52 protein-coding genes and 3 tRNA genes (2 of these 55 running past the window's edge) are annotated in these 56,717 nt (G+C 63.3%); 36 read left to right on the plus strand and 19 right to left on the minus strand.

From position 1 onward, the window contains the following. The 11 genes from ACUJ47_RS02250 to ACUJ47_RS02300 all read left to right on the plus strand — a co-directional run. Positions 1-224: the end of an NAD-dependent epimerase/dehydratase family protein gene (locus ACUJ47_RS02250; protein WP_445536842.1), read on the plus strand. Its footprint begins 796 nt before the window's first position; only the last 224 of its 1,020 coding nucleotides appear in the window; its start codon lies off the left edge, out of view; its stop codon occupies positions 222-224. Next, complete coding sequence (locus ACUJ47_RS02255; protein ID WP_445536843.1) at positions 224-946, plus strand: SDR family oxidoreductase; 723 nt, start codon at positions 224-226, stop codon at positions 944-946. Before ACUJ47_RS02250 ends, ACUJ47_RS02255 begins: the two co-directional genes overlap by 1 nt. Before the next feature lie 63 nt (positions 947-1,009). After that, positions 1,010-2,542, plus strand: a complete 1,533-nt coding sequence (locus ACUJ47_RS02260) for an acyl-CoA carboxylase subunit beta (RefSeq protein ID WP_445536844.1) — start codon at positions 1,010-1,012, stop codon at positions 2,540-2,542. Continuing rightward, positions 2,539-2,832: a hypothetical protein gene (locus tag ACUJ47_RS02265; RefSeq protein ID WP_445536845.1), complete on the plus strand. Its 294-nt coding sequence runs from the start codon at positions 2,539-2,541 to the stop codon at positions 2,830-2,832. The genes ACUJ47_RS02260 and ACUJ47_RS02265 overlap by 4 nt, the downstream gene beginning before the upstream one ends. A 149-nt stretch (positions 2,833-2,981) precedes the next feature. After that, positions 2,982-3,419, plus strand: a complete 438-nt coding sequence (gene mce / locus ACUJ47_RS02270) for a methylmalonyl-CoA epimerase (protein WP_445536846.1) — start codon at positions 2,982-2,984, stop codon at positions 3,417-3,419. 90 nt (positions 3,420-3,509) lie between these two features. After that, on the plus strand, positions 3,510-4,295 hold the full coding sequence (locus ACUJ47_RS02275) for an enoyl-CoA hydratase-related protein (RefSeq protein ID WP_445536847.1): 786 nt from the start codon (positions 3,510-3,512) through the stop codon (positions 4,293-4,295). 1 nt (position 4,296) lies between these two features. After that, complete coding sequence (gene scpA, locus ACUJ47_RS02280; protein ID WP_445536848.1) at positions 4,297-6,534, plus strand: methylmalonyl-CoA mutase; 2,238 nt, start codon at positions 4,297-4,299, stop codon at positions 6,532-6,534. 101 nt (positions 6,535-6,635) lie between these two features. Then, positions 6,636-7,091 (plus strand): hypothetical protein, encoded by a 456-nt coding sequence (locus tag ACUJ47_RS02285; protein ID WP_445536849.1) that lies wholly within the window; start codon positions 6,636-6,638, stop codon positions 7,089-7,091. Positions 7,092-7,175: 84 nt separating this feature from the next. Continuing rightward, on the plus strand, positions 7,176-9,200 hold the full coding sequence (locus ACUJ47_RS02290) for an ATP-binding protein (RefSeq protein ID WP_445536850.1): 2,025 nt from the start codon (positions 7,176-7,178) through the stop codon (positions 9,198-9,200). Beyond that, entirely contained in the window at positions 9,200-9,571 is a 372-nt protein-coding gene (locus ACUJ47_RS02295; RefSeq protein ID WP_445536851.1) for a tRNA-binding protein, read from the plus strand. Before ACUJ47_RS02290 ends, ACUJ47_RS02295 begins: the two co-directional genes overlap by 1 nt. Before the next feature lie 222 nt (positions 9,572-9,793). Continuing rightward, positions 9,794-10,039 (plus strand): hypothetical protein, encoded by a 246-nt coding sequence (locus tag ACUJ47_RS02300; protein ID WP_445536852.1) that lies wholly within the window; start codon positions 9,794-9,796, stop codon positions 10,037-10,039. Here the strand turns inward: ACUJ47_RS02300 and ACUJ47_RS02305 are convergent. From ACUJ47_RS02305 to ACUJ47_RS02325, 5 genes are read right to left on the minus strand one after another with little or no spacing between them, the layout of a single operon-like run. Further along, positions 10,036-10,497, minus strand: a complete 462-nt coding sequence (locus ACUJ47_RS02305; protein WP_445536853.1) for a GNAT family N-acetyltransferase — start codon at positions 10,495-10,497, stop codon at positions 10,036-10,038. The two genes, ACUJ47_RS02300 and ACUJ47_RS02305, sit on opposite strands and share 4 nt — an antisense overlap. Before the next feature lie 2 nt (positions 10,498-10,499). After that, entirely contained in the window at positions 10,500-11,270 is a 771-nt protein-coding gene (locus ACUJ47_RS02310; protein ID WP_445536854.1) for a cyclase family protein, read from the minus strand. Next, positions 11,267-12,679 (minus strand): peptide MFS transporter, encoded by a 1,413-nt coding sequence (locus tag ACUJ47_RS02315; RefSeq protein WP_445536855.1) that lies wholly within the window; start codon positions 12,677-12,679, stop codon positions 11,267-11,269. The genes ACUJ47_RS02310 and ACUJ47_RS02315 overlap by 4 nt, the downstream gene beginning before the upstream one ends. A 34-nt stretch (positions 12,680-12,713) precedes the next feature. Further along, complete coding sequence (gene aroB / locus ACUJ47_RS02320) at positions 12,714-13,823, minus strand: 3-dehydroquinate synthase (RefSeq protein WP_445536856.1); 1,110 nt, start codon at positions 13,821-13,823, stop codon at positions 12,714-12,716. Beyond that, positions 13,814-14,383, minus strand: coding sequence for a shikimate kinase (locus ACUJ47_RS02325; RefSeq protein ID WP_445536857.1), 570 nt, complete (start codon positions 14,381-14,383; stop codon positions 13,814-13,816). Before ACUJ47_RS02325 ends, aroB begins: the two co-directional genes overlap by 10 nt. Positions 14,384-14,463: 80 nt before the next feature. Between ACUJ47_RS02325 and ACUJ47_RS02330 the strand changes: the two genes are divergently transcribed. The 5 genes from ACUJ47_RS02330 (at position 14,464) to ACUJ47_RS02350 (ending at position 19,880) form a co-directional block, all read left to right on the plus strand. After that, positions 14,464-14,619: a hypothetical protein gene (locus ACUJ47_RS02330; protein ID WP_354145330.1), complete on the plus strand. Its 156-nt coding sequence runs from the start codon at positions 14,464-14,466 to the stop codon at positions 14,617-14,619. Then, entirely contained in the window at positions 14,619-16,448 is a 1,830-nt protein-coding gene (locus tag ACUJ47_RS02335) for a hypothetical protein (RefSeq protein WP_445536858.1), read from the plus strand. Before ACUJ47_RS02330 ends, ACUJ47_RS02335 begins: the two co-directional genes overlap by 1 nt. Beyond that, positions 16,448-17,338 (plus strand): tyrosine recombinase, encoded by an 891-nt coding sequence (locus tag ACUJ47_RS02340; RefSeq protein WP_445536859.1) that lies wholly within the window; start codon positions 16,448-16,450, stop codon positions 17,336-17,338. Before ACUJ47_RS02335 ends, ACUJ47_RS02340 begins: the two co-directional genes overlap by 1 nt. A gap of 9 nt (positions 17,339-17,347) precedes the next feature. Beyond that, on the plus strand, positions 17,348-18,295 hold the full coding sequence (locus ACUJ47_RS02345; protein ID WP_445536860.1) for an acetyl-CoA carboxylase carboxyltransferase subunit alpha: 948 nt from the start codon (positions 17,348-17,350) through the stop codon (positions 18,293-18,295). Positions 18,296-18,401: 106 nt separating this feature from the next. Further along, a complete protein-coding gene (locus ACUJ47_RS02350) occupies positions 18,402-19,880 on the plus strand; it encodes a M48 family metalloprotease (protein WP_445538838.1) in 1,479 nt (492 codons plus the stop codon). 90 nt (positions 19,881-19,970) lie between these two features. Here the strand turns inward: ACUJ47_RS02350 and ACUJ47_RS02355 are convergent, their stop codons facing one another. After that, entirely contained in the window at positions 19,971-20,144 is a 174-nt protein-coding gene (locus ACUJ47_RS02355; protein ID WP_354145335.1) for a Flp family type IVb pilin, read from the minus strand. Between the two features lie 118 nt (positions 20,145-20,262). Further along, on the minus strand, positions 20,263-20,451 hold the full coding sequence (locus tag ACUJ47_RS02360; protein WP_445536861.1) for a Flp family type IVb pilin: 189 nt from the start codon (positions 20,449-20,451) through the stop codon (positions 20,263-20,265). Positions 20,452-20,531: 80 nt separating this feature from the next. On the opposite strand from ACUJ47_RS02360, the gene ACUJ47_RS02365 reads away from it, so the two are divergent. Together ACUJ47_RS02365 and ACUJ47_RS02370 are read left to right on the plus strand one after the other, a co-directional pair. Then, on the plus strand, positions 20,532-20,954 hold the full coding sequence (locus tag ACUJ47_RS02365; RefSeq protein ID WP_445536862.1) for an NUDIX domain-containing protein: 423 nt from the start codon (positions 20,532-20,534) through the stop codon (positions 20,952-20,954). Between the two features lie 47 nt (positions 20,955-21,001). Continuing rightward, positions 21,002-21,078, plus strand: a tRNA-Arg gene (locus ACUJ47_RS02370). Between the two features lie 228 nt (positions 21,079-21,306). Here the strand turns inward: ACUJ47_RS02370 and ACUJ47_RS02375 are convergent. After that, entirely contained in the window at positions 21,307-21,705 is a 399-nt protein-coding gene (locus ACUJ47_RS02375) for a metallopeptidase family protein (RefSeq protein WP_445536863.1), read from the minus strand. 149 nt (positions 21,706-21,854) lie between these two features. On the opposite strand from ACUJ47_RS02375, the gene folE reads away from it, so the two are divergent. Then, positions 21,855-22,466 (plus strand): GTP cyclohydrolase I FolE, encoded by a 612-nt coding sequence (gene folE / locus ACUJ47_RS02380; RefSeq protein WP_445536864.1) that lies wholly within the window; start codon positions 21,855-21,857, stop codon positions 22,464-22,466. Between the two features lie 11 nt (positions 22,467-22,477). Here folE and ACUJ47_RS02385 read toward each other — a convergent pair whose 3' ends face one another. Next, positions 22,478-24,316 (minus strand): GMC family oxidoreductase, encoded by a 1,839-nt coding sequence (locus ACUJ47_RS02385; RefSeq protein WP_445536865.1) that lies wholly within the window; start codon positions 24,314-24,316, stop codon positions 22,478-22,480. 173 nt (positions 24,317-24,489) lie between these two features. On the opposite strand from ACUJ47_RS02385, the gene ACUJ47_RS02390 reads away from it, so the two are divergent. Beyond that, positions 24,490-25,329, plus strand: a complete 840-nt coding sequence (locus tag ACUJ47_RS02390) for a hypothetical protein (protein ID WP_445536866.1) — start codon at positions 24,490-24,492, stop codon at positions 25,327-25,329. 137 nt (positions 25,330-25,466) lie between these two features. Here the strand turns inward: ACUJ47_RS02390 and ACUJ47_RS02395 are convergent, their stop codons facing one another. Beyond that, on the minus strand, positions 25,467-25,946 hold the full coding sequence (locus ACUJ47_RS02395; protein ID WP_445536867.1) for a peroxiredoxin: 480 nt from the start codon (positions 25,944-25,946) through the stop codon (positions 25,467-25,469). Between the two features lie 186 nt (positions 25,947-26,132). On the opposite strand from ACUJ47_RS02395, the gene ahcY reads away from it, so the two are divergent. The 8 genes from ahcY to trxA all read left to right on the plus strand — a co-directional run bounded on the left by ahcY (position 26,133) and on the right by trxA (position 39,018). Further along, positions 26,133-27,545, plus strand: coding sequence for an adenosylhomocysteinase (gene ahcY, locus ACUJ47_RS02400; protein WP_445536868.1), 1,413 nt, complete (start codon positions 26,133-26,135; stop codon positions 27,543-27,545). A gap of 104 nt (positions 27,546-27,649) precedes the next feature. Then, positions 27,650-29,992 (plus strand): PAS-domain containing protein, encoded by a 2,343-nt coding sequence (locus tag ACUJ47_RS02405; protein WP_445536869.1) that lies wholly within the window; start codon positions 27,650-27,652, stop codon positions 29,990-29,992. Continuing rightward, on the plus strand, positions 29,989-30,432 hold the full coding sequence (gene tsaE, locus ACUJ47_RS02410; protein ID WP_445536870.1) for a tRNA (adenosine(37)-N6)-threonylcarbamoyltransferase complex ATPase subunit type 1 TsaE: 444 nt from the start codon (positions 29,989-29,991) through the stop codon (positions 30,430-30,432). The genes ACUJ47_RS02405 and tsaE overlap by 4 nt, the downstream gene beginning before the upstream one ends. Beyond that, a complete protein-coding gene (locus ACUJ47_RS02415) occupies positions 30,429-31,415 on the plus strand; it encodes an aminoglycoside phosphotransferase family protein (RefSeq protein ID WP_445536871.1) in 987 nt (328 codons plus the stop codon). Before tsaE ends, ACUJ47_RS02415 begins: the two co-directional genes overlap by 4 nt. Continuing rightward, a complete protein-coding gene (locus tag ACUJ47_RS02420) occupies positions 31,412-32,128 on the plus strand; it encodes a nucleotidyltransferase family protein (RefSeq protein WP_445536872.1) in 717 nt (238 codons plus the stop codon). The genes ACUJ47_RS02415 and ACUJ47_RS02420 overlap by 4 nt, the downstream gene beginning before the upstream one ends. After that, positions 32,121-35,141, plus strand: a complete 3,021-nt coding sequence (addB, locus tag ACUJ47_RS02425; RefSeq protein WP_445536873.1) for a double-strand break repair protein AddB — start codon at positions 32,121-32,123, stop codon at positions 35,139-35,141. Before ACUJ47_RS02420 ends, addB begins: the two co-directional genes overlap by 8 nt. Further along, complete coding sequence (addA, locus tag ACUJ47_RS02430; RefSeq protein WP_445536874.1) at positions 35,138-38,647, plus strand: double-strand break repair helicase AddA; 3,510 nt, start codon at positions 35,138-35,140, stop codon at positions 38,645-38,647. The genes addB and addA overlap by 4 nt, the downstream gene beginning before the upstream one ends. 50 nt (positions 38,648-38,697) lie before the next feature. Next, positions 38,698-39,018 (plus strand): thioredoxin, encoded by a 321-nt coding sequence (gene trxA, locus ACUJ47_RS02435; protein WP_445536875.1) that lies wholly within the window; start codon positions 38,698-38,700, stop codon positions 39,016-39,018. Positions 39,019-39,021: 3 nt separating this feature from the next. On the opposite strand, the gene ACUJ47_RS02440 is transcribed toward trxA, so the two are convergent. After that, positions 39,022-39,822, minus strand: a complete 801-nt coding sequence (locus ACUJ47_RS02440) for an inositol monophosphatase family protein (protein ID WP_445536876.1) — start codon at positions 39,820-39,822, stop codon at positions 39,022-39,024. 132 nt (positions 39,823-39,954) lie between these two features. On the opposite strand from ACUJ47_RS02440, the gene ACUJ47_RS02445 reads away from it, so the two are divergent. Further along, positions 39,955-40,326: a hypothetical protein gene (locus tag ACUJ47_RS02445; protein ID WP_445536877.1), complete on the plus strand. Its 372-nt coding sequence runs from the start codon at positions 39,955-39,957 to the stop codon at positions 40,324-40,326. On the opposite strand, the gene argJ is transcribed toward ACUJ47_RS02445, so the two are convergent. Next, positions 40,327-41,553: a bifunctional glutamate N-acetyltransferase/amino-acid acetyltransferase ArgJ gene (gene argJ, locus ACUJ47_RS02450; protein WP_445536878.1), complete on the minus strand. Its 1,227-nt coding sequence runs from the start codon at positions 41,551-41,553 to the stop codon at positions 40,327-40,329. Between the two features lie 85 nt (positions 41,554-41,638). Here argJ and ACUJ47_RS02455 point away from each other — a divergent pair, with 85 nt between their 5' ends. From ACUJ47_RS02455 to ACUJ47_RS02465, 3 genes are all read left to right on the plus strand, one after another. Further along, entirely contained in the window at positions 41,639-41,911 is a 273-nt protein-coding gene (locus ACUJ47_RS02455) for a hypothetical protein (RefSeq protein WP_445536879.1), read from the plus strand. A gap of 96 nt (positions 41,912-42,007) precedes the next feature. Beyond that, positions 42,008-44,755 carry a preprotein translocase subunit SecA gene (gene secA / locus ACUJ47_RS02460; protein WP_445536880.1) on the plus strand — a complete coding sequence of 916 codons (2,748 nt, stop codon included), beginning with the start codon at positions 42,008-42,010 and terminating at the stop codon, positions 44,753-44,755. A 37-nt stretch (positions 44,756-44,792) separates the two neighbouring features. Continuing rightward, positions 44,793-45,548: a sulfite exporter TauE/SafE family protein gene (locus tag ACUJ47_RS02465; protein WP_445536881.1), complete on the plus strand. Its 756-nt coding sequence runs from the start codon at positions 44,793-44,795 to the stop codon at positions 45,546-45,548. A gap of 19 nt (positions 45,549-45,567) precedes the next feature. Here the strand turns inward: ACUJ47_RS02465 and ACUJ47_RS02470 are convergent. After that, a tRNA-Asn gene (locus ACUJ47_RS02470) sits at positions 45,568-45,642 on the minus strand. Positions 45,643-45,702: 60 nt separating this feature from the next. Next, complete coding sequence (locus ACUJ47_RS02475; protein ID WP_445536882.1) at positions 45,703-46,491, minus strand: NAD kinase; 789 nt, start codon at positions 46,489-46,491, stop codon at positions 45,703-45,705. A gap of 114 nt (positions 46,492-46,605) precedes the next feature. Between ACUJ47_RS02475 and ACUJ47_RS02480 the strand changes: the two genes are divergently transcribed. Further along, positions 46,606-47,409: an EAL domain-containing protein gene (locus ACUJ47_RS02480; RefSeq protein WP_445536883.1), complete on the plus strand. Its 804-nt coding sequence runs from the start codon at positions 46,606-46,608 to the stop codon at positions 47,407-47,409. Here the strand turns inward: ACUJ47_RS02480 and mfd are convergent. The 3 genes from mfd to ACUJ47_RS02495 form a co-directional block, all read right to left on the minus strand. After that, positions 47,406-50,891, minus strand: a complete 3,486-nt coding sequence (mfd, locus tag ACUJ47_RS02485) for a transcription-repair coupling factor (protein ID WP_445536884.1) — start codon at positions 50,889-50,891, stop codon at positions 47,406-47,408. The genes ACUJ47_RS02480 and mfd overlap by 4 nt on opposite strands. A gap of 55 nt (positions 50,892-50,946) precedes the next feature. Beyond that, positions 50,947-51,225 carry an FAD assembly factor SdhE gene (locus ACUJ47_RS02490; protein ID WP_445536885.1) on the minus strand — a complete coding sequence of 93 codons (279 nt, stop codon included), beginning with the start codon at positions 51,223-51,225 and terminating at the stop codon, positions 50,947-50,949. Positions 51,226-51,302: 77 nt separating this feature from the next. Then, positions 51,303-51,728, minus strand: coding sequence for a hypothetical protein (locus ACUJ47_RS02495; protein ID WP_445536886.1), 426 nt, complete (start codon positions 51,726-51,728; stop codon positions 51,303-51,305). Positions 51,729-51,907: 179 nt separating this feature from the next. Between ACUJ47_RS02495 and recG the strand changes: the two genes are divergently transcribed. Further along, positions 51,908-53,968 carry an ATP-dependent DNA helicase RecG gene (gene recG / locus ACUJ47_RS02500; RefSeq protein ID WP_445536887.1) on the plus strand — a complete coding sequence of 687 codons (2,061 nt, stop codon included), beginning with the start codon at positions 51,908-51,910 and terminating at the stop codon, positions 53,966-53,968. Between the two features lie 32 nt (positions 53,969-54,000). Here recG and ACUJ47_RS02505 read toward each other — a convergent pair whose 3' ends face one another. Next, positions 54,001-54,759, minus strand: coding sequence for an SDR family NAD(P)-dependent oxidoreductase (locus ACUJ47_RS02505; RefSeq protein WP_445536888.1), 759 nt, complete (start codon positions 54,757-54,759; stop codon positions 54,001-54,003). Between the two features lie 77 nt (positions 54,760-54,836). Further along, positions 54,837-54,913 (minus strand) — tRNA-Pro (locus ACUJ47_RS02510). A gap of 112 nt (positions 54,914-55,025) precedes the next feature. Here ACUJ47_RS02510 and thyA point away from each other — a divergent pair. Continuing rightward, positions 55,026-55,982, plus strand: a complete 957-nt coding sequence (gene thyA / locus ACUJ47_RS02515) for a thymidylate synthase (RefSeq protein ID WP_445536889.1) — start codon at positions 55,026-55,028, stop codon at positions 55,980-55,982. Between the two features lie 103 nt (positions 55,983-56,085). Further along, a protein-coding gene (locus ACUJ47_RS02520; protein WP_445536890.1) for a 3-methyl-2-oxobutanoate dehydrogenase (2-methylpropanoyl-transferring) subunit alpha crosses the window boundary here: on the plus strand, positions 56,086-56,717 show its start. It continues 670 nt past the right edge of the window; 632 of the gene's 1,302 nt are visible here — the first part of the coding sequence; its start codon is at positions 56,086-56,088; the stop codon falls past the right edge of the window.

Raw genomic sequence — 56,717 nt, forward strand, 5'->3', positions numbered from 1 at the left:
AATATGCCGCCAAGGTGCCCACGCGCCCGATGCCCGACTGGATGGTCAAATTCCTTGCGTTGTTCATGCCCGAGATGCGCCAGATCAAGGGCGAGCTCGGCAATGTGCGCGACGTTTCTGGCAGGCATACCGAAGAAGTGCTGGGCTTCACCTTCATCCCCGCAGAGCAGACGCTCGAGGACACGGTGCGAAGCCTTGTGAAACACGGGATTGTGAAGGCCTGATGCGGCTGGCGGGCAAAAAGGTCCTCCTGACGGGAGGCAGCGCGGGCATCGGGCGCGAAATCGCGCGGCAGTTGCGGACCAAGGGCGCGCAGGTGGCCATCACGGGGCGCGACAAGGCGCGGCTCGACGCGATGCGCGACGAGGGCTTTGAAGCGATCGAGGCCGATTTGTCGAATGCGCATGGGGTCGATGCGCTGATCGCCGACCTGGGCACACGCGAGATCGATATATTGATCAACAATGCCGGGCAGGGCGTCGATCACGATTTCCGCGTGTCATTGCCCGATCCCGATGCGGTGGACGCCTGCATCTACGCCAATCTCGATGCGCCGATCCGGCTGATCACCGCCCTTGTGCCGATGCTGGGGCGGCGGCCCGAAGCGGCGATCGTCAACGTCACCAGCGGCCTCGCCATCGCGCCGCGCGCGGGCAGCCCGGTCTATTGCGCCACAAAGGCTGGGTTGCGCAGCTATACCATGGCACTGCGCGCGCAGTTGGCTGACACCAATATCCTCGTGGTCGAGGCGCTGCCGCCGGTGGTCGACACGCAGATGACCGCGCGGCTCAACGGGAACAAGATGCCGCCGCAGGAATGCGCGGCGCAGATCGTCGATGCGATCGAAAGCGACAGCCCGGAAGCGAATGTGGGGCAGGTCAAGCTGCTGCGATGGGCCTATTCGCTATCGCCAGCGCTCGCGCGGCGGATGATGCTGCGTTTTTGATACGTTGACGCTGGGGCTTTTCCGTCGCTAGGCGGAATGCGCATTGGCCATCAGGGAGAGCGCATGTCCGCCAATATCGCCGAAATGGAACGTCGCCGCGCCGCCGCAAAGCTTGGCGGGGGGCAGAAGCGGGTCGACGCGCAGCATGCCAAGGGCAAGCTGACCGCGCGTGAGCGGCTGGAAGTGCTGCTCGACGAAGGTAGTTTCGAAGAGCTCGACGCCTATGTCGAGCATGACTGCAACGATTTCGGGATGCAGGACCAGAAGATTCCGGGTGACGGCGTCGTCACCGGATCGGGCACGATCAACGGCCGGCTGGTCTATGTCTTCAGCCAGGATTTCACCGTTTTCGGCGGCTCGCTGTCGAAGCGCCACGCGGAAAAGATCTGCAAGGTGATGGAAAGCGCGATGAAATATGGCGCGCCTGTCATCGGCCTCAACGATTCGGGTGGCGCTCGCATCCAGGAAGGCGTCGCCTCGCTCGGCGGTTACGCCGACGTGTTCCAGCGCAATGTGCTGGCATCGGGCGTGGTTCCGCAGATCAGCCTGATCATGGGGCCGTGTGCGGGCGGGGCGGTCTATTCTCCGGCGATGACCGACTTCATCTTCATGGTGAAGGACAGCTCCTATATGTTCGTCACCGGCCCCGATGTGGTCAAGACCGTCACCAATGAAGTCGTAACGCAGGAAGAGCTGGGCGGGGCGATCACGCATACCACCAAGACCTCTGTCGCCGACGTCGCTTTCGAGAACGACATCGAGGCGCTGCTCGCGACCCGCCAGTTCTTCGATTACCTGCCGCTGTCGAACCGCGAGGCCGTGCCCGAGCGGCCGACCAGCGACGCGTGGGACCGCGAGGAAATGAGCCTCGACACGCTCATCCCCGACAATGCCAACCAGCCTTACGACATGCATGAAGTGATCCGTAAGACGCTGGACGAAGGCGATTTCTTCGAAGTCCAGCCCGCCCATGCGGCCAATATCATCTGCGGCTTCGGCCGCGTCGAAGGCCGCACCGTGGGCGTGGTGGCGAACCAGCCGACAGTGCTGGCGGGCGTGCTCGACATCAACTCGTCCAAGAAGGCCGCGCGCTTCGTGCGCTTCTGCGATGCCTTCGAAATCCCGATCCTGACTTTCGTCGATGTGCCCGGCTTCCTTCCCGGCACCGCGCAGGAGCATAATGGCATCATCAAGCACGGCGCCAAGCTGCTGTTCGCCTATGCCGAGGCGACCGTGCCCAAGATCACCGTGATCACCCGCAAGGCCTATGGCGGCGCCTATGACGTGATGGCGTCAAAGCATTTGCGCGGCGACCTCAACTATGCCTGGCCCACTGCCGAAATCGCAGTGATGGGCGCCAAGGGCGCGGTGGAGATCATATTCCGCAGCGAAAAGGACGATCCGGAAAAGATCGCCGAGCGGACGAAGGAATATGAAGACCGCTTCGCCAACCCCTTCGTGGCGGCGCAGCGCGGCTATATCGACGAAGTGATCTATCCGCATGCGACCCGCCGCCGGATCGCACTGGGCCTCAGGAAGCTGCGCAACAAGCAGCTCGAGAACCCGTGGAAGAAGCACGACAATATTCCGCTGTGAGATTATTCGATGATGCCAGAATTCCCCTGGGGAAGGAGAAAAATAGTCTCGCAAAAAGCTGGGCATTCTTCGTTCTTTGGACGGTGGTTGTGGTCTACGGCCTTTCCGATGGGAAGGTTAAGGTCAAGGGAACTCCCATTGAAGTCTCATATGAAAGTGACCCGTCCAGTTTCGTGTTTTGGTGTGTGTGCATGGGGCTTGTCGAAGTAATCGCAATTCTCAACGTCATCGTTGCGACAACCATCTTTGTAAGAAGACGACACGTGAACGAGTTCGAGAATCAGCCATGAAGGTATAGATCGATGAAACTCAGACGCATGAACGAAAGCCGTCACCCTGAACTTGTTTCAGGGTCCATTTTTCGATTGGCAATGTTGGGGCTGGCTGAGGAATGGATGCTGAAACAAGTTCAGCATGACGAAACTACGGGAGTCAGCCTATGAAACTCGGACGCATGAATCACCTTGGCTATGCCGTGCCCAGCATCGAAGCGGCCATTGCGCATTATCGCGATGTCATGGGCGCGACCGATATCGAGGAGCCTTTCGACCTGCCCGAACAGGGCGTGAAGGTCTGTTTCGTCAATACGCCCACGGATTCGGGGATGAACGGCACGCAGATCGAGCTGATCGAACCGTTCGACGCCACTTCGCCGATCAACAATTTCCTCGAAAAGAACCCGCAGGGCGGGCAGCACCACGTGTGTTTCGAAGTGCCCGATATCGCTACGGCGCGCGCCGAATTCGAGGCCATGGGCAAGCGCATACTGGGCCCCACGCGCATCGGCGCGCACGGCACTCCTATCTTTTTCGTCCATCCCAAGGACATGCAGGGCATGCTTACCGAGATCATGGAAACGCCCAAAGACCACCATTGAGTCGAAGGCCCGTTCGCCCTGAGCATGTCGAAGGGTTTGATCGAACGGGCCGTTCATGCTTCGACAGGCTCAGCACGAACGGAGTAGAATATGTCCTACGAAACCATTCTCGTCGAACGCGACGGCCCGCTGCTCACCATCACGCTCAACCGGCCCGACCGGCTCAACGCCATGCCGCCGCACATGGCGGACGAGCTTGGCGCGGCCTTCTATGACCTTGGCGATGCGCGCGCGGTGCTGATCACCGGCGCGGGCAAGGGCTTCTGCTCGGGCGCGGACCTCGCGGCGCGGGGCGAGCGCAGCGAGCTCGAAACGAAGGGCGGCAGCCACCGCGCCCTGCAGAACCATTACAATCCGGCGGTGAGCCAGGTGCTGCGCGCGCCGGTGCCGGTCATCACCGCGGTCAATGGCCCCGCAGCTGGGGTTGGCTGTTCCCTTGCCCTCGCTGGAGACTTTGTCCTTGCCGGACGCTCTGCGTATTTCCTCCAGGCCTTCGTTAACATCGGCCTTGTGCCCGATGGCGGCTCGACCTGGCTGCTCGCCCGTGCGATCGGCCGCGCCAATGCCACCCGCATGATGATGCTGGGCGAGAAAATCGGCGCCGAACAGGCCGAGCAATGGGGCCTGATCTACAAGGCGGTGGATGACGATGCGCTGTTGAGCGAAGCGCGCGCGCTGGCGGAAAAGCTCGCGAACGGGCCGACGCTTGCCTATGCCACGATGAAGCGCAATATCGCGACCGCGCTTGACGGTACGCTGCCCGAGGTGTTCCTTGCCGAAGCCGAAGGCCAGCGGATCGCCGGGGCGAGCGCGGATGCGATGGAAGGCGGCATGGCTTTCCTCCAGAAGCGCAAGGCTGAATTCAAGGGCAAGTAATATGGCGGATATCGAAGACTGGAAGGCTCTGGCCGACAAGGAGGTCAAGGGTCGCGACCTCACCTGGCACACGCCCGAGGGCTTCGATATCAAGCCGCTCTATACGTCCGAGGATGCGGGCGAAGAGCCCGGCCTGCCGGGCTTCGCGCCTTTCACGCGCGGGGTGAAGGCGTCGATGTATGCCGGACGGCCATGGACGATCCGGCAATATGCGGGCTTCTCGACCGCCGAGGAATCGAACGCCTTCTATCGCCGCAACCTTGCCGCAGGGCAGAAGGGGCTTTCGGTCGCGTTCGACCTTGCCACGCATCGTGGCTATGATTCCGACCACCCGCGAGTGGTGGGCGATGTCGGCAAGGCGGGGGTCGCGATCGACACCGTCCGCGACATGGAAATCCTGTTCGACCAGATCCCGCTCGACCAGATGTCGGTCAGCATGACCATGAACGGCGCGGTGATCCCGGTGCTGGCCTTCTTCATCGTCGCGGCAGAGCGGCAGGGCGTTTCGCAGGACAAGCTCGACGGGACCATCCAGAACGACATCCTGAAGGAGTTCATGGTCCGCAACACCTATATCTATCCGCCTGAGCCGAGCATGCGGATCGTTTCGGACATCATCGCATATACTTCGCGCAACATGCCGAAATTCAACTCTATTTCGATCTCTGGCTATCACATGCACGAGGCCGGGGCGACTGCGGTGCAGGAACTTGCCTTCACCATTGCCGACGGCAAGGAATATGCCCAGCGCGCCATGGCGGCGGGGCTCGATATCGATGCCTTCGCCGGGCGGCTTTCGTTCTTCTTCGGCATCGGCATGAATTTCTTCATGGAGATCGCCAAGCTGCGCGCCGCGCGCACGCTGTGGTATCGCGTGATGGACGGCCTTGGCGCGAAGCAGGAACGCAGCAAGATGCTGCGCACGCACTGCCAGACGTCCGGTGTCTCGCTGCAGGAGCAGGATCCCTACAACAATGTGATCCGCACCACGGTGGAAGCCATGGCCGCGACGCTGGGCGGCACGCAGTCGCTCCACACCAACGCGCTCGATGAAGCCATCGCGCTCCCGACCGATTTCAGCGCCCGCATCGCCCGCAACACCCAGCTGGTGCTGCAGGAGGAAAGCGGCATCTGCAACGTCGTCGATCCGCTGGGCGGCAGCTATTACATCGAGGCGCTCACCGCCAAGCTGGTGGAAGAGGCCGAGAAGCTGATGGCCGAGGTCGACGCGGTGGGCGGGATGACCGCCTATGTTGGCACCGGCAAGCCCAAGGCCGCGATCGAAGAGGCCGCCGCGCACAAGCAGGCCAGCGTCGACAAGGGCGAAACCGTGATCGTGGGCGTGAACAAATATCGCCTCGCCAAGGAAGAGCATCTCGAAACGCTCGAGGTCGACAACCACGCCGTGCGCGAGGCGCAGATCGCGCGGATCAGGGCAGTGAAGGACGCGCGCGACGAGGCCGCCTGCCAGGCTGCGCTCAAGGCGCTGACCGAGGCTGCTGCCGCCAGCCCGAACGCGCAAAGCGAGGCGCTGCGCACCGGGCGCGACGAGCGCGGCATTCCGCTGCCGCCCTCGGTGCTGGCCGAGATGGAGCGCCAGGCTGACGTCAACCTGCTGGCCCGCGCAGTCGAGGCGGCGCGCCATGATGCGACGCTCGGCGAAATTTCGGCGGCGATGGAGGCGGCCTTTGGTCGCTATGACACCATGCCGCGCCCGGTGAAGGGGGTCTATTCCGCTGCCTATGCCGAGGATGCGCGCTACCAGCAGGTGACGCGCGGCGTTGAAGCGGTCGAGAACCGGCTTGGTCGCAAGCCGCGCATCCTTATCGCCAAGATGGGGCAGGACGGGCACGATCGCGGCGCTAACGTGATCGCCTCCGCCTTTGCCGACATGGGTTTCGACGTGATCGCCGGGCCTCTGTTCCAGACGCCGAAGGAAACCGCGGCGCTGGCGCTGCAAAAGCAAGTGGACGTGGTGGGCGCATCCAGCCTTGCCGCCGGTCACAAGACGCTGATCCCCGAGCTCATCAATTTGCTGCGTGATGCCGGGCGGCCCGATATCAAGGTGACCGCAGGCGGCGTGATCCCGCCGCAGGACTATGATTTCCTGCGCGAAAAGGGCGTGCAGGGCATCTATGGCCCCGGTTCGAACGTGGTCGAATGCGCGGCGGATATCCTGCGCCTGCTTGGTCACAATATGCCGCCTGCGGGCGAGGAAGTGAGCGAGGCGGCGGAGTGAGTCGCTCCGACGCACCTGTCGTTTTGATACAATAGCTTCCAGGCGGGGTCGCTAGTTTCCCCTTCCATCGGGTCGCATTTCCCAACAGGGGGGAACGACCTATGCGTAAAGCACTAATGGCAGCCGCCGCCTTTGCATTAGCAACCACGATGGGGGCGTCGCCTGCTCTCGCCGATCACCACGAAGCTGGCGAAATCGAACGGCAGAATGTCGATTGGTACCAAGTCACGATGACCAAGTTCAAGCCCGGCAAGATCGGCCGCGCGCGTGAGATCATCAACGACTATTTCGACAAGGCGCTGACGACGGCCGGGATCGAGGCCAAGGCGATCCACGTCAATATCGGCGATTACGACCAGATCACATTCTGGCCGATGAAGGCCGGGCCGGACCAGATGAGCTGGCGGCGCAATCCGGAATTCGCCAAGGCATGGGATGCGCTGAAGGAACTCACCGGCAGCGAGGAAAAGCGCCAGGAACTGGTCGACGAGTTCGACTCGCTGATCGCTTATGAGAAGGAAATGCTGGCCCATATCGACCGCCCCGAAGCGGAGTAGCGCCTAGCCGAAATTGACTAGCTTGATACAGGCCTTCGAGGTGGGCATAGGCGTCAGACGTCATTGCGACCTTCGGAGGCCCGTTTGTTTTCCAAGATACTGATTGCCAATCGCGGCGAAATCGCATGCCGGGTCATCAAGACCGCGCGCCGCATGGGTATCCAGACCGTGGCGGTCTATTCCGATGCCGATGCCCGCGCGCCGTTCGTAAAAATGGCGGACGAGGCGGTGCATATCGGCCCGTCGCCCGCTTCCGAAAGCTACCTCATCGCGGACAAGATCATCGCTGCCTGCAAGCAGACCGGCGCCGAAGCGGTCCATCCTGGTTATGGCTTCCTGTCCGAACGCGCCAGCTTCGTCGAAGCGCTTGAGAAGGAAGGCATCGCCTTCATCGGCCCGCCGGTGAACGCGATCGGCGCGATGGGCGACAAGATCGAAAGCAAGAAGCTGGCGAAGCAAGCCGGCGTCAACGTCGTGCCCGGCTATGTCGGCGAAATCGACGACACCGAACATGCGGTGAAGATCGCAAATGACATCGGCTATCCGGTGATGATGAAGGCCAGCGCCGGGGGCGGGGGCAAGGGCATGCGGCTCGCCTATAATGAAAAGGACGTGCGCGAAGGCTTCGAAAGCGTGAAGCGCGAAGGCCTCAACTCCTTCGGCGACGACCGCGTTTTCATCGAGAAATTCATCCTCGACCCGCGCCATATCGAAATCCAGATCCTTGGCGACAAGCACGGCAACGTGCTCTACCTCAACGAACGCGAATGCAGCATCCAGCGCCGCCACCAGAAGGTGGTGGAGGAAGCGCCTTCGCCTTTCGTCACACCCAAGATGCGCAAGGCGATGGGCGAGCAATGCGTCGCACTGGCGCAGGCGGTGGGATATCACTCTGCGGGCACGGTCGAACTGATCGTGAGCGGCGCCGACAAGACCGGCGAGAGCTTCTACTTCCTCGAAATGAACACGCGCCTGCAGGTCGAGCATCCGGTGACCGAGGCGATCACCGGGATCGACCTTGTCGAGCAGATGATCCGCGTTGCCGCGGGCGAGAAGCTGGGTTTCACGCAGGACGACATCGGCATCGACGGCTGGGCCATCGAAAACCGCGTCTATGCCGAAGACCCCTATCGCGGCTTCCTGCCTTCGACCGGGCGCCTGGTCGAATACAAGCCGCCGCTCGAAGGCTGGACTGATGACGGCAGCGCAAACGGCCGCCGCGGGGTGGACGGCGTTCGCGTGGACGATGGCGTCTACGAAGGCGGCGAAGTCAGCATGTTCTATGACCCGATGATCGCCAAGCTGGTCACTTGGGGCAAGACCCGCGACGAAGCGGCGGATCTGCAGATCCAGGCGCTCGATGCCTTCCGCATCAAGGGGCTGGGGCACAATGTCGATTTCCTCAGCGCCATCATGCAGCATCCGCGCTTCCGCTCGGGCGAGCTGACCACTGGCTTCATCGCCGAGGAATACCCTGACGGGTTCGAAGGCGCGGCAGCGTCCGAAGAATTGCTGCGCGCTCTGGCAGCGATCGGCGGCGTGCTTGCTACGGCCGATGCCGACCGTGCGCGCCATATCGACCAGCAACTGGCCGACGACGACCTCGCCGCACCGGGCGACTGGGCGGTCAAGATCGGCGACACCGAATACACCGTCGTGCTCGAGGAAGAGGCGATTACCGTCGATGGCGAGCCGGTCGAACTGAGCTTAGACTATACGCCGGGCGAAACGATGGTCGATATCGAGCTCGATGGCGAGGCACTGACGATCCAGCTCGCACCGACCCGCACCGGCTATGCCGTGACGACGCGCGGTGCGACGCACCAGTTGCGCGTGCTGCCCGCCCGCATCGCGCATCTGGCGCGGCACATGCTCGAAAAAATCCCGCCGGACCTTTCGAAGCTGCTGATTTGCCCGATGCCGGGGCTGCTGGTGAAGCTGCATGTGGCCGAGGGCGAGGAAGTCCAGCCGGGCCAGCCGCTCGCCACGGTCGAAGCGATGAAGATGGAAAACATCCTTCGCGCCGAGAAGCAGGCGGTAGTGGCAAAGATCAACGCCGCCGAAGGCGACAGCCTGGCAGTCGACGCGATCATCCTGGAACTCGAATAGTGCACCTTTCGCACGATCCCGATGCACCGGCGGCGGAGGAGATCGCATTCGGCGATTTCCTCAAGGTCGATATCCGCATCGGCACGATCGTGGCGGCAGAGGAATTTCCCGAGGCGGGCAAGCCGTCCTACCGGCTGCGGATCGACTTCGGCCCGGCGATCGGCGAGAAGAAGAGCTGCGCCCAGATCGCGGCCAATTACCACATCGACGAGCTGGTCGGGCGGCAAGTGGCGGCAGTGGTGAACTTCCCGCCGCGCCAGATCGGCCCCGCCATGTCCGAAGTGCTGACGCTGGGCTTTGCCGACAAGGCGGGCGAAGTGGTGCTGTTCGCGCCAGACGTGAAGGTGCCGAACGGCTCGCGCCTGTTCTAGCCGCAGCCAGCGCACTTGAGAAACGATCGTTGCGGCGATCTAACATGCCGTCACCTATTGCACCTGTTTCTGGCTCGAGAAATTAAATTACCAAGTCACGCATCGGATGTATTCGAAAGGGCGAATGCGTCAGAATCATGGTAAACTCGCTGGCAATTTCCTGTGTCGCCAAGGATGCTTTGAGTCCTTCGAGTCGCTTCCGCTTGAAACAGGAGGCTTGATATGGCGCAAAGGGGTACTGCATTCTTCGACCGCAAGGGCAATTTCTTCAAGAGCCCCGAAGAAGCTACACGCAGCGATCTGGCGGCACTGCTTGGCAAGATTGGCGATGGCGAAAGCCTGGCGCCGGGTATCGCTCACACGCTGCTCGAATGTCGTGCAGAGATCGAACGACTGTTCGCCGAACATGACGCAATGACGGTGGATGCCGGTGGCACGGCGAGCAATGTGACGCGGCTGAAGGCTTAGGCCGTCAGCTTCAGGTGATAGCACTGGTTGTGCGGGCCGTTGGAATAGCCGGCAAAGGCTTCGCCCGGCTCGAAGCCGTTGCGGCTGTATAATCGGACCGCCGGCATGAACGCGTCGCTGGTTCCCGTTTCAAGGCTAACGCGGTCAATCCCTTCGCAGCGGGCGGTGTCGAGGATCAGGTCCAGCACAGCTTGCGCCGCTCCCTTGCCAAGATGGTCGGAAAGCGTGCGCATCGACTTGATCTCCGCAAGCTCCGGCGAAAGCCGTTTGAGCGCGCCCACCGCAATCAGCAGGTCGCCCTTCCACGCGCCGAACAGCGAAATTCCCGGTCCCGACAACCCTTTGAGGTCGAGCGCGAAAGACGTGCCCGGCGGCGAAACCGCATGCATGTCGCGCTGATGCGCTTCGAGAATTGCCCTGACCTGCTCGTCAGCCAGTGTTGCCTTGCCGACCCGCATGATCAATCCTCGACCAGCGCCACCGCCCTGATCCACCCCGCGCTGGCGCGCTCGATCTTCACCGGGAAGCAGCTGAACATGAAGCCGTGGCTGGGCAGCGCGGCGAGGTTGGTCAACTTCTCGATCTGGTAATAGGGACGGATGCGGCCCGCCTTGTGGCCTTCCCAGATGATCGACGGATCATGCGTTTCCGCCCAGTGCCGCGCGGTGTGGCTGAAAGGCGCGTCCCAGCTCCAGGCATCGGTGCCGACGACTTCCACACCGCGCTCGGTCAGCCAAAGCGTCGCTTCCGCGCCGAGGCCCACGCCCTGGTCGGTGAAATTGTCGGTGCCGTAAACCGCGCCCGACTGGACCAGCACGATGTCGAGCGGCTGAACTTCATAGCCGATCCTGTCGAACGCCGCTTCGACCTCGGCCCCGCTCACCACATGGCCATGCGGCAGATGCGAGAAGTCCAGCTTCACCCCGGGGCGGAAAAAGCGGTCGAGCGGCGCTTCGTCGATGCTGGGGGCGGGGCTGGCTCCGCTGTCGGTGGTAGAGTGGTAGTGCCACGGCGCGTCCATATGCGTGCCGTTGTGAGTGGAGAGTTCGAGCATCTCCACCGCCCAGCCTTCGCCGTCGGGCAGGTCAGCTTTCTCCAGCCCCGGAAAGAACATGGCGATCTGCTGCCACGTGCTTTCATGGGTCATGTAAGTGACTTTGGGCCGCATCACCTCCGGATCGGAGATCACGTCATTGGTGATCGGGATCGAAAGGTCGATGAAGCGGGTCATGCCAATGCCACATCTTCGGAGTGCGCCCGGTGCATCAGCCGCGGCGCCAGCACCAGCTTGAACAGCACGAAGATCACTCCCGCAGTGGCTGCAAAGCCCATGTGGATCAGCCAGAACTGCGTCACCGGCATCGTCTCGAACCAGCCGCCGACATAGCCCACCAGCGCATTGCCCGCGAAGAACGAGAGGTAATAGAGCCCGATCACCGTGGCGTTGATCTGCTTGGGTGCGAGCCGCGCGAAGAGCGCCAGGCTGACGGGTAGCATATGTGCAAAGCCGATCGAGTTCACGATGTGGAACATCACCGGCCAGAACAGGCCGATCTTTTCGCCGGGCGGGGTGGTGGCTGCCGCCATATAGAGACAGGCCATGCCGCCGATCGAAAAGAGCGAGCCGATGATGATCTTGGTGAGTTCGTCGGGTTCCTGCCACTTGGTCTTCCACCAGCGGTAGAAAGCGGCAACGCCAGCGAGGAAGCTGACCGAAACAACCGCGTCGAGCGAGATAAGCCAGCTGGTCGGCAGCTTCTCACCGGCCCAATAGAGCGCGAACTGCTGGTCGCCCCACACGAGATAGGCGTTGAATATCTGGTTGTTCGGGACGATCGCGATCGCCATGACCGGGATCAGCAAAACCAGTGCCAGCGTAGAGAGCCAGTCCTGCCGGGTCATCGGATCGCGCGGGGCCTTGGCCGCGGCTGCCGCTTCTTTCCCCGGAACGTCGAAATGCTCCTTGGGCAGGTACTTCTGGCCTGCGACGTAGATTCCGAGGCCGATCAGCATGCCTACGCCTGCGGCACCGAAACCCCAGTGCCAGCCGACTGTCTCACCGAGCGTGCCGACGATGAAGGGCGAGGCGATTACGCCGGCATTGATGCCGAGATAGAAGATCTGGAAGGCGTCCGCGCGGCGCAGGTCCTCGGGCTTGTAGAGGCTGCCGACCTGGCTCGCGATATTGCCCTTGAACATGCCCGAACCGATGATCAGGCACAGCAGCGCGAGCAGGAAAGTGACGTTGAAGGCCATCAGGAAATGGCCCAGCGCCATGGTGATCGCGCCCAGCAGCACGGTGCGGCGCTTGCCCAGAAAGCGGTCGGCGATCCATCCGCCCAGGATCGGTGTCAGGTAAACGCTGGCGGCATAGGTGCCGAAGATCGCGCTGGCGAATGCCTGCCCCTCAAGCCCGCCGTAAAGCGCGCGCAATTGCTCGATCCCGGCCACGCTCCCGACCTCTTCCGGCTTGAGCAGGAAGTTGACCATGTAGAGCACCAGCAGCGTCTGCATGCCGTAATAGCTGAAACGCTCCCACGCTTCGGTGAAGGCGAGGTAGCCAAGGCCCTTCGGATGACCGAGGAAGCTCTTGTCATCCCAGTCGAAATCGAGATCGGGTGTTGCTTCGGCAACGGTCATGCAGAACTCCCCTCATGCCTGCGTTTTTGACGATCTAGCTGTGTTCCAGCTGCTCGTCGAGAAAGGCCGCCACGTCGCTCAATTCGACATCGCGCGCCATGAATGCTGCACCGATGCTGCGCAGCAGGATGAAGGGCAGGGTGCCCGCATCCATCTTCTTGTCGTGCAGCATATGTTCGGCAAGGCGGCGCCCGTCGCAGTCCATGCCGAGCGCGGAAATCTCCGCTGGCAGGCCCACGGCGGCGATGGCGTTGGCCACCTTCTGCGCGTCCGCATCGCCGATCAGGCCGCGCCGCGCCGAATAGCGCGCGGCGAGCACCATGCCGAGCGCCACCCCTTCGCCATGCAGCAGCCTGTCCGAAAAGCCGGTTTCAGCCTCGAGCGCATGGCCGAATGTGTGGCCAAGGTTGAGCAATGCGCGCGCGCCGCTCGTCTCGCGCTCGTCTTCGGCGACGATCCGCGCCTTGGCCGCGACGCTGGTGGCGACTGCGTGGGCCAGTGCGTCGGGATCGTGCGCGAGCACTCTGGTGCCGTTTTCCGCCAACCAGTCGAAGAAGTCGCGATCGCCGAGGATGCCGTATTTGATCACTTCGGCATAACCGGCGCGCATTTCGCGATCGGGCAGCGTGTCGAGCGCGGTCAGGTCCGCCAGCACCAGCGAGGGCTGGTGGAATGCGCCGATCAAATTCTTGCCTGCAGCGGTGTTGATCGCGGTCTTGCCGCCGACCGAGCTGTCGACCTGCGCCAGCAGCGTTGTCGGGATTTGCACGAAGCCGCAGCCGCGCTTCAGGATCGAACAGGCGAAGCCGGTGAGGTCGCCCACCACGCCGCCGCCCAGCGCGAAGACATGGTCGCCGCGCTCGACGCCCTGTTCGAGCAGCCATTCGGTCAGCGCCTGCAATCCCTGCCAGCTTTTCGAACCTTCGCCCGGCTCGACATCGTACCACGCCACGCTGCGTCCGTCGGCGGCGAGGGCAGCTTCGAGCCGCGCCCCGTGATGCGCACGGGCATTGCGATCCGCCACCACGGCCACGCGCGGCTTGCGCATGAAGGCGGCCGCATGGCGCGCCGCATCGTCCAGCAGGTCGCGCCCGACCAGCACGTCATAGCTTCGGCCAGCCAGTTCGACCGGGATCACAGCCATTCTTCGAGCGCCTCCAGAATTTTCGTCGCGGTCGCATCGTGCGGACCGGCGTCGCTCATGACATGGATCGGCGCCTGCGAATAGAAGCCGCGCCGATCTTCGTAGAGACGGGTGAGGATTTCGCGCGGATCGCCCGATTTGAGCAAGGGGCGTGTGTTGCGACGTCCGGTGCGCTCGACCAGCGTATCGATCGCGCAATCGATCCACACGGCAATCGCCTTGTCCAGGATCAGCGCGCGCGTCTCGTCATTGACGAATGCGCCGCCGCCGGTAGCGATCACCCCGTCATGCTCTTCGATCAGCCGCGCGATCACCCGCCGCTCGCCGTCGCGGAAATAGGCTTCGCCGAACTGTTCGAAGATTTCGGAGATGCTGCGCTGCGCGGCATTCTCGATCGCTTCGTCGGCATCGACGAATTTGCGGTCGAGCTGCGCAGCGAGGCGGCGGCCGACGGTGGATTTTCCCACGCCCATCAGCCCCACCAGCACCAGCGGCCGGTCGAGCCGTGCGGCGATGCTGGCGAGCCGTTCGCGGCTGAGGGAAGGGTGATCTTCGGTCATTGCCGATGGGCCTATAGATGGGCTAGTGCCCATGCAACATGGTACGCAAGCGCAGCTCAATTCTTCCGATGGATCAATCAATGGCGCGCAGGCCCGGCGCTGTGCCGCTTCCGGGCGGCAAGGCGCTGATGTGGCTCGCGCTGGGCGCCGGCATTCTCGCGCTCGCATGGTTCGACGGCGGCGAGGAACCGATCCACCAGATCACGCAGGAAATCCCTGTGCCGGAGGCGCGCTGATGGCTCGCTGGAAATGGCTTGGCGGCGCAGCGATTGCGCTGAGCGCCACGCTTGCTTTCGCGCAGGACGCGCCCGAATCGCTGCTGCCGCCGGGATTTGACGATCCCGCGCCGGCGCCCACGCCCGCGCCGCGTCCTTCGGCCCAGCCAGTGCCCGGCGCGCCGCCGGTGGCAGGAGGCGCGGTGGTGCAGCCTTTGCCCGGCAGCATGGCACCGATCCCGGGCCTGTCCGATTTCGACTTCTCCACTGTCCCTTCCGCCGAAGAGCTGGAGAAGATGTCGCCCGATGAGCTCGACGATCTGCTCGGGCTGCGGCCCAGTAACGACCTTCCGCCGGCCGCGCGCCGCGCGATGAGCCGGGTGGGCGTGATCGATTCGACCGAAGGCGGGCTCCATTCCAATTCGCTCGCGCGCCAGCCGTCTGCGCTGGTGCGCGCGATCCTCGAAGGGTTGCAGGGGCCGGTGGTGTCGCGCTGGGGGCATATCCTGCTGCGCCGCGCGCTTTCGAGCCGTCTGGCAACGCCGGAAGGCATGGATCCGGTCGAATTCGCTGCACTGCGCGCGCAGGCGCTCAACCGGATGGGCGAATACACCGCTGCGCGCGCGCTGCTGCAGGACGTCGATTCGGGCAATTGGAACGATGCGATGATCGGGGCGGGGCTGGAGGCCTATCTCGCCACCACCGATATTATCGGCACCTGCCCCGTTGTTCGGTTGAAAGGTGGCGAACGCGACGATCCGCAGTGGACCATGCTTCGCGCCATCTGCAATTCCTATGCGGGCGAGGGCGTGCTCGCTGGATCGCAGCTTGACCGCGCGCTTCGTACCGAGCTTGCGCCACGTATCGATGTGCTGTTGGCGCAGCGACTGGCGGGGGCTGCGGGCAGCGGGCGGCGAGCCGTCGATGTCGAATGGGACGATGTCGAGGAACTCAATCCGTGGCGTTTCGCGCTGGCCAATGCGGTGGGCGAGGAAATTCCCGAGAACCTGCGCCTTGGCGCATCGCCTTATTACGAGCGGGTCTGGGCGATCACGCCGATGGCGCCGCTGACCCAGCGGGCTGCATTTGCCGACCGCGCCGCGCGCGAAGGCATCTTCTCCTCGCGTGCGGTGATCGACCTCTACAGCCAGATCTATGCCGACGAGACGATCACCGGCGAAGCGGCGGACATCGCGACGCAGCTGCGCGAAGCCTATGTCGGCGCCGATCCGCAAGCCCGTCTTTCGGCGATGGAAGAGCTTTGGGGCGGCGATGTGGCGAGCGACTACGGGCGCTATGTCCTCACCGCCTATGCCGCAGCGCGCATGCCTGCTTCGGCGGATTATGCGGATGCCGCGCCGGCCTTGCTCGCTTCGATGTTGGCTGCGGGGCTGGATCGCGACGCCGCCGCGTGGAGCCGCGTGGTCGAGCCGGGCAGCATGGGCTGGGCGCTGGTGACGCTGGCGAGCGTGCGCGGCAACGGCATGGCATCGGGCGATGCGATCGACAGCTTCATCGACGATGACGACAGTTCGGATGAGCGGCGTTCGCGGCTGCTGCTGGCCGGGCTGGCCGGGCTGGGCCGGATCTCATCGGGCGATTTGGGCACCTATTCGCAGCGCGTGTCGCTCAATCTGGGGCGTGAGACCAGCTGGACTCGAACGATCGAGCGAGCCGCCGATGTCGACAATCGCGCGCTCGTGGCGCTGCTCGCCGGATTGGGAATGCAGGGCGAAGGCTGGCAGCGGATGACGCCTTTGCATCTCTATCACACCGTCTCGGCCTTGCGCCGCGTCGGGCTGGAAGCCGAAGCGCGAATGATCGCAGCGGAGGCGATCGCGCGCGGCTGATGGGCGCGGCGACCGAGGCCTTTCTCGACATGCTGGCAGCCGAGCGCGGGGCAGCGGCGAACACGCTGGCGGCCTATCGCCGCGACCTTGACGGCGCGGAAGGGCTGATTGGCGACCTTACCGGGGCCAATCGCGATGCCGTCGGACGGCTGGCGGCGGCATGGTCGGGCCTCGCGCCTTCGACCGTGGCGCGAAAAAGTTCGGCGCTGCGGCAATTCTTCGGTTTCGCGCTGGACGAGGGATGGCGCGGCGATGACCCGTCGAGCGCATTACCGCGTCCGCGCGCGCGCCGCCCTTTGCCGAAGATTCTCTCGCATTCGGAAGTCGACCGGTTGTTCGAGCGTGCCGAGCTGGAGGCAGACAGCGGCAAGCCCGCCGCAATCAGGCAATTGGCGCTGCTCGAACTGCTTTACGGATCGGGACTGCGCGCCAGCGAGCTTGTTTCGCTGCCGCTCGCCTCGGTTCCGCGCGATGCACCCTTGCTGACAGTAATGGGCAAGGGCGGGCAGGCGCGCATGGTGCCGGTGAGCGAGCGTGCGCGCGAGGCATTGTCGCGCTGGCTGGCGGTGCGGCAAGAGGAAGGGGTGGGCAGCGCACGCTTCCTTTTCCCCTCCCGCGCCAAGCATCTCACCCGGATGCGGCTGTTCCAGCTGCTGCGCGAACTTGCTGCGCGGGCCGATATCGACCCGCAATCGATCAGCCCGCACGTGCTGCGCCATGCCTTTGCGACGCATTTGCTGGAGGGCGGAGCGGACCTGCGCGTGCTCCAGACCCTGCTCGGTCATGCCGATATTTCGACCACACAGATATACACCCACGTCGATGCCGCCCGACTGGTCGCACTGGTCAATGCACGCCATCCTCTTGCCCGAAGCGGAACATCAGACTAGCGGGGCACAATGATTTCCTATCTCGATTTCGAGAAGCCGGTCGCAAAGCTCGAAGAGCGGATCGCCGAGCTGCGCGCCGCCGCCGCGGGCGATACGGTCGATATCGCGGCCGAGCTCAAGCGGCTTGAGAAGAAAAGCCGGGATTTGCTGGCGAGCACCTATGCCTCGCTCACGCCCTGGCAGAAGACGCAGGTGGCGCGCCATCCGCAACGCCCGCACTTCCGCGATTACGTGGCGAATGCCTTCGACGAGTTCGTTCCGCTGGGCGGCGATCGCTATTTCGGCGAGGACGAAGCGATCATGGGCGGCTTCGCGCGGCTGAAGGGGCGGCGCGTCGTGCTGATCGGCCATGAAAAGGGCCACGACACTGAAACGCGCCTTCGGCACAATTTCGGCATGGGCAAGCCGGAGGGCTATCGCAAGGCGATCCGCCTGATGGAACTGGCCGGACGGTTCAACCTGCCGGTGGTGACGCTGGTCGACACTTCGGGCGCATTCCCGGGGGTCGAAGCCGAAGAGCGCGGCCAGGCCGAAGCGATCGCGCGTTCGACCGAAGCATGCCTTGCGCTGCCGGTGCCGATGGTGGCGACGATCGTAGGCGAGGGCGGCTCGGGCGGCGCGGTGGCGCTGGCGAGCGCCGAGCGCGTGCTGATGCTCGAACATGCGGTCTATTCGGTGATTTCGCCTGAAGGCTGCGCTTCGATTCTGTGGCGCACCGCCGAAAAGGCGCCCGATGCGGCTGAAGCGATGAAGGTCACCGCGCAGCACCTCAAGAAGCTCAAGGTGATCGACCGGATCGTCAAGGAACCGGTTGGCGGGGCGCATCGAGCTCCCGAAGCCATGGCACGCGGGCTCGGCAATGCTATCGCCGAAGAACTCGACAAGCTGGTGAAACTCCCGGCAGACGAGATCAGGCGCATGCGCGAGGAACGCTTCCTGCAAATCGGCGCAAGCTGACCCGGTTTTTCCGCGCGTTCCTTCGCCCTTGCAGGGCAGCGGGCGATGCGCGATGTTGCAGAACTGCGCCAATGGCGCGCGGATGCAGGAAAACCGGAGAGACTTCATGGCCTTCTCGCGCAGAACGCTTGCCCTTGCCACAGCAGCGCCTCTCGCACTGGCGCTGACCGGATGCATGGGCGGCGGCCCCATTCCTAGCGCTTCGACACCAATTACCCAGGCGGAAGCCCAGCAGGGCGCAGACCTCCACCCGCAATTGCTTGCCGAATTCGGCGGCGCGATGAGCGGCACGCAGGCAGCCTATGTCGAGCAGGTGGGCAAGAACATTGCGGTGCAATCCGGCCTTGGCAATGCGCGCGACAGCTTCACCGTCTCGCTGCTCAACAGTTCGGTGAACAACGCCTTCGCGATCCCGGGCGGCTATGTCTACACCACGCGCCAGCTCGTCGGGCTGATGAACAATGAGGCCGAACTCGCCGCAGTGATGGGGCACGAAGTGGCGCATGTCGCTGCGCGCCATTCGCAGCGCCGCCAGCAAGCCGCGCAGCAGAACTCCCTGTTGGGCGCAGCGGGGGCGATCCTGTCGGGTATCCTGCTCGGCAATAGCGCGATCGGCGACACGCTCAGCCGCACTTTCCTGCAAGGCTCGCAATTGCTCACGCTCAAGTTTTCGCGCAGCCAGGAATTGCAGGCCGATGACCTTGGAATTCAATATCTTACCAAGGCTGGATACGATCCGCGTGCGATGAGCACGGTGCTGTCGAGTCTCGCCTCGCAGAACGCGCTCGAAGCGCGGTTGATGGGTGCGGGTGACACGCGGCCGCCAGTATGGGCCTCGACTCACCCCGATCCCGCGAGCCGAGTGCAGACCGCGCTGGCCAAAGCTCAAGGCCTGCCGGGCAGCGTCACCAATCGCGACAGCTTCCTCACGCGGATCGACGGGCTGGTCTATGGCGATGATCCCGCGCAGGGCATGGTTGAAGGGCGCCAGTTCATCCATCCCGAAATGCGGCTTACCTTCACTGCGCCGCAGGGTTTCTACATGCTCAACGGTACCAGCGCGGTGTCGATCAACGGCCAGTCGGGCAAGGCGCAGCTCACGCTTGCCCCCTATGGCGGCGATCTTTCCACCTATGTGCGGCAGCAGTTCGCCAAGCTGGGCGGGAACCAGCAGCAGCTCGCACCATCGACGCTCGAGCGGACCACGGTGAACGGAATACCCGCCGCTTATGGCATGGCGCGGGTCACCAGCGGCTCGAGCCATGTCGATGTGGTGGTGTTCGCCTATGAATTCGCGAAGGATCGCGCCTATCACTTTGCCGCGATGACGCCTGCGGGAAGCTCGAACGTGTTCAACGCTATGTTCCAGTCGATGCGGCGGATCAGCGCGTCCGAGGCATCGGCGGTGATTCCGCGGCGGATCGACGTGGTGACGGTGCAGCGCGGCGAAACGGTCGCCTCGATGGCGCGGCGGATGGCGTTCGATGACGCGCAGGTCGAGCGGTTCCGGGTGCTCAACGGCCTCGCTTCCAACGAGGAAATCCAGGCCGGCCAGCAGGTCAAGCTGGTGATGCGCGCGCGCTAGGGTTCATCACGGCCCGCCACATCTGCCGCGCACAAAAGAAAAGCGGCGGGGTTTCCCCCGCCGCTCTCTTTTCGCAAACTGCGCGCTAACTTAGGCGTTAGCAGCCGACAGTTCGTCCGAAACGGTGTTGAACGTGGTGTTCAGGTTGTCACCGAGCGACGACATCGCGGTGATCGCAGCAACGGCGATCAGAGCAGCAATAAGGCCGTATTCGATGGCGGTCGCGCCCTGTTCGTCGCGAAGCAGCTTGTTGATGAACTTCATGTCTAGTCTCCTGGTTTCAGTCTTCGGTACCCGTGCCCGCCAGCCAAAACCGAACGGACATTTGCGGTAGTAGAGGGGAGCCCTTAAAAAGGTCCTAATTCCGGACCTTTTGCTTTGGTTACTGCCGATCCACCACCTCGCTCACCTTGCTCGTGACGTCTGTCCACATCCCCTCGCTTGAGTTGGCGAAACTGTTCATTCCGCCGATGCAGGCAATCACGATCAAGCTCACGATCAGGCCGTATTCGACTGCAGTGGCCCCCGAATTGTCGGTTCCGATACGCTTTAGGAAGTTCGACAATTTCATGGACAACCTCTGTGATTGCGTCCTGACAATTCCGCTTTTCGGCTCAACCCGTTAAGAAAAGGTTGATGGGGACGCTTCGAGTGGAAAATATTCCGACATGGATGCCGGTGGTGGCTGCGGCGCTGCAGGATGCGCAGGGGCGCTGGTTGATGCACCGCAGGCCGCTGCACAAGCATCACGGCGGGCTGTGGGAATTCCCCGGCGGCAAGGTCGAAATCGCTGAATCCCCCGCGGAAGCGCTCGCGAGAGAGCTTGAAGAGGAACTCGGCATCGTCGCCGACCCGGCCGCCTTCGAGCCTGCCGGCTTCGCGCAGGGAGCAGGCGAATCGGGCGCTCCGCCGATTGTCATACTGCTTTACATATTGCGCGAGTGGCGCGACGATCCGCATGCGCTGGAAGGTGAGGAAATCGGCTGGTTCACGCCACCCGAGGTGCTCGTGTTGGAGAAGCCGCCGCTCGATGTTGCGCTGGCACGCAATCTCTTTGCGCAAGATGCCCGATAGGGGATTGCCAAGCGCGCCAAGCCCCCTTATGTGGCGCCCCCTAGCGCGCACCCGTAGCTCAGCTGGATAGAGCACCAGACTACGAATCTGGGGGTCGGACGTTCGAATCGTTCCGGGTGCGCCATCAAAAGGCCATCCCTCGTCAGAGGGGTGGCCTTTTGTGTTGTACCCTTGGAAAATTCGGACTTCGGAGTCGAGGCGAAGCCGAGACGAACGAGCCCGCCAGGGCGAGGACAATCGTTCCTTGTGCTGTGATTTCCTGCACTAACGCTTCGCTGCTTGAGCGCACTTGAAAAGGCCATCCCTCGTCAGAGGGGTGGCCTCTTGTGTTAGGACGGCCAATCGCCGCACTTCAATCGTCCTCGAAATCCTCGATTGCGTGCATGTCGTCGTCGGAAAATCCGAAGTGATGGCCTGCCTCGTGCACCACCACGTGATGCACCAGTTCGGCCAGGCCCACGCCGGTTTCGTACATTTCCGCGAGCAGCGGCTGGCGGAACAGGCTGATCGCCGGCGGCATTCCGCCCGATTCCCAGATGGTCTTTTCGGTCAGCGGGCGCCCTTCATAGAGCCCGCTCAGCTCCCATCGGCTGCCGATCCCGACCGAATCGAGCTGTTCGCGGCTGGCGAACTCCTCGATCTTCAGCACCACGCCGGTCAGCTCGGTGCGGAACTGGTCGGGCATGGTGTCGAGCGCATGGCGCGCGAGCCGTTCGAATTCTTCAGGGGATGGACCAAGATGTTCGCGCATCGCTGCTTCAATATGGGAGTGGCCGCGCGCAGGGCAAGCGGGGCTTGGGACCGGCAGCGCGCCCACCCATTTGCCAAGCGCCGCTTTTTCCGCAAAGGGGAGGGGCGCCGCAGGAAGGCACGCACCGACAACAGCAGCAGGAAGCCAGCATGAGCTGTCAGCACGACCACGACGAGGAAAATCCGCTCGGCAAGCCCGACGTGCCCGAGCATGTGCAGGACGCGATTCGTACCCTAATTACCTGGGCGGGCGACGATCCTGCGCGCGAAGGACTGCTCGACACGCCCAAGCGCGTGGGGCGGGCATGGCTGGAATATTGCCAGGGCTATGCGGAGGATCCGGCGATCCACCTGTCGCGCCAGTTCGAGGAAGTGGGCGGCTATGACGAGCTGGTGATGCTCAAGGACATCCCGTTCCAGAGCCATTGCGAACACCACCTCGCGCCGATCACCGGCAAGGCCGCGATCGCCTATATGCCGCGCGACCGGGTGGTCGGCATTTCCAAGCTGGCGCGCGTGCTGCACGGCTATGCCCGCCGCTTGCAGATTCAGGAACGTCTCACTGCCGAGGTTGCGAAGTGCATCTGGGACAATCTTGAGCCGCACGGCGTGGCTGTGGTGATCGAGGCCGAACATGGCTGCATGACCGGGCGCGGTGTCCGCACGCCCGGCGTCAGCATGATCACCAGCAGGCTGCTAGGCTGCTTCCTTGACGACCCGCGCAGCCGCAAGGAAGTGCTCGGCCTGATGGGATACGGCTGAGGCCCGCTGGCCTAACCCACGAAATTCGCCAGCCGCACGCCATTGTCGCTGGCGATCATTTCGGCGGCTTTCTCGCCGATCATGATGCAGGCGGCATTAGTGTTGGCGCTGACATGATCGGGCATCACGCTGGCGTCCGCCACCCGCAGGCCATCCACACCAAGCACGCGAAGCCTTGGATCGACTACGTCGCCGATCCGGCAGGAGCAGCACTGGTGATAGATCGTATTGGTATAATGGAGCGCGACGTTTTCGAGGAAGGCGTCGCTCGGCTCCTCGCCGGGACGATATCCGTGCTTCTTCGCCAGGTCGGGCGGCGCGAACCAGTCCCCGATGCCCGGCTCAGGCCAGTTCTGCGCCAGCTTCAGGCATAGGCGCATCGCCGCCACCATCTGCTTCAGATCGTGCGGATCGCCGTAATAATTGAGGTCGATCTGCGGATGCTCGTGCGGGTCGGCGCTCCTGATCGTGATTTCTCCCTCGCTGCGCTGGAGCACGGGATTTGCGACGAAGGTGACGCGCGGAGCCATCGGGTCGAGTGCGACATTATGATCTTCATACTGGCTTGCCACGTCGAGGTTGCACAGGTCGCCGAAGAAATCCTCGCCATAGGCGGTCGGGACGAAGCCGATCTGGATATCGTGGCTGTGCTCGTCGCCAAGGCCCGACTGGCACCACAGCCCCGCATCGTAGAGCGAGGACGAGGCATAGCCGCTGCCGCTTTCGAGATATTCGGCCAATTGCCGCTCCGCTTCGGCCTTCAGCGCCTTGAGCTCGTCTGGCAGGTTTGCGTCCTCGGCGGGCTCCGCCGGCAAGGGCCCGCCGGGGCCGCGCAGCGCATCGGGGCCGAGCGAAAGCCCGGCCTGTCCCAGCGGGATGCCGACGCCAGGCGCATCGAAGATCATTCCCAGCAGCAGGTGGTCCTTGAGGTGCTTGCCGACATGCGGCGAATCGAGCCGGCATTCGATTTCGGCAAATTCGAGTTCGCGGCGGGGGCCGATGCCCGACAGCAGCAGTATGTGCGGCGATCCGATCGCACCGGCGCTCAGGATCACTTCCTTCGCACCGTGAATCCGGTGCCGCGTGCCCGCGCTATCCTCATATTCGATGCCGGACGCGCGCAGAGTGTCGCCTTCTCCGTCGAGCAGCACGCGCGTCACATGGGCCTTGGTCACGATGGTCAAATTGTCGCGCGCTTCGGGCGTGCCTTCGAGGAAAGCGTGATAGGTGCTCGAACGCTGGCCCTTCTCCGTGGTGGTGTGGAACAGCGAAACCACGCCTGCAGGATTGCGGCGATCGGCGCCGTTGTAGTCGCCTTCGGGAATGCCACTTGCCACGGCGGCGCTAATGAACTGCAGCGAAGGCGGCAGCACAGGCGACCGCACCGACACGCCCAGCGGCCCGTCGCCACTGTGCGATTCGGGGTCGATGCTGACGGCATTGGTGGCGTTGAAGCGCTCGCTCTTCTTGAAATAGGGCAGCACACGATCATACGACCAGCCGTCTGCGCCAAGGCTTTCCCACTTGTCGAAATCGCCGGGGTGGCCGCGCACATAGGCCATGTAGTTCATGCCCGAAGAGCCGCCGAGCATCTTGCCGCGGGGAAGGAACATCCGCCCGTCCTTCAAGCCGCGCCCGGCCTTGCCCGGATTGGCGCGATACATCCAGTCGATTTCGGGATCGCATTGCAGCGTGGCTGTCGCCATCGGGATCCGCTCGCGCTCGGGCGGGTGGCCGCCTGCCTCGACCAGCGCGACCATGCATGACGGGTCCTCGCTCAGGCGCGAGGCAATCACGGCGCCAGCCGAACCGCCGCCGACAATTATGAAGTCGAATTGCCCCTCCGGCATTTTGCCACTCCTCTCCCAGGATGCGACACCGGCGGCATGCTAGGCGCAAAAAAGGGCAATGTCATCAAGGGTAAAGGCAAGCGACGGGGGCAACATAAGCTCGGCCCATTGAGTTTGGCGCGGGCCGCGTGCACACAGCTTTCCGGGTCGATTCTCGTGGGGGGAGAATTGCCATGCCGCTCGCCAATGCGCACCGTTACCTGATTGTGATGCTGGGGCTCACGCTCTGGGCTTTCTGGCCGGGCTATCTGTCCAATTTGCCGGCGGGGAAGTCCGCATGGCACGTTCATGCCGCGGGGGCTCTGCTGTGGGCGGTTCTGGTAATCGTGCAAAGCTGGTCGATTCATAATGGCAAGCGCGCGTTCCACAAGACGGTGGGGCTGGCGAGCTTCGTGGCGTTCCCGCTCTTCCTCGTCGGCGGGGTGATGGCGATCTATGCCGAAACGGTAACTCTGGCGGCTGGCCTTCACGATCCGGAGAATTTCTCGCTCGGGCAGTTCGGCACTTTCGATCCGCTGGCGAATATCGGCTTTGCGGTGCTGTTCTATGGCGGGCTGAAGGCGCGCCGCAACGTTCAGCTCCACGCGCGTTACATGGTCGCGACCACGCTGTTCCTGGTCGCGCCGATCGTTTTCCGCCTGCTCGAACAGCATGTGCCGGGCTTCTCGTCGGACACGCCCGAAACCGCCTATCGCTTTTCCTATGCGATGGGGGTCGGCAATATCGCCGCCTTCGTGATCGCGATCTACCTCTACCGCCTCGCGCCGAAACATGGCCGCCCGTTCTTGGTGGCCGCAGGGTTCATCGCTGCGCAGGGCCTTGGCTTCGAAACGCTGGGCCGGGTCGAAAGCTTCCACTGGCTGTTCAGCCGCTTCTCGCTGCTTTCCGAGCCATGGCTGATTGTGGCGACCTTCGTCGCGAGCGTCGCGATCATCTGGCACGGGTGGAATGCGGGCGGAGCAGCCGGTTCGGGCGCCAAGGGGGGAGGAGCGCCTGAAGCGGCGCAGGCCTGATGTGCAGGGTCAGCAATCAGGCTCACTGAACCGTCGATCGCCCAAATAGAAACGGGGCGCCTTCATTGAAGGCACCCCGTATCCGCGTTTCATCAACCAAGGCCGCATGGTCACGCTGCGACTCGGGATAGACGCCGTCAGAGCTGGCCCAGCATGTGCTCCGCGCTCGAAACCGAAAAATCGCCCGGCGCTTCGACGTTGAGTTCCTTCACCACGCCGTCTTCGACCACCATCGAGTAGCGCTGGCCACGCTTGCCCATGCCGAAACCCGAGCCGTCCATGGTCAGGCCAACCGCTTCGGCGAAAGCGCCGTTGCCGTCGGCGAGCATGGTGATGTCGTCGCTGCCGGCAGCCTTGTTCCAGGCGCCCATCACGAAGGCGTCATTGACCGCGGTGGCGACGATCTCGTCGACTCCCTTGGCTTTCAGTTCGGCCGCCTTCTCGACATAGCCGGGCAGGTGCCGGGCCGAGCAGGTGGGGGTGAAGGCACCCGGCACCGAGAACAGCGCCACCTTCTTGCCGGCGAAATATTCCGCCGAGCTGACCTGTTCGGGGCCGTTTTCGGTCGCCTTGACCAGTTTGACATCAGGAAGCTTGTCACCAACCGAAATCGTCATCGCGTAATATCCTTTCGTGATCCCGTCTGTGTGCGCCCGATATAGAGGCTTGGCGGCGCTCCGCAATAATGGAGCATATAAAGATTCTTTTATATTTGCTTCGCGCGAGGGCAGTCGCTAGAGGCTCCCACACGCAATTCCCCGTGCGTCCACACTGGCGCGCATTGCCTTTTCAGGAGCTTGTTCGTGGCCAACGCAGCCCAGGATTACATCATCAAGGATATCTCGCTCGCCGAATACGGCCGCGATGAAATTTCGATCGCCGAAACCGAAATGCCGGGCCTGATGGCGCTGCGCGAGGAATATGGCGCGTCGCAGCCGCTCAAGGGCGCGCGCATCACCGGCTCGCTCCACATGACAATCCAGACTGCTGTGCTGATCGAGACGCTGGTAGCGCTTGGCGCCGAAGTGCGCTGGGCCACCTGCAACATCTTCTCGACGCAGGACCATGCCGCCGCGGCGATCGCCGCGCGCGGCATCCCGGTGTTCGCCGTGAAGGGCGAAACGCTGGCCGAATATTGGGACTATGTCGGCAAGATCTTCGACTGGGCGAGCGAGAGCGATGCGGATTTGACCGCCAACATGATCCTCGACGATGGCGGCGACGCAACCATGTTTGCGCTGTGGGGCGCACGGATCGAAGCGGGCGAAACCATGCCCGATCCGGCCAATGCCGAGGAAATCGAATTCCAGCGCGCGCTCAATGCCTTCGTCAAGGCCAAGCCCGGCTACCTCACCAAGTCGGTCAAGAACATCAAGGGCGTATCGGAAGAGACCACCACCGGCGTGATGCGGCTCTACCAGATCGCCAAGCAGGGCAAGCTGCCGTTCCCCGCGATCAACGTTAACGACAGCGTGACCAAGTCGAAGTTCGACAACCTCTATGGCTGCAAGGAATCGCTGGTCGACGCGATCCGCCGCGCCACTGACGTCATGCTGGCGGGCAAGGTTGCCTGCGTCGCGGGCTATGGCGACGTGGGCAAGGGCTCGGCCGCTTCGCTGCGCGACGGCGGCGCCCGCGTGATGGTGACTGAAATCGATCCGATCTGTGCGCTGCAGGCGGCGATGGACGGCTATGAAGTTGTTTCGATGGACGATGCGGCGAAGCGCGCCGACATCTTCGTGACCGCCACCGGCAATGAAGACGTGATCACCGGCGAGCACATGAAGTCGATGAAGAACATGGCGATCGTGTGCAACATCGGCCACTTCGACAGCGAGATCCAGATTTCGGCGCTCGACAATTACCAGTGGAAGGAAATCAAGCCGGGCACCGACCTGGTCACCTTCCCGGATGGCAAGTCGATCCTGGTGCTCGCCAAGGGCCGCCTGGTGAATTTGGGCTGCGCCACCGGTCACCCCAGCTTCGTGATGAGCAGCAGCTTCACCAACCAGACGCTGGCGCAGATCGAGCTGTTCACCAAGTCCGACGAATACGACAACCAGGTCTATGTGCTGCCCAAGCATCTCGACGAGAAGGTCGCGGCGCTGCACCTCGAAAAGCTGGGCGTTACGCTCACCAAGCTGAGCCAGAAGCAGGCTTCCTATATCGGCGTGCCGATGGAAGGGCCGTTCAAGCCCGACCATTATCGATACTGAGCAGCCAGCGGTTCGTCGCTGATAAATGGAAAGCCCTCGCTTTGCGGGGGCTTTTCGCTTTCAGGGGCGTTGCATCCGGGCGTCCGCGCGCATAGCTGGACAGTATGGAGCTTTCACCCATTGCCTTGGCGTTGATCGGCCTGGTGCTGGCGGCCTGGACGGTCGCTGCCGCCATTATGATGATCCGCGCCAACCGGCGATCGCACCGGCACGACGCGCTTCGGCGGTCGCTGGCGCGCGTCAACGGAATGCTGGAGGAAGCCCCGGCGATCCCGATGCTGGTGCGCAGCGATGGGCGGATCGAGGCGCATGAGCGGCTGGCAGGGTGGCTGGGGCTCGACAAGGTACCAGAGTTCCTTACCGAACTGGCAAGCGGCGACGATGGCTTCGGCATCACATCGAGCCAGCTGGCGCAGCTTTCCGATGCGGTCCGCCGCACCCAGAAGACTGCAGCTCCGTTTCGACTGTCCTTCAGCCTGCCCGGTTCGGGCCGCAGCTTTGCCTTCCGAGGCACTCTGGCCGACCCGCGGGTTGCGCCAGGCGGCGCGGCACTGGTGTGGATCTTCGATTTTACAGAAAGCGAAGGCGAACTCGCGCGACTGCGTGGGGAAGCTGCGCAGGCACAAGGCGATTTCACTGCGCTGGTCGGTCTGATCGAGGCTGCCCCGATTCCGATGTGGTTCCGCGGGCGCGACGCTCGCCTGCGGCTGGTCAACCGTGCCTATGTTGAAGCTGTCGGCGCCGATGATGCAGAAGCGGTCGTAACCCGCCAAATCGAGTTGCTCGAGCCCGAAAAAGGCCGCGCTGCTGGCGATATCGCGCGCGAAGTTGCAGAGCATGGCGCGGCATCCGAACGGACAGTCCCGGCCACGATCCATGGCGAGCGCCGCCTCTTGCGCGTCAGCGACCTGCCGATCGGCGAGGAAGGTATCGCCGGCTATGCGATCGACATTGAGGAGATCGAGCAGCAGGCGCGCGAATTGCGGGCTTTCAGGCAGGCGCAGCGCGCGATGCTCGACCAGCTTTCGGTGGGCGTGGCGCAATTCGATGCGGCGCAGAGGCTGGTTTTCGCCAACCAGCCATTCCTGCGGCTGTTCGACTTGCCGTTTGGAATCGTTGGTGATGGGGTTCAATTCGACCGTTTCCTGAGCGATGCGCGGGAGAAGCGGCGGACGCCTGAAGTCCGCGATTTCCCGGCCTGGCGTCGCGAACATCTGGAATGGTTCGGCGCGAGCGAAGCGCGAGAGGAAGCCTGGCCGCTGCCCGGTGGGATGCACCTTCGCATGGTGGCCCAGCCTATGCCCGACGGCGGACTGGTGGTCTTCGCAGAGGACCGCACCGAGCAACTCGCGCTTTCCGCAACGCGCGACACGCTGCTGCGCACGCGCACCGCCATGCTCGACAGCCTGTTCGAAGCGCTTGCGGTGTTCGCGCCCGACGGATCGCTGCAGGTGTGGAACCGCAGCTTCGCCGGAACCTGGGGCCTTGAACCCGAATTGCTCGACAACCACCCATCGGCTGACGAATTGCTCGCGGCAATCGCGCCGAACCTTGCCAAGCCCGGGCAAGCCAAGGCGATTGGCGACATCGTGCGCGCAGCCACGCTCGACCGGCGCGAGAAGGGCGGGCGGGTCGACCTTGCGGATGGCCGCACGCTTGAATTCGCCGGGGTGCCGCTGCCCGATGGAAACGGCTTGCTGACAGTGCTCGACATCACCGATTCGCAAATGGCCGAAACGGCGCTGCGCGAACGAAACCAGGCGCTGGAAGAGGCTGATGCCGTGAAAGCGCGCTTCCTCGCCAACATGTCGTATGAGTTCCGCACCCCGCTCACGTCGATCGGCGGCTTTGCCGAATTGATCCAGAGCGGGGCCGCCGGGCCGGTGAGCGACCAGTTGAAGGACTATGTCGAGGCGATCCTCGAATCGGTCGCGCGGCTGACAGAGCAGGTGGAGAATGTGCTCGACCTGTCGCAGAGCGAAGCAGGCCTGTTGCCGATTTCGAAGCAGCGCCTTGAGCTGCTTTCTTTCGTTACCGAGATCGTGCGCGAGCGGGAGAAGGCGATCAAGGATGCCGGGCTGACGGTCGATCTCCGGGGCAATCCGGGAGGCGCTATCGAAGCCGACAAAAGGCAATTGGCGCGCGCGATCGGCCATCTGGTCGACAATTCGATCGCGGCAACCGGCAAGGGCGGCAAGATCCTGATCGACATTGCCCGCACCAGCGAAGGCGCGCGGATCGTGGTGTCGGACAATGGCCCCGGCATGACCAAGCAGGAATTGGGGCGCTTGAGCGAAGGATTGCGGGTGACGCCCGATGGCAAGGTCGAGCGGCGACAGGGGCTCGGCATTCCGCTCGCTCGCCAGCTGGTCGAAGCGCATGGCGGAACGCTGACGCTGGAAAGCCGCAAAGGCGTGGGCACAACCGCGATGATCCGGCTGCCGTGACCGAGGAATTGCCAGACCTCGCAGCGATGGAAGCGCTCGGCACGCGGATTGCCGCTCGGCTGAGGCCGGGCGACGTCGTGGCGCTGGAGGGGGATCTTGGCGCAGGCAAGACCACGCTCGCGCGCGCAATATTGCATGCGCTGGGCCATGCGGGCGAAGTGCCGTCGCCCACTTTCACTATCATCGAAACCTATGATGCGCCGCCGCTGCGCCTGCCGATGGTTCATGCGGACTTCTACCGGCTGGAGGATCCTGCGGAACTGCGCGAACTCGGGCTCGAGGATTACCGCGAGGACGCCGCGCTGATCGCCGAATGGCCGGCAAGGGCGGGCGGTTTCGCGCATGAGCCGGGATGCCTTTCGCTGGAGCTCGAAATTGTGGGTCAGGGCCGCCGCGCGATTGTGCAGCCGGGGGGCGATTGGGTAGGGCGCATGCCATGAGCGAATGGCCTGAAGGACTGGAAGAATTTCTCGCTGAGGCGGGTTGGGGCGGGGCGCAGATCGACGCGATTCCCGGCGATGCCTCGTTCCGGCGCTATTTCCGCATTCGCGACGGCGCGCGCGGTGCGATGCTGATGCATGCTCCACCGCCGCATGAAGACCCGCAACCGTTCCTCGACGTTGCCGAATACCTCACCGCGCATGGCGCGCGTGCGCCGCAGATCTATGCGGCCGATGCAGCTGCAGGCTGGGTGCTGCTGGAGGATTTCGGCACCGACCGGATGCGCGACTGGCTCGATGAAAATCCCGCGGGTGAAACCGCCGCCTATGAAGGCGCGGTCGAAGCGCTGGTGGCGCTGCACAGGCAGCCGGCCGGGCCGTTCGCACCCTATGACATGGCGGCATACCAGCGTGAGACCGGCCTGTTCACCGAATGGTATTGCCCGGCGCAGGGCCTCGCCGTCGATCAGGACGGATACCGCTCGGCATGGGAGGAAGTTCTCGCTCCGTTGCTGGCGCGCCAGCAGCCTGGTGTGACGGTCCTGCGCGATTATCATGCCGAGAACATCATGCTTCTGGGCGATCCGCGTGACGGCGCGCCGCAAGGCCTGATCGACTTTCAGGACGCGCTGGTGGGTCACCCGGCCTACGATCTGGTTTCTCTGCTGCAGGATGCGCGGCGAGATGTGGCGCCAGAGCTCGAGCGTGCGATGCTCGATCGCTATATCGCAGCAGCCAATCCCGATGCCGAGTTCGAGGCGGACTATGCGCGGCTGGGCGCGCAGCGGAATGCCAAGATCGTTGGTATCTTTACTCGCCTCTACAAGCGCGACGGCAAGCCGCGCTATCTGGAGCTTATTCCGCGAGTATGGGCCCTGCTCGAACGGGATCTGGCGCATCCCGCGCTCGGGCCCGTGGCCCGCTGGTTCGACGCCAATATCCCGGACGACTTGCGCCACAGCGGCGGGGGTACGATCGCATGAGCGAACTGGCGAGCGACACCGCAATGGTGCTGGCCGCCGGGCTGGGCAAGCGGATGCGCCCGCTTACCGCCAGCCAGCCCAAGCCGCTGGTGCGCGTCGCGGGCAAGCCGCTGATCGACTACGCGCTGAACCGCCTTGCCGAAGCCGGGGTGGCGAAGGCGGTGGTCAATGTCCACTATCTGGCCGATGCGCTCGAAGCCCATTTGCGCGCGCGCAAAATGCCTGCGATCACTATCTCGGACGAGCGCAAGCAGTTGCTGGAAACCGGCGGCGGCATGCTCAAGGCGCTGCCGCAGCTGCCCGATCCGTTCTTTTCGCTCAATGCCGACAATATCTGGCTGGAGGGGCCGCGCAGCGCGTTTCACGATCTTTCCGCGCGGTGGGATCCCTCGCAGATGGACGCCCTGCTGCTGCTTGTCCCACATGCCCGCGCGATGAATTTCGCCGGGCAGGGCGATTTCCATATGGATGCGCTGGGGCGCCTCCGCCGTCGGCAGCAGGGTCGCATCGCTCCGTTCATTTTCACCGGCATCCAGCTGGTTTCGCATCGCCTGTTGCGCGATGCGCCGGATGGCCCATTCTCCACCAATCTCCTGTGGAACCGGGCGATCGAGGAAGGTCGCCTCTACGGCCTTTCTTTCACCGGCCAATGGTTCGAAGTCGGCACGCCGGACGCGATTGCGCCGACGGAAGCTGCGTTGCGGCGTGGCTGAGGCGACGCTTCCCGAGATATATTCGATCGCGGCACACCGCGGCTTCGCCGATGCGCTGGTTGCCGGGCTCGTCCCGCGATATTCCGAGCCCGGCTTGGGATTGGCGCGGCTGACGCTGCTGCTGCCGTCAAGCCGTGCGGCGCGCAGCGTGAGCGAAGCATTCATCCGCCATGCCGGGGAAACCGGGGCGGCAGGGCTGTTGATGCCGCGCATGGTCATGGTGGGCGATGTCGAGCTCGACGAGGCGCTGGGGAGCCTGCTCGACCCGCTGGGCGCAGAGGACATTCCTCCGGCGGCGGACCCCACGCGTCGCTGGTTCGAACTGGCCGCAATGTTGCGGCTTGCGATGGAGCGTGAAGGCAAAGCGATCCCCGGCAACGCGGCACTATTGAGGTTGGCACGCGAGCTTGGTGGCACGATGGACCGGCTCCTGGCCGAAGGCGTCGAGCCGGAAGATTTTCTGAGCGAAGCTGTGCTTGGCGAAAGCCAGAACCTTGCCGAGCATTGGCTGAGCAGCACCAAGCTGTTCGCGATCGTCCAGCAATTGTGGCGGGCACGGCTGGCAGAGCGTGGCGAGGTCGATCTGGCGACCCGCCGCAACATGCTGTTCGAACGCGCTGCACGGCATTGGCGCGAAACTCCACCCGCAACGCCGATCGTTGCCGCAGGCATAACCAGCGCGGCGCCCGCGCTTGCGCGATTGCTGCGAGTGGTTGCGGAACTGCTGCAGGGTGCCGTCATCCTGCCCGATCTCGATCTGGCGCTCGACGATGCCGCGTGGCAGGAACTTGGGCGGGCAGGGCAAGCGCCCGAGCCCGGCACCTTGCCCTTCACGACAGGTGAAGCGGCGACCCATCCGCAATATCATCTCAAGCTGTTGTTGAACCGCATGGGCGTCGCTCGCGGTGAAGTTCGCCCCTGGCACCGTAAGGGATTGGGGGCTGCGCCGCCTGAGCGCAGCCACGCGATTTCATCGCTGTTCCTTCCTCCCGAAGCGAGCAAGGCCTGGGTCGACCTCAGCGCAGACAAACGGCGACTTTCGGGTGTGCGCCTGCTGACATGCGCGACCAGCGAGGAGGAGGCGCAGGCGATCGCGCTGGCCATGCGCGAGGCGATCGAAGTGCCCGAACGGCGCGTAGCTTTGGTAACGCCCGATCGCGCATTGGCGCGGCGCGTGGTGCAGCACTTGGCGCGCTGGAATATCGTCGCCGATGACACAGCCGGTCGCCCGCTTTCGCTCACGCCTGCAGGGCGGCTTTTGCTGGAGCTTGCAGAACTGGTGTCGGAAGGGCTTGCCCCTGTGGCGCTGGTGGCGGCGCTCGGCCATCCGCTGGTGCGGCGAGGGGATAGGCGACGTGCGTGGCTTGAGGCGCTTCGGGCGTTTGAACGGCGGTTGCGCGGCCCGCGCCCGTCACCTGGCATGGAGCCATTGCGCAATGTCGCGCGCAGGGCCGGAGTCGAGGTTTGGTGGGAAGAAGTCGAGCAATTGCTCGATCCGCTGGTGTCGCTGGCCGGTAGCGAAGGAGAAATTTCGCTGGCTGGCTCGCTCGACGCGCTGGCGCAGCTGGGTGAGGTGCTGGCTGGCGAGGATCTCTGGACGCAGGAAGACGGGCGCGCGCTGGCACGCCTTATTGAGGAATTCCGCCTGCATGCGCGCGAAGCCGGGGCCGGTATCGCTCCGGGCGAACTGCACGCGGCGCTGCGCGATGCGATGGACCAGGTGGCAGTGCGTCCGCCCTATGGTGGCCATCCGCGTATCGCGATCTACGGCCTGCTCGAATCGCGCATGACACGCGCCGATTTGGTGATCTGCGGCGGGCTCAACGAAGGCACGTGGCCGCAGGCGCCATCGCCCGATCCGCTGCTGGCCCCGGCGATCCTGCGCGCGCTCGGCATGCCGGGGCCGGAATTCCGCATCGGGCTCGCCGCGCATGACCTGGCCAGCGCGCTTGGAGCGCCCGAAGCGCTCCTGACCCGGGCGATACGAGATATGGACGGGCCGACGATCCCTTCGCGCTTCCTGCTGCGGATCGAAGCGCTGCTGGGCGAACGGGCGGAAGATCACCGGGAAACCCGCATCCCCGCATTGGCGGCGCGGCTAGATCGGTTCGCTCCGCCAACTGTTCCCTATCCGCGCCCTCAGCCGAAACCTTCGGCGGAGTTGCGCGATGTGCCGATCAAGGTGACCGGCCTCGATCGGCTGCTGGGCGATCCGTACCAGTTCTATGCGCAGGAAATCTTGCGCCTTTCGGGACTGGACCCGCTCGACGCCGATCCCGCGTGCGATTTCGCGTGGCAGGGCACGCTGGCGCATGAAGTGCTGCGCCGCTGGCACAAGCTGCGGCTGGACGGGACGAAGGTGCCGATCCTGGCGGTCGCCAGCGAAGTGCTGGGCGAAGCGAACATCCATCCGCTGCTGCGCGGGCTGTGGCGCCCGCGATTGGACGAGGGGCTGGAATGGGTGGCCCGCACTATCAACGAGCAGCCTGATCGCGAGATCGTTGCGATCGAGTGCAAGGGCGAAATGAAGTTCGATGGCGTGCGGGTCTATGGCCGGGCGGATCGGATCGACCGGCTAGCCGATGGAACGCTGGCGATCGTCGACTACAAGACGGGACACCCGCCCTCGGCCGCGCAGGTAGAGGCGGGATACGCCCTGCAGCTGGGCACTTTGGGCCTGATCGCGCGTGAGGGAGACTTCGAGGGGCTGTCAGGTCAAGCGAACGGGTTCGAATACTGGTCGCTGGCCAAGCGGAAGGATGGCGAATTCGGCTACACTGACGTGCCGATGAAGGTCGGGAACAAGAAGAGCGGCCTTTTGCCAGAGGAATTCCTTCCGACCCACCAACGATTCCTGCACAAGGCGATCGCGCAATACATCAAGGGAGATCATCCCTTCACCGCTAAGCTCAACCCGGATTACCCGGGCTACAACGACTATGACCAGCTGATGCGCCTTGCCGAATGGCAGATCAGGCTCGCGGATGAAGGCGAAAGCGAGGACGAGGCATGAGCGGCAAGGTTCATCCGCTCAAAGACAACCAGCGCAAGGCTGCCGATCCCGGTCTGAGCGTGTGGCTCTCGGCTTCGGCGGGCACCGGCAAGACGCAGGTGCTTTCCGCCCGCGTGCTGCGGCTGCTGCTCGAACCGCAGGTCGACCCGTCGCAGATCCTGTGCCTCACCTTCACCAAAGCGGGCGCGGCCGAGATGGCAGTGCGGATCAATTCGGTGCTGGCGCGCTGGGTGCGGATCGATGAGACGACCTTGGGGAAAGAGCTGGGATACCTTGGCGCGTCCAACGATCCGGCCACAAGAACGCGAGCACGCACTTTGTTTGCCAGCGTGCTCGATTGCCCCGGCGGCGGGCTGCGGATCGATACGATCCATGCCTTCTCGCAATGGCTGCTGGCGAATTTCCCAAGCGAGGCCGGATTGGTTCCGGGCATGCGACCGATGGAGGATCGCGAGCGGCAATTGCTGGCCCGCGATGTGCTGGGCGACATGCTGGTGGAGGCTGAGCGGCTGAACGATGCCGGCATTCTCGATACGGTCGCTCAATTCAGCCGCACCAAGGGCGTCGATGCCCTGCAAGGCTGGTTAATGCGCTGCGCCAAATCGATCGAGCTGTGGCGCCGGAGTGGTGGCTGGCAACCGCCAATGGCGCCGCGGGTACGCCGCCTGCTCGGCATTCCGAGCGATGCAAGCGAAACCCATGTCGCGGAGATGTGCGACAACGATACGTTCGATACAATGAGCCTGCTACGCTGCAAGCAGACTCTGGCTGCATGGGACACCGGCACGGGTCGCGAAGGGAGTGCCGCAATCGATGCCTGGCTTGCGCTCGCTCCACTGGAACGCGCACGCACCATCGACGCACTCTACGCTGGCCTGTTCACGAAGACGACCGACGCGCCGAAACAGCTAAGCAACATTCTCAAGCGTGATCCGGAATATGGCACTTATGTGGGCAAGGCTCAGGAGAACATTCGGCTCGTCCGCGAATTCCGGACCCTGCTCGAACTCGCTGAATTCCTTGCTCCCGCGCTCGAACTTGGGCGTGCCTTTGCGCTGCGCTGGGATGAGGCCAAGGCGCGCGAAGGGCTGCTTGATTTCGACGATCTGATCGAACGGGCGGCATCGCTGTTGAAGGAACAGGCCGCAGCCGACTGGATTCGCTTCAAGCTCGACCGGCGCTTCGACCACATCCTCGTCGATGAAGCGCAGGACACCAATGAAGCGCAATGGCGCATCATCGATGCGCTGATCGACGATTTCTTCTCGGGCGAAGGTGCAGCGGGAGACAAGATCCGCACGATCTTCACCGTTGGGGACTACAAGCAGGCGATCTTCGGCTTCCAGGGCACGAGCCCCGACAATTTCCGCGCGGCGCGCGACAGGGTTAAGGCCGCGATCGGGGCCGCCGCGCAGAATGCGGCAGAGGCGCGGGTACGCATTCGGCAAAGCGAGCTGGCAGAACTCGACCTAGGCCAGTCCTTCCGCACCGGCGCGCCGGTGCTCGAATTCGTCGACTGCGCGGTCGAGGCGATCGGCCCCTCTGCGCTTGGCTTGCAGGAGGAATATCGCAGGCATGAAGGGCAAGAGCGCCCTGGCCTCGTCACTCTGTGGAACCCGGTGCGTGACGAGCGCGGGGCCGCGAATGGTGGCGATGGTGAAGATGCCGAAGGCAAGGAGAACTGGCTTGCCAAGCATGACCGGTTGATGGCTGACCGGATCGCCGAACAGGTCGCCCGCTGGACGCAGGTGGACGAGGAGGCCTTCGCCCTCGTCAAGGATAGCCACCGGATCGCGCGACCCGGCGATATCATGGTGCTGGTGCGCAGCCGAAAGGAACTTGCTGGGCTTATTGTCGCGCGGCTCCATGCGCGCGGGGTGCCGGTTGCCGGGGTCGACCGCTTGCGACTGGGCGAGCCGCTGGCGGTGAAAGACCTGATGTCTGCGCTACGTTTTGCAGCGCAGCCGCTCGACGATCTCGAGCTGGCGAATTTGCTGTCATCGCCGCTGGTCGGCTGGACGCAGGATGATCTGCTTGCGCATATCCCGCGCGAGGAGGGCAAGAGGCTGTGGCACCATTTGCGCGAACATGGCGATCCCTATGTCTCTGCCACGGTCGCCCGGCTGGGCGAACTGCTGGCATTGGCCGATTTCGAGACGCCGCAGGCTTTGCTGCAGTGGCTGCTGGTCGGCCCGTGGCAGGCACGCGCGAAGCTGGTTTCGCGACTGGGCCGCGAGGCGAATGACCCGATCGACGAGCTGCTCAATGCCGCCTTCGCCTATGAGGGTGTGCACACGCCCAGCCTGACGGGCTTTATCCAGTGGTTCGATGCGGGCGAGGGGATGCTCAAGCGCGATCCGGATGACGCGCCCGATCTGGTGCGCGTGATGACGGTCCACGGATCGAAGGGGTTGCAGGCGCCGATCGTCATCCTCGCCGATGCCACCAGCCAGCCGGGCCGCGCGCGAGACCTCGAACTGGCCGAAGACCTGCCGGGAGAAGATGACGCGGGAACGCCGCGCGTGCCATTGCCGGGCCTGACGAAGGAACAGCGCGCAGGCCGGATCGCTGAAGCCCAATCGGCAGCGGAAATGGCCGAACTGCAGGAGCATTGGCGGCTGCTCTATGTCGCGATGACCCGCGCGGAGGAAGCGTTGTTCATCGGCGGATCGCTGAGTCCAAGAGACAAGACCCCGCATGCCGACAGCTGGTATGCACGCCTGGCCGCCCTGTTTGGCGGTGAGGCGCTGGCGGATGATTTGTGGGGCGGACGTTTCGAATGGGGTGAGCGGGCCGAATTGCCGGTTCGGGCCAGCGATGTCGAAGTGGCTTCGGGCGGGTTCGATGAGCCAAGCTGGCTGCGGCGCCCGATCGGACCGGAGCCACGCCCGCCGCGCCCGCTCGCGCCTTCCTCTGCCGGTGAGGAGCAGGGTAGCGACCCGCCGCTCCCGCCCGAAGTTGCGCGCGAGGCCGCCCGCAGGGGCGTGCTGATCCACAGCCTGCTCGAACGCCTGCCCGATGTGCCTGAGGGCGAGCGCGCAGCGCGCGCAGCGCGTTGGCTTGCGCGGCAGGCAGCCGATCTGGATGATGCCGCACGGGCCGACATACTCGAACACGTGTTCGCCGTGCTCGGACATCCCGATTTTGCGGAGGTCTTCACTTCAGGCTCAATGGCCGAAGTGCCGCTCGCGGCGATTGTCGGTGGGCAGGTCGTGGCCGGGACCGCCGACCGATTGCTGGTGCGGGATGAAAGCGTGACGGTGGTCGATTTCAAGACCGCCCGTCGCCCGCCCGCGCGGCTGGAGGATATTCCGGAAACGACGCTCCGCCAGATGGCGGCCTATGTCGCGGCGCTGGAGGCGATCTATCCCGGCCGCGCGGTGCGCGCCGGCGTTCTCTACACCCAGACGCCGCAAATTTTCGAACTGCCGCAAGAGCTTGTGCAGCGGTATAAAATCGCCTTCCAATCCGCGCAGGAAAGCTTTCCGGCCGCGCCCATTGAGTGATGCGGAAAAAATCCTAGTTATGGGCTAACGCAAAAATCAGGAGATTCCCCATGGCCACCGTCAATGTGACCGATGCAAGCTTCAAGAGCGATGTGCTCGACGCCGATAAACCCGTTCTCGTCGATTTCTGGGCCGACTGGTGCGGCCCGTGCAAGATGATTGCGCCCGCGCTGGAAGAAATCAGCGACGAACTGGCTGGCCAGGTCACGATCGCCAAGATGGACATTATGGAAAATCCCGACGTGCCCGGGAAACTGGGCGTGCAGGGAATTCCGTTCCTCGTCCTGTTCAAGGATGGCCAGCCCGCAGCGAGCCTGACCGGCGCTCGCCCCAAGAGCGCGCTCAAGGCCTGGCTCGAAGGCGAACTCTGAAAATCAAAGGCCGAGCGCCCGCTCGGCGAATTGATCCCACAGCGCCGGGCTCGATGCACCTATCAGGCCCGGCTTGTCCTCCTCGTCGACGCGATAGGCGCTGCCGTCGAACCGCGCCGCCTTGCCGCCAGCCTCGTTCAGCCAGAGCACGCCCGCGGCATGGTCCCATGCCAGCGTGCGCTGGAAGCTCGAAACATCATTCTGGCCCAGCGCTAGCCGCGGATATTGCTCGGCAGCGCAGCGTGGAATGTCGACCAGCCGGTAAAACGGTGCAAGCCTGGCATCGACCATTGCGCGCTGCTCCTCATTGAGGAAAAGCCGTGAGATTGCCGCGACGGGCGGGTCTTCCCCGGTGGTTTGCGCAGCGACGGGTTCTCCATCGACAAATGCGCCATTGCCGCGTTGCGCATGGCAGAAGCGGCCCGACAGGCAATCGTAGATCCAGCCCGCATGGCACACGCCGCCACTAGCCTGTGCGATGATGATCCCGAAGGGCGGTTTTCCGTGCGCGAAATTGTGCGTCCCGTCGATCGGGTCGACGATCCAGCAATCGGCGGACAAATGGCGCAGGATCGCCGGATCGTCATGCGCAGCTTCCTCGCCGACGATAGCGATAGAACCGTCGATCCGCGCAAGGCCTTCGGCGAGCATGGCCTCCGCCTCGTGGTCGACGACAGTGACCAGATCGTCTGCCGCCTTCTCGGCGATCTCGCCGGTCTTGAGGTTCTGGAACCGAGGCAGGATCACTCGCTGGCTGACCAAAGCCATCAGATCGTGAATTTCCCGGTGTTTAGAATTATTCATCAGCCGCCCAGGTGGTTTGGTGATCTGTCATGTTCAGATACTTCGCTGGCCTTGTCTTTCCCGATTATCAAGCTTGACGCATCTGGCCGGCAAGGAGAAATTGTCCTGGGTGGCAATTTGGGGAGGTACAAGATGACGATTCAACCGATGCGCCTGATGGCGATGGCGGCCGCTTTTTGCGTCGCTGCGTTTTTCGGTACGACCAGTGCCGAAGCTGCGCGCCAGGCACGCTCTTGCGATGTCGACCAGGTCGGAGTGATGGAAAATCGCATTCACATCAAATGCGTGCCGATCGAAGGTCAGGCAAACACTCAGGCGATCTATTATTTCGCCATGACTCTTTCCGAAGATTCTCGAAAAGTCGACAATGTGATCGCTCTGGCGATTGCGGCAAAGCAAACAAGGAAGCCGCTGGTCATCGCGTATGATACGGCAGACTATAAAAGCGTGCCGGGCTGCGATGGCAGCAATTGCCGTCGGCTTCTCGCTGCCGCGCTCGAGTGATCAGGAGCGGTAGTCCGCGTTGATCGAGATGTAGCCGTGGGTGAGATCGCAGGTCCAGACGGTGGCACTGCCATCGCCCAGGCCTAGCTCGACCGAAATATCGATCTCCTTGCCTTTCAGATGGGCGGCCACCGGCGCTTCGTCATAGCCTTCGACCGGCAGGCCGTTCTTCGCCGTCCAGATGCCGCCGAATGCGATCGAAAGCCTGTCGCGATCGGCGGGTTCGCCCGCCTTGCCGACCGCCATGACGACCCGGCCCCAATTGGCGTCTTCGCCCGCGATCGCTGTTTTGACCAAGGGTGAATTGGCGACACTGAGAGCGATGCGGTGCGCGCTCTCCTCGGAAACGGCGCCGCTTACCCGGATGGCGATGAACTTGCTCGCGCCTTCGCCATCACGAACGACGAGCTGTGCAAGCTGGCGGCACAGGTCGGTCAGCGCTGCGGCAAAGGCGTCGGCGCCGGGATCGTCGAATGACGCGAGGGGAGTATTGCCCGCCGCGCCGGTTGCGAAGGCGAGAACTGTATCGCTGGTCGACGTATCGCCGTCGACCGTGATGCAGGAAAATGTCTGCCGGTTTGCCTGAGTGAGGAGTTCCTGAAGGAATCCCGGCTCGATTGCTGCATCGGTGAAGATGTAACCGAGCATAGTCGCCATGTCGGGGGCAATCATGCCCGAACCCTTGATGATGCCGACCAGTTCCACGCGGGTGTCGCCCAGCATCGCGCTGGCATGGGCTCCTTTGGCGAAAGTGTCGGTGGTGCCGATCGCCCGCGCGGCATCTTCCCAATTGCAAGGCTCGGCAACGAGCGCGGCTGCGACACCGGCGCGTGCCTTGTCCTTGGGCAGCGGAACGCCGATGACGCCGGTCGAGGAGACGAACACCTGATCCGTCGCGCACCCCAGGTGATCGGCGACCTGCGCAGTGATCTGGTCAACCGCTTCGCGCCCGCGATAGCCGGTGAAGGCGTTGGAATTGCCCGCATTGACGATCAACGCGCGCGCACGCCCCTGCTTAACCTGTTCACGGCCCAGTTCGACTTCGCTCGAAGCGCAGGCGCTCTGGGTAAATACCCCCGCAACCGCCGTGCCCTCTGCCAGTTCGGCATAGGTGAGATCGGCCCGGTCCCAGTTCTTGTAGCGCGCCAATGCGACACGCAAGGTCACCCCCGGAATCGGGGGCATATCGGGGAAAGGAAGGGCCAGTGGCGAAGCGTCGAGTTCCATGCGCCCGCGCTAGCCCGACTGTGCCGCACAGTAAATCCGCCTTGAGAGGTGGACGAGCGAAACAAGAATGCGTATTTAGCGGGTCATGCTTCGTCGCTTTCTCGCCTGCCTTGCGCTTCTGACCGGCCTTGTCGCCGTCAATACGCCGGCCAATGCCTCGATTGTCGAGGCGCTTAATTGCGAGATCGGCGTTAGCGCGGAATCGGCTGACGACAGTGCCGAGGAGCGCCGCAATTGCAGCCATGAAGAAGCTGGCAGCCGTGCGGAAGATCCGTCCAAGGATGAAAAGCCGGCCAAGCGCACCAAGCGTGTGGTGCGTCCGCCTGTGCTCTACGGGATCGACCGCGCGCACGAATAGCGCGCCACTTTCCATCGACCATTGCAGTTTCGGCAGCCGGCGCCAGATGCGCGCGGCTGCATCTCTTACAATTCAAGTCCCGTCAGGACCGCTCCCATGTTTCAGACCATTGCCAAATCGCTGTTCGGCTCTTCCAACGATCGTTACGTCAAGTCGCTCGGCAAAATCGTCAACCAGATCAATGCGCTCGAGCCGCAAATGCAGGCGCTTTCGGATGACGAGCTGAAGGCCCAGACCGACAAGTTCCGTCGCCAGCTCGAAGCGGGCGCTACGCTCGACGATATCCTGCCCGAAGCATTCGCCACGGTACGAGAGGCCTCGGTTCGAGTGCTCAGAATGCGCCATTTCGACGTGCAGCTGATCGGCGGCATCGTGCTCCACCGCGGTGAAATTTCGGAAATGAAGACGGGCGAGGGCAAGACGCTGGTGGCGACGCTCGCGACCTATCTCAACGCGGTTGAAGGCAAGGGCGTGCATGTCGTGACGGTGAACGACTACCTTGCTCGTCGCGACGCAGAATGGATGGGGCAGCTGCACAATTGGCTGGGCCTGAGCGTGGGCGTGATCGTGCCCAACCTCGGCGAGTTCCAGCGGCGCGAGGCCTATAATTCCGACATCACCTATGCCACCAATAACGAGCTCGGCTTCGATTACCTGCGCGACAATATGAAGCATTCGCGCGACCAGATGGTGCAGCGCCCCTTCAATTTCGCGATCGTCGACGAAGTCGACTCGATCCTGATCGACGAAGCGCGCACGCCGCTGATCATTTCCGGCCCGACCGAGGACAAGAGCGACCTCTATGTCGCGCTCGACGAAGTGGTGAAGGGCGTTCCGGAAGAGTGGTACGAGAAGGACGAGAAGACCCGCAACATCCAGCTGACCGAGGAAGGCACCGACGAGATCGAGAAGCTGCTCCTCGCCAAGGGGCTGCTTGCGACCGAAAACCTCTACGACATCGAGAATACGCAGGTGGTCCACCACCTCGACCAGGCGCTCAAGGCGAACATCATGTTCAAGCGCGACACGGACTACATCGTGAAGGACGAGAAGGTCGTCATCATCGACGAGTTCACGGGGCGCATGATGGATGGCCGCCGCTGGTCGAACGGCCTGCACCAGGCGGTGGAAGCCAAGGAAGGCGTCAAGATCGAGCCCGAGAACCAGACGATGGCTTCGATCACGTTCCAGAACTATTTCCGCATGTACCCCAAGCTGTCGGGCATGACCGGCACAGCTGCAACCGAAGCGGCCGAGTTCTGGGACATTTACAAGATGAACGTGGTGGAGATTCCCACCAACGTTCCGGTCCAGCGCATCGACGAGGAAGACGAGTTCTACAAGAACACGCTCGACAAGTTCGGCGCGATTGCAAAGGCGATCAAGGAGAAGAACGTTATCGGCCAGCCGGTGCTGGTGGGCACCGTCTCGATCGAGAAGTCCGAGCTGCTCAGCCAGTTCCTCGACAAGGAAGGCGTCAAGCACGCCGTGCTCAACGCCCGCTTCCACGAACAGGAAGCCCACATCGTGGCGCAGGCCGGTCGTCTCGGCGCGGTGACCATCGCCACCAACATGGCGGGCCGCGGCACGGACATCCAGCTGGGCGGCAATGTCGAATTCCGCTTCCAGGACGAATTGGGCGACATGGCCGAAGGGCCTGAGCGCGATGCTGCCGAGCAACGCATCCGTGAAGAGGTCGCAGCGGAAAAAAGGAAGGTGCTCGAAGCGGGCGGGCTGTTCGTGCTCGGCACGGAACGCCACGAAAGCCGCCGCATCGACAACCAGCTGCGCGGCCGTTCGGGCCGCCAGGGCGACCCCGGCCTTTCGCGCTTCTACCTGTGCCTTGAGGACGATTTGCTGCGCATTTTCGGCCCCGACACTCTGTTCGCCAAGATGATGAATTCGAACCTTGCCGATGGCGAAGCGATCGGATCGAAATGGCTGTCGAAGGCGATCGAGACCGCGCAAAAGAAGGTCGAAGCGCGCAATTACGAAGTGCGCAAGCAAGTCGTCCAATACGACGATGTGATGAACGACCAGCGCAAGGTTATCTACGAGCAGCGCGGCGAGATCATGGAAGCCGAGCGCGTCGACGACGTCGTGCTCGACATGCGCCGCGACACGGTGAATGCGCTGGTCGGCGAAGCCTGCCCGCCGGGATCATATCCGGAGCAGTGGGACATCGTCGGTCTCAAGGAGAAGGTCGAAGAGGTATTCGGCCTCACTCCGCCAATCGATTCCTGGCTCGAAGAGGATCAGGTCGAGCCTGAAATCCTTGAAGAACGCATCGCCGCCATGGCCGACGAAGTCATGGAGCAGAAGATCGGTGCGGCAGACCACGAGATCTGGCGACAGGTCGAAAAGTCGGTGTTGCTGGAACGGCTCGACTATCACTGGAAGGAACACCTCGCCACGCTCGATGCGCTGCGCCAGGTGATCTGGATGCGCGGGATCGCGCAGAAGCAGCCGATCAACGAATACAAGCAGGAAGCCTTTGGCCTGTTCGAGACGATGCTCGATACCTTGCGCGAGGATGTGACCAAGATCCTCGTCAAAGCCGAGCTTCGGATCCAGCCGCCGCAGCCGCAATCGCTGCCGGACTTGCCCGATTTCCTCACCGGCCATATCGATCCCTTCACCGGCCTCGACGATTCGAACGATATGGACGGTTCGGCAGAGCGCCCGGAACTGTTCGGTTCGCTGGCAGGCAGCCCGCGCGCTGCCTTCGGGCCGGGCGGGACGAATCCCGAGAATCCTTTCGAAGGGCTCGAAATCAGCCGCAATGCGCCGTGCCCATGCGGTTCGGGCAACAAGTACAAGCATTGCCACGGGGCGGCAGGCTGACTGAGGCGATAGAGCCTGCGGGTTCGTGGTCGGCAGCATGACCGGCCTCGTCCCGATCGGGATCATCGCGGCTTTCTTCGTCACCGCGCTGCTCTATTCGGCGGTGGGCTTCGGCGGCGGCTCGACCTATGCCGCGCTGCTGGCGCTTTCTGGAATGGATTACCGGCTGCTGCCGGTGCTGGCGCTGGCGTGCAACATCGTGGTTGTGGCGGGCAGCAGCGTTCGCTTTGCGCGGGCGCAGGTAACGCCATGGCGCGGGGCGCTGCTCCTGACGGCACTGGCGGCACCTGCAGCATTGCTGGGCGGGCTAACTCCGATCGGGCGCGAGGCATTCCTCATGCTGCTGGGCACGAGCTTGCTGCTGACCGGCCTAACAATGCTTTTGCCGGTGTCAGCCGAGACCGAATCCGAGCCCCACAGGCTGGCTCGGTATGCGCCGCTGGCTGCCGCACCGCTGGGATATCTGGCCGGGCTGGTGGGGATCGGGGGAGGGATATTCCTCGCGCCGCTGCTGCACCTTACTCGCTGGAACAATGCGCGCGCCATCGCGGCGACTGCCAGCTTCTTCATCCTGGTCAACTCGCTGTTCGGCCTGTCGGGGCAATTGCTCAAGAATGGACCGCAGCTGCTCGGCGGCGCGCTCTATGGTGGGCTGGCATTGCTTGTCGCAGTGGCGATCGGCGGGCAGATCGGCGGCTTCATGGCGCTGCGATACTTGCCGCAAAGGGTTATCCGCTGGCTGACAGCGGCGCTGGTCATCTGGGTGGGGGGGAGGCTGCTCTTCGGCGCCTAGATCCTGCCCTGTCGCGAAGTGGCTCCCCGAGTTGGATTCGAACCAACGACCAAGTGATTAACAGTCACCTACTCTACCGCTGAGCTATCGGGGAGCAGCCTCTTCGCAGGCAGGGGTGCGCCTATATGGGCGACGGAATCGTTTGGCAAGAGGGCTAAACGACGAATTGTTCGGCAACGATGCGCTCGTCCAGCGCATGGCCCGGATCGAACAGCAGGCTGAGTTCGCATTCGCGCGCGATTGCGAGCGAAACTTCGGCGATGTCGCGCACTTCCTTCTGGTCGGCAACTACCGAAACGGGCCGCTTGTGCGGTTCGCGCACCGTCAGCTTAATGGTGCTGCGATCGGGCAGGATCGCACCGCGCCAGCGCCGCGGGCGAAAGGCACTGATCGGGGTGAGGGCGAGCAGTTGAGAATCGAGCGGCAGGATCGGGCCATTGGCCGAAAGGTTGTAGGCGGTCGAGCCTGCCGGGGTCGACACGAGCACACCGTCGCACACCAGCTCCGCAATCCGGACCTTTTCATCCACGGTGACTTCGATCTTGGCCGTCTGGCGCGTTTCACGCAGGAGCGAGACCTCGTTGATCGCGTAGAAGCGATGGTGTTGCCTGTCCTGCGTCAGCGCGTCCATGCACAGCGGCGCGATCGCGATCTCGCGCGCGCGTGAAAGCCGCTTCGCAATATCACTGCCCGCGCGATAGCGGTTCATCAGGAAGCCGACCGTGCCGAGGTTGAGGCCGTAGGCCGGGATGACCCGTCCTGAATCGAGCATGGCATGCAGCGTCTGGAGCATGAAGCCGTCGCCGCCCAAAACGACCACTGCATCGGCTTCGGCCAGCGGCACCCAATCGTGCGCGCTTTGCATGTCGGCATAGGCTGCCTGCGCGCGCTCCGTATCGGATGCGATCAGGGCAACGCGCTGGAAATCATGCGATTTGGCCAATTTTTGCCCTTTCCGCCGGTTCGCTGGCACTCCTCCCTATGGCGGGTTGTGCCATTTTTCAACGCACGCAATTTTGGACAGGCACTCCTGCCCTGTGATGTGTAGGCACTTCGCATGACAATTCTTCGGCGTCCCGGGTCAGGCGAGCAGCAATCAGCGCTATTCGAGCGCGACTCGAGCGAACTTGCGGACGAGTTCGAACTGGCGTTGAGGCTGGGACAGGTTGAAATTCGCTTCCAGCCGCAATTCGCGGGTGATAGCGGCCGCATGGTCGGCGCAGAGGCGCTCGCGCGCTGGATCCACCCGAGCTGTGGCGAGATCGGCGCGCGCGAGTTATTCGACCTCGCTGCCAAGGCGGGTTTGGCCGAGGACATGCCGCGCCACATGCTCTCACTGGCCGTCGTCGAGGCGAAGAATTGGCCCGAAAGGCTGGGCCTGTCTCTCAATGTGACGCCCAAGCAACTGCTCGCAGACAGTTTTGTCGCGCGATTCTCCAGCGAACTTGCTGCAAGCATGCTCGATCCGACGCAGGTAACACTCGAGATCACCGAGGAACTGCTGCTCGGCGATCTCGACCTGGCTGCACGCCGGCTCAAGCAATTGCGGGATCTCGGCATTCGCATTGCGCTCGACGATTTCGGCGCGGGCTTCTGCAATTTCGATTATCTCAAGCGCTTGCCGCTCGATGCGCTGAAGCTCGATCGTTCGATGGTGCTGGGCATTGCCGAAAGCGAACGTGACCTGGCGGTGCTTCGCGCTATCGTCACGCTGGCGCGCGTACTCGACCTTGATGTCGTGGCCGAGGGGATCGAGACCGAGGAGCAGAGGCTTGCCGTTGTCGCAGAAGGTTGCTCCAGCTGGCAGGGTTTCCTCGGCTCGGAACCGCTGGCGTATGAGGAATTGCTGCAGCTTGCCTAGGCGGCAGCGCCTTTTTTCGCTTTCCTGACGATCGTCGACAGCCCCTTGGTAAGCTGGAACAACCCGTTGAGCCTGCTTTGCGGGTCGCCCCAGGCGCGCTCGATCACCAGCTTCATGTCGGGGCGAAGCCGCGCTGTGCCCTTCAATCGGTCGACATAGGCGAGCAAGCCTGCCGGGTCGGGGAAATCGTCCTTGTGGAAGCTCACCAGAGTGCCGCGCGCGCCGACATCGATCTTGGCGATATTGGCGATGATCGCTTGATGCTTGATCTCGATCAGCTTGACGAGGTTGGCCGTGGCATCGGGGAGCGCGCCGAACCGGTCGATCATTTCGGCAGCAATCGCTTCGATCTCGGCCTTGTCCTTGGCGTCGTTCAACCGGCGATAAAGCGCCATTCGCACTGCCAGGTCAGGTACATAGTCTTCGGGGATCATGATCGGTGCGTCGACCGTGATCTGCGGCGAAAGCGTATCGCGCTCTGCGGCGAGGCCGACTTCGCCCGCCTTCGCCGCCAGGATCGCATCTTCCAGCATCGACTGGTAAAGTTCGAAGCCGACTTCGCGGATATGGCCCGATTGCTCATCGCCTAGGAGATTGCCTGCCCCGCGAATGTCGAGGTCATGGCTTGCGAGCTGGAATCCCGCGCCAAGCGAGTCGAGATCCCCCAGCACCTTGAGCCGCTTTTCCGCGACTTCGGAAAGCTGCATGTCCTTCTCATAGGTGAGATAGGCATAGGCGCGCAGCTTCGAACGTCCCACGCGGCCGCGCAGCTGGTACAGCTGGGCCAGGCCGAAGCGGTCCGCCCGGTGAATGATGATCGTATTGGCGCTGGGTATGTCGAGCCCGCTTTCGACAATCGTGGTCGAAAGTAGCACGTCGTATTTACGGTCGTAGAAGGCGCTCATACGCTCTTCCACCTCGCCTGCACCCATCTGGCCATGGGCCGAAATGGCCTTTACTTCGGGTACGTGTTCGCGAAGCCATTCCTCGACTTCGCCCATGTCCGAAATGCGCGGCACGACGATAAAGCTCTGCCCGCCGCGGTGATGCTCGCGCAGCAAAGCCTCGCGCATCACCATGTCGTCCCACTCCATCACATAGGTGCGCACCGCGAGGCGGTCGACCGGCGGGGTCTGGATTGTGGAGAGCTCGCGCAGCCCGCTCATCGCCATCTGCAACGTGCGCGGAATCGGCGTCGCGGTGAGCGTCAGCACATGCACGTCGGCGCGCAGTTGCTTGAGGCGTTCCTTGTGGTTGACCCCGAAACGCTGCTCCTCATCGACGATTACCAGCCCGAGATTGCGAAATTTCGTGCTCTTCGAAAGGATGGCGTGGGTGCCGATCACGATATCGACGTCCCCTTTTTCCAGCCCTTCCCGCGTTTCGGCCATTTCCTTGGCGGGAACCAGGCGCGAAAGCCGCCCGACCTTGAGCGGGAAGCCCGAAAAGCGCTCGGCGAAATTGCTGTAGTGCTGGCGCGCGAGAAGAGTGGTTGGAGCCACTACCGCCACCTGCTGGCCGCTCATCGCCGCGACAAATGCCGCACGAAGCGCAACCTCGGTCTTGCCGAAGCCGACATCGCCGCACACCAGTCGGTCCATCGGTCTGCCGCTTTCGAGATCTTGCAGCACGTCGCCGATGGCGGCGTCCTGGTCGTCGGTCTCTTCCCAAGGAAAACGCTCGACGAACTGGTTGTAAACCGAAGCCTCGGCTTCGAGCACCGGCGCTTTCTTGAGCGCGCGCAAAGCCGCTACCTGCATCAGCTCGTTGGCGATTTCGCGGATGCGCTCTCTGAGTCGGGCGCGGCGCTTTTGCCAACCTTCGCCGCCGAGCCGGTCGAGCATCACCGCATCCTCGGACGAACCGTAGCGACTGAGCACGTCGATGTTTTCGACCGGGATGTAGAGTTTGTCGCCGCCCTTGTACTCGAGCATCACGCAATCGTGCTGGCTCTTGCCGACCGTGATCGGCTCAAGCCCGAGATACTTGCCGATCCCATGTTCGACATGGACCACCAGATCACCGCGCGCGAGCGCCTGCAGCTCGGCGAGGAAGGCGTCCGAATCCTTGCGCCGCTTGCGCCGCCGGACCAGCCGGTCGCCCAGCACGTCCTGCTCGGTGAGCAGTTCGAGCTCGGCATTGGCGAAGCCGGTTTCTAGCGGCAGCACCATGGCAACCGGTTGCCCCTTGGCAGAAAGGCCAAGCGCCTCCTGCCAGCTGTCTGCCAGCTTTAGCTGCGTACCCACTTCGCCTAGGATCGAAGCGATGCGAGCGCGGCTGCCGGTGGAATAGGCGGCCAGAAGCGGGCGTTTTCCTGCCTTGCCCAGCGCCGCAAGATGCTGTGCAGTAAGCTGGTAGACATTGTCGCCGCGCGCGCGTTCAGGTGCGAAGTCGCGGCCCGATGCGAAGCCGAAATCGATCACATTGTCGCTTTCGGGTTCGGCAAAGATCACGCTGCGATGAACGGTGTGCCCTGCCAGCAATTCCGCGAATTCGCCTTGTTCCAGATAGAGCGCACCTTCGCCGAGTGGGCGATAGCTGCCAGCAGCCTGTCCGGCGGTTTTCCGGCGCGCCTGATGGTAATCGGCAACGTCCTTGAAGCGTTCCTCTGCCGCCCCAACTGCGCCGCTTTCGATGACGACTATGTCGTCAGGCGTAAGGTAGTCGAATATCGTCGCCAGCCGATCCTCGAACAGCGGAAGCCAATGTTCCATTCCGGCGAGGCGCCTGCCGTCGCTCACCGCTTCATAGAGCGGGTCTTGCGTGGCGGGCGCACCGAACAACTCGCGATAGCGGCTGCGGAAGCGCTTGATGCTGTCTTCGTCGAGCAGGGCTTCGCTAGCCGGAAGCAGAAGGTGCCGATCGAGTGTGCCGACCGTCATCTGAGTGTTCGGATCGAACAGCCGCAGGCTCTCGAGCTCGTCGCCGAAGAAGTCGAGCCGAAGCCCCTGTTCGAGGCTGGACGGGAAGATATCGACGATAGAACCACGCAGCGCATATTCGCCGTGATCGACCACCGTGTCGGTGCGCGAATATCCCTGTCGCTGCAACAATGCAGAGAGGCTCGCGTGGCCCATGACGGTGCCTGGTTTGAACTCGCGTACGCTCTCGCGGATGCGGAACGGCGTGAGCACCCGCTGGAGCACTGCGTTCACAGTCGTCACGAGCAACTGCGTCCCGGCCTTGCCGGTCTGCAAGCGGTGCAGGGCCGCAAGCCGCCGCGCGCTGACCGAAAGCGCGGGGCTGGCGCGGTCGTATGGGAGGCAATCCCATGCCGGAAGCTCGATCACTTCGAGTTCGGGCGCGAAGAATTTGGCGGCATCCGCGACCGAACGCATCGCGGCGTCATCGGGAGCGATAAATACGGCGCGGCCTTTGGCGGCGCGCGCGAGATCGCTCATGACCAGCGGCTGCGCTCCGCGCGCAACCGACGCCAGTGTCTGCGGCTTCTTGGCCGAAAGGATGCGATTGAAGTCGGGCATGGTCAGGTCAGGTTTGCGATGCAGGCAGGAATCCTGCGATCACACGGGGCAGCGCCTAGCGCGGGATGTCGACATAGTCGAGCTGCTGCATCAGCTCGATCTGGTCACCCTGGAAGCGTGGCGGAACCGGCAGGGTCTTGAGCGCCCATGCCATCACATCGACGTCATCTTCATCGAGCAGTGCCTCGAACCAGCGCAGTTCAGCCTCTTCCCACTGTCCGTGATAGCGATCGAAGAAGCCGCCGATCATGAAATCGGCCTCGCGCGTGCCGCGATGCCAGGCGCGAAACTTGGCGCGGGCAAGGCGGGCATCGAATGTAAGGGCTTCGGGCATGGAAGGGGGCGCCAATCGGTTTGGGAATGGCGCCCCCTCTGTCTGATCATGCCCTTGCGATCAAGGGGGCGTAATCGTCATGGATGGGTGTGACTGAAGAAACGCATTGAGGCATCGATCAGCTGGCCCTGTTCCTCGCGCATCTTCTTGGCTGCTTCTTCACCGCCGACGAGTTTGAGAAACTCGGCCTGCCAGGCCGCCCGCTCGCGCGAGGCGTGCGTGTCGAATGCAGCGAGACCGCGCGGAATTTCTCGCACCACCATCAGGTCCCATTCGCCATCCATCAGCCAGTGTACCTGTGCAGGCTTGAGCCCGGCATTCTTTGCTGCGGGCGCCCAATATTTATCGTTCATCTCGGTCCATGTGTCGGCCTTATCGGGGGCGAAACGCAGGAATTCGATACTGTAGGTGGTGCGTGGCTGTTCAGTGTCCTGCGAAATTGCCGGAGCTGCCGTGAACGCGAATGATGCCGCCGCAAGGGCGATAGTCAGTTTACGGATCATATTGAGTCCCCTCTCTTGGTACTACGCTGCGACCCGTAAGGCTTGCTGGATCAGTGCAGAGAGGATGCGACCTTTCCCCCCAAAGCGTCGCCTATGCAGGCGTTAGATCGCAAAAAGGGATGGGTGGCAAGTCTTCCCGCGGCTTCGCATGCGCGAACAAAGCGGTTAGGGAGCACAGGATGCGCCCCGAAGCCCTCAATCCCCTGTTCGTTGAAATAGACGCGTTGGAAGGCGTCGGGCCAAAATTGCGCAAGCCGCTCGAAAAGCTTGGGCTGACCCGTGTTCGTGACCTGATCTATCATTTGCCCGAACGCTTCGTGTCGCGGCGCGCCGTCGAAACGCTCGACGACGCAACGGAAGGCGAGCAGATCGTGATCGCGCTGACGCCGGTTGAACATCGCGCGCCGCGTTCGGGGCGTGGCCCTTATCGGGTGCTGGCGCAGGACGGCGCGGGGAATATCTGCGCCCTGACATATTTCGGGCGCGCATCATTTTCCGCGCGCAAGCAGTTGCCGGTCGGCGAGAAGCGCTGGGTCGCGGGCAAGCTCGATCGCTTTGGCGACATGCTGCAAATCGTCCATCCGGATCATGTCGAGAGCGAGAGCGGGGCGACGCTGGGGCGACTCAACGAGCCGGTTTACGGCCTGTCGGAAGGACTGACCCAACCGCGCGTTGCCGGGCTCGCGCAGCAGGCATTGGCACGGGTGCCCGATTTGCCGGAGTGGATTGAGCCGGCGCAGTTCGATCGTGCTGGTTGGCCCGCATGGCGGGATGCGCTGTTACTGGCGCACAAGGGAGAGAACCCTTCGGCGCGTGATCGCCTCGCCTATGATGAGCTGCTGGCGAATTCGCTCGCGCTGATGCTGGTGCGCGCAGACAATCGCCGCCGCAAGGGCCAGCCGCTCAAGGGTGACGGGCACCTGCGCAGCAAGTTGCAACTGCCGTTCCCGCTGACGGGCGCGCAGAAACGATCGATCGCAGAGATGGAGGGCGATCTGGTGCAAGACGCCCCCATGCTGCGCCTGCTGCAGGGTGACGTGGGCGCGGGCAAGACGGTCGTAGCGCTCTATTCGATGTTGATCGCGAACGAGGCGGGCAAGCAGGCTGCATTGCTCGCCCCGACCGAGATACTTGCGCGTCAGCATTATGAAACGATCCGCAGCATGGCTGCACCCACCGGGGTCGAAGTCGCGCTCTTGACTGGGCGCGACAAGGGCAGGGCACGCGAGAGCATCCTGATGGGCTTGCTCGATGGCAGCATCGACATCGTGATCGGTACGCACGCGATCTTCCAGGACACGGTGAACTACAAGGATCTGGGGCTGGTCGTGATTGACGAACAGCACCGTTTTGGCGTGGCACAGCGGCTGCAACTCGCGAACAAGGGCAAGCAAACGCCGCATACGCTGGCGATGACCGCCACCCCGATCCCGCGCACGCTCACACTTGCGCAATATGGCGAAATGGATGTCAGCCGCCTCGACGAAATGCCGCCCGGGCGAAAGCCGATCATCACGCGCGTGATGGCGATGGACCGTATGGCGGAGGTCGTCGACGGGATCGCGCGTCACCTCGAAACCGGGCAGCAGGCCTTCTGGGTCTGCCCGATGGTGCACGAAAGCGAAATCGCCGATTTGGCTGCGGCCGAAGCGCGCTATGCCGCGCTCAAGGAGCGGTTCGGGAATGCCGTGGTGCTGGTGCATGGCCAGCAAAAGCCCGAAGTGAAGGACGCCGCGATGGAGCGGTTCGTCGCGGGTGACGCGAAGCTGATGGTTGCGACCACGGTTATCGAAGTGGGGGTGGACGTACCCAATGCCACGCTGGTGGTGGTGGAGCAGGCCGAGCAGTTCGGCCTTGCGCAGTTGCACCAGCTGCGCGGGCGCGTTGGCCGGGGCAGCGAACAGGCGGTGTGCCTGCTGTTGCGCGGGAGCACCTTGTCGGAAACGGCGAAGCGCCGCCTGGCACTGATGCGCGAGACGCAAGACGGCTTTCGCATTGCCGAGGAGGACCTTGAACTACGCGGCGGCGGCGAACTGCTCGGGACGCGGCAATCGGGCGATACTCCTTTCCGCGTCGCCGATCTTGAACAGATCACGCGTCTCTTACCGGCCGCCCATGCCGATGCGCGCCTGCTTATCGAACGCGATGGGGGGCTGGCCAGCGAACGCGGGCAGGCAGCACGCTTGCTGCTCTATTTGTTCGAGCGCGATTGGGGGGTGCAACTGCTGAGAGGCGGTTAGGGGCGGATGTTTGCGAGGCAGGCCCGCCCCATTCAACTGATGCATAGGCCCCCATCGACAGGCAGGCATTGCCCAGTGATGTAATCGCTGTGCGGCGAGGCGAAGAACACGGCCAGCCCCTCCAGGCCCTCGTGATCGCCAAAGCGCCGTAGCGGGATGCGCTTGGTCATCCATTCGGCGAAGCGCGGGTCAGCCTGCGCAGTCAGGTCGGTCTCATAGAAACCGAACAGCAGCGCATTTGCTGTGATCCTGTAGCGAGCCAGCTCGAATGCCGCGGCGCGGGTAAGGCCGTTCACCGCAGCCTTCGACGCGGCATAGTTCGAGCTTCGGTTGACCCCCATGATCGATTGGCCAGAGCTTGTCGCGATGAGCTTTCCGCCGACGCCGCGCTCAACCATATGCTCGGTAACATAGCGATAGGTCAGCGCGGGCCCGCGAGCATTGACCGACATCACGCGGTCCCAAGCCTCGGCGGTCATCTCGGGCAACGCCATGCCCTGGCCGATCCCGGCATTGGCGAAGCAGATGTCGACCTTGCCCATGCTATCGAGCGTCGATGCCATGGCAGAGGCGATCGTTTCTTCTTCCGCGACATCGCAAGGGAAAGCCACGGCCTGCCCGCCACCCAGCGCGTTGAGTTCCTCGACCGCCGCTGCGTTCTTGTCCTCGTTCCGCGCCCAGATTGCGACATCCGCGCCAGCCTTGATCAGGCCGCGCGCCATGGAAAGGCCGATGCCGCTGTTGCCGCCGGTAATGACTGCGGTCTGCCCGCTGAGATCGAATAGGTTCATGTCGCGCAGCGTGAACCATGCGAAAAGCGCGGGCAACTATCACGAATGCTGGAATGTAACTGCTTGTGTAGCGAAATTGGTCGGGGAGAGAGGATTCGAACCTCCGGCCCCTGCCTCCCGAAGACAGTGCTCTACCAGGCTGAGCTACTCCCCGACCGTGTCGTGCCCACCACGCTCGCAAAAAGCTGTGGGCCGAGGCAAGGCGCGCCCTATAGGCAGGTGCTCGCGGGGTGGCAAGCGGGCAAATGCAGGTTTAGGGTCGGCGCATGGCCAGTGCTGCGAATCTTTCCGAAAATTCCGCCATCCGTCACCCGGAATGGCAATATCTCGAACTGATGCGCCAGATCTGGGAGCATGGCAGCGAGCGGGTCGATCGCACGGGAGTAGGCACCCGGTCGATCTGCGGCGCGATGCTACGATTCGACCTTGCTGGCGGTGCCATGCCGCTTCTCACGACCAAGCGCGTTTATTGGAAAACCGCGACACGCGAGATGCTGTGGTTTCTCACCGGCGACACCAACATCCGCCCGCTCGTTCTGCAAGGTGTGAAGATCTGGAACGAATGGCCGCACGTTCGCTATGTGAAGGAAACCGGTGAGGACATTGCGCTCGACGATTTCGTCCAGCGCATTGCCGACGATGAGGAGTTCGCCATGCGCTGGGGCGATCTCGGCCCGGTATATGGCAAGCAATGGGTGGACTGGCCGACCTATCGCTACCGCAAGGACGGGCTCTACGAGAAGGGCGAGGGGATCAACCAGGTCGCCCAGGTCGTCGAGAGCTTGCGCAGCAATCCGGGCAGTCGCCGCCATATCATTGAAGGCTGGAATGTCGCGGAGCTGGACCAGATGGCGCTGCCGCCCTGCCACAAGACCTACCAGTTCCATGTCGCCGGGGATCGCCTGAACTGCGTGCTCTACCAGCGCAGCTGCGATGTCGCGCTGGGCCTGCCGTTTAACCTGTGGTCGGCGGCGCTGCTGCAGCGGATGATCGCGCAGCAGACCGATCTTGAGCCGGGCGAACTCGTGTGGATGGGTGGTGACGTCCACCTCTACCTCAATCACGAGCACCTCATCACCGAACAGCTTGCGCGCGAGCCGCAAGGGCACCCGATCCTTGAGATCACGCGCCGCCCCGAGAGTATATTCGATTACCGGATCGAGGATTTCGTGGTGCAAAATTACACGCCGCACGGGCCGATCAAGGCACCTGTTGCGGTATAGGTGGAACGGGGGGCATTGGCTTGACCGGGTGCGCTTCTTGAAATAAAATAACTCGATCCTAAAAGATTGCTACAGACCTGCTGTAGCGGGGGAGAGCCCGGACATGGCCGATCGGCCCGACATTTCGCCATCGTCAAAGCGCAACAAGCCTGCGCTTCAGCTCCACGTGCCCGAGCCGAAATTCCGGCCCGGCGATACTGTCGACTATAGTCATATCGAGATCCCGCCAGCGGGCGCTCATGCGCGCCCCGACGAGGCGGCCGACCCCAAAGAAATGCGCGATCTCGCTTTCGGGCTGATCCGCGTGCTGGGTGAAGACAACAAGGCCCATGGCGCATGGGATCCCAAACTCGATCCGGCAACGCTTCGCACGATGCTTGGCCACATGGCGATGGTTCGTGCTTTCGACGACCGGATGTTCCGCGGGCAGCGGCAGGGCAAGACCAGCTTCTACATGAAGTGCACCGGCGAAGAGGCCACCAGCATTGCCACATCGATGGCGCTGGCGTCTGATGACATGGTATTCCCGAGCTATCGCCAGCAGGGCATCCTGATCGTGCGCGGTTATCCCATCGTCGACATGATCAACCAGATTTATTCGAACAAGGGTGACAAGCTGAAGGGGCGCCAGCTCCCGATCATGTATTCGAGCCGCGAAAACAGCTTCTTCTCGATCAGCGGAAACCTCGCCACCCAATGCCCGCAGGCTGTGGGTTGGGCGATGGCCAGTGCAGC

This window comes from Altererythrobacter sp. Z27 (genome assembly GCF_052683155.1).

Bases quoted from the DNA above. Each gene is read 5' to 3' on its own strand.
- ACUJ47_RS02255 (WP_445536843.1), top strand. From the start codon at position 224: ATGCGGCTGGCGGGCAAAAAGGTCCTCCTGACGGGAGGCAGCGCGGGC.
- ACUJ47_RS02260 (WP_445536844.1), top strand. From the start codon at position 1,010: ATGTCCGCCAATATCGCCGAAATGGAACGTCGCCGCGCCGCCGCAAAG.
- mce (WP_445536846.1), top strand. From the start codon at position 2,982: ATGAAACTCGGACGCATGAATCACCTTGGCTATGCCGTGCCCAGCATC.
- ACUJ47_RS02275 (WP_445536847.1), top strand. From the start codon at position 3,510: ATGTCCTACGAAACCATTCTCGTCGAACGCGACGGCCCGCTGCTCACC.
- scpA (WP_445536848.1), top strand. From the start codon at position 4,297: ATGGCGGATATCGAAGACTGGAAGGCTCTGGCCGACAAGGAGGTCAAG.
- ACUJ47_RS02285 (WP_445536849.1), top strand. From the start codon at position 6,636: ATGCGTAAAGCACTAATGGCAGCCGCCGCCTTTGCATTAGCAACCACG.
- ACUJ47_RS02300 (WP_445536852.1), top strand. From the start codon at position 9,794: ATGGCGCAAAGGGGTACTGCATTCTTCGACCGCAAGGGCAATTTCTTC.
- ACUJ47_RS02305 (WP_445536853.1), bottom strand. From the start codon at position 10,497: ATGCGGGTCGGCAAGGCAACACTGGCTGACGAGCAGGTCAGGGCAATT.
- ACUJ47_RS02310 (WP_445536854.1), bottom strand. From the start codon at position 11,270: ATGACCCGCTTCATCGACCTTTCGATCCCGATCACCAATGACGTGATC.
- ACUJ47_RS02315 (WP_445536855.1), bottom strand. From the start codon at position 12,679: ATGACCGTTGCCGAAGCAACACCCGATCTCGATTTCGACTGGGATGAC.
- aroB (WP_445536856.1), bottom strand. From the start codon at position 13,823: ATGGCTGTGATCCCGGTCGAACTGGCTGGCCGAAGCTATGACGTGCTG.
- ACUJ47_RS02325 (WP_445536857.1), bottom strand. From the start codon at position 14,383: ATGACCGAAGATCACCCTTCCCTCAGCCGCGAACGGCTCGCCAGCATC.
- ACUJ47_RS02330 (WP_354145330.1), top strand. From the start codon at position 14,464: ATGGCGCGCAGGCCCGGCGCTGTGCCGCTTCCGGGCGGCAAGGCGCTG.
- ACUJ47_RS02335 (WP_445536858.1), top strand. From the start codon at position 14,619: ATGGCTCGCTGGAAATGGCTTGGCGGCGCAGCGATTGCGCTGAGCGCC.
- ACUJ47_RS02340 (WP_445536859.1), top strand. From the start codon at position 16,448: ATGGGCGCGGCGACCGAGGCCTTTCTCGACATGCTGGCAGCCGAGCGC.
- ACUJ47_RS02345 (WP_445536860.1), top strand. From the start codon at position 17,348: ATGATTTCCTATCTCGATTTCGAGAAGCCGGTCGCAAAGCTCGAAGAG.
- ACUJ47_RS02350 (WP_445538838.1), top strand. From the start codon at position 18,402: ATGGCCTTCTCGCGCAGAACGCTTGCCCTTGCCACAGCAGCGCCTCTC.
- ACUJ47_RS02355 (WP_354145335.1), bottom strand. From the start codon at position 20,144: ATGAAGTTCATCAACAAGCTGCTTCGCGACGAACAGGGCGCGACCGCC.
- ACUJ47_RS02360 (WP_445536861.1), bottom strand. From the start codon at position 20,451: ATGAAATTGTCGAACTTCCTAAAGCGTATCGGAACCGACAATTCGGGG.
- ACUJ47_RS02375 (WP_445536863.1), bottom strand. From the start codon at position 21,705: ATGCGCGAACATCTTGGTCCATCCCCTGAAGAATTCGAACGGCTCGCG.
- folE (WP_445536864.1), top strand. From the start codon at position 21,855: ATGAGCTGTCAGCACGACCACGACGAGGAAAATCCGCTCGGCAAGCCC.
- ACUJ47_RS02385 (WP_445536865.1), bottom strand. From the start codon at position 24,316: ATGCCGGAGGGGCAATTCGACTTCATAATTGTCGGCGGCGGTTCGGCT.
- ACUJ47_RS02390 (WP_445536866.1), top strand. From the start codon at position 24,490: ATGCCGCTCGCCAATGCGCACCGTTACCTGATTGTGATGCTGGGGCTC.
- ACUJ47_RS02395 (WP_445536867.1), bottom strand. From the start codon at position 25,946: ATGACGATTTCGGTTGGTGACAAGCTTCCTGATGTCAAACTGGTCAAG.
- ACUJ47_RS02405 (WP_445536869.1), top strand. From the start codon at position 27,650: ATGGAGCTTTCACCCATTGCCTTGGCGTTGATCGGCCTGGTGCTGGCG.
- ACUJ47_RS02415 (WP_445536871.1), top strand. From the start codon at position 30,429: ATGAGCGAATGGCCTGAAGGACTGGAAGAATTTCTCGCTGAGGCGGGT.
- ACUJ47_RS02420 (WP_445536872.1), top strand. From the start codon at position 31,412: ATGAGCGAACTGGCGAGCGACACCGCAATGGTGCTGGCCGCCGGGCTG.
- addA (WP_445536874.1), top strand. From the start codon at position 35,138: ATGAGCGGCAAGGTTCATCCGCTCAAAGACAACCAGCGCAAGGCTGCC.
- trxA (WP_445536875.1), top strand. From the start codon at position 38,698: ATGGCCACCGTCAATGTGACCGATGCAAGCTTCAAGAGCGATGTGCTC.
- ACUJ47_RS02440 (WP_445536876.1), bottom strand. From the start codon at position 39,822: ATGAATAATTCTAAACACCGGGAAATTCACGATCTGATGGCTTTGGTC.
- ACUJ47_RS02445 (WP_445536877.1), top strand. From the start codon at position 39,955: ATGACGATTCAACCGATGCGCCTGATGGCGATGGCGGCCGCTTTTTGC.
- argJ (WP_445536878.1), bottom strand. From the start codon at position 41,553: ATGGAACTCGACGCTTCGCCACTGGCCCTTCCTTTCCCCGATATGCCC.
- ACUJ47_RS02455 (WP_445536879.1), top strand. From the start codon at position 41,639: ATGCTTCGTCGCTTTCTCGCCTGCCTTGCGCTTCTGACCGGCCTTGTC.
- secA (WP_445536880.1), top strand. From the start codon at position 42,008: ATGTTTCAGACCATTGCCAAATCGCTGTTCGGCTCTTCCAACGATCGT.
- ACUJ47_RS02465 (WP_445536881.1), top strand. From the start codon at position 44,793: ATGACCGGCCTCGTCCCGATCGGGATCATCGCGGCTTTCTTCGTCACC.
- ACUJ47_RS02480 (WP_445536883.1), top strand. From the start codon at position 46,606: ATGACAATTCTTCGGCGTCCCGGGTCAGGCGAGCAGCAATCAGCGCTA.
- mfd (WP_445536884.1), bottom strand. From the start codon at position 50,891: ATGCCCGACTTCAATCGCATCCTTTCGGCCAAGAAGCCGCAGACACTG.
- ACUJ47_RS02490 (WP_445536885.1), bottom strand. From the start codon at position 51,225: ATGCCCGAAGCCCTTACATTCGATGCCCGCCTTGCCCGCGCCAAGTTT.
- ACUJ47_RS02495 (WP_445536886.1), bottom strand. From the start codon at position 51,728: ATGATCCGTAAACTGACTATCGCCCTTGCGGCGGCATCATTCGCGTTC.
- recG (WP_445536887.1), top strand. From the start codon at position 51,908: ATGCGCCCCGAAGCCCTCAATCCCCTGTTCGTTGAAATAGACGCGTTG.
- ACUJ47_RS02505 (WP_445536888.1), bottom strand. From the start codon at position 54,759: ATGAACCTATTCGATCTCAGCGGGCAGACCGCAGTCATTACCGGCGGC.
- thyA (WP_445536889.1), top strand. From the start codon at position 55,026: ATGGCCAGTGCTGCGAATCTTTCCGAAAATTCCGCCATCCGTCACCCG.